This is a genomic window from Pseudomonas sp. B20(2017) (genome assembly GCF_002113125.1).
Taxonomy (GTDB): Bacteria; Pseudomonadota; Gammaproteobacteria; order Pseudomonadales; family Pseudomonadaceae; genus Aquipseudomonas.
Genome location: NZ_NEJP01000002.1, coordinates 396,830 through 452,087, shown reverse-complemented (window position 1 = coordinate 452,087; position 55,258 = coordinate 396,830). Strand labels below are relative to the sequence as shown.

The 55,258-nt window shown below is 58.7% G+C and carries 57 protein-coding genes and 3 pseudogenes (2 of these 60 cut by a window edge); 31 read left to right on the top strand and 29 right to left on the bottom strand.

Annotated features, from left to right (window positions below; all coding sequences use genetic code 11):
* On the bottom strand, positions 1-30 hold the 5' end (the start) of the coding sequence (locus CAF63_RS05200; RefSeq protein WP_085683650.1) for an MFS transporter. 1,392 nt of this gene lie to the left of the window's left edge; only the first 30 of its 1,422 coding nucleotides appear in the window; the start codon lies at positions 28-30; its stop codon lies beyond the left edge, outside the window.
* Positions 31-155: 125 nt separating this feature from the next.
* On the bottom strand, positions 156-596 hold the full coding sequence (locus CAF63_RS05195; protein WP_064598890.1) for a PACE efflux transporter: 441 nt from the start codon (positions 594-596) through the stop codon (positions 156-158).
* Positions 597-717: 121 nt separating this feature from the next.
* On the opposite strand from CAF63_RS05195, the gene CAF63_RS05190 reads away from it, so the two are divergent.
* Entirely contained in the window at positions 718-1,590 is an 873-nt protein-coding gene (locus tag CAF63_RS05190) for a LysR family transcriptional regulator (RefSeq protein ID WP_085683649.1), read from the top strand.
* Between the two features lie 146 nt (positions 1,591-1,736).
* On the opposite strand, the gene CAF63_RS05185 is transcribed toward CAF63_RS05190, so the two are convergent.
* Positions 1,737-2,768, bottom strand: a complete 1,032-nt coding sequence (locus CAF63_RS05185; RefSeq protein ID WP_085683648.1) for a LacI family DNA-binding transcriptional regulator — start codon at positions 2,766-2,768, stop codon at positions 1,737-1,739.
* A 216-nt stretch (positions 2,769-2,984) separates the two neighbouring features.
* Here CAF63_RS05185 and CAF63_RS05180 point away from each other — a divergent pair, with 216 nt between their 5' ends.
* Positions 2,985-3,518 carry a gluconokinase gene (locus tag CAF63_RS05180; RefSeq protein WP_085683647.1) on the top strand — a complete coding sequence of 178 codons (534 nt, stop codon included), beginning with the start codon at positions 2,985-2,987 and terminating at the stop codon, positions 3,516-3,518.
* Positions 3,519-3,601: 83 nt separating this feature from the next.
* On the top strand, positions 3,602-4,954 hold the full coding sequence (locus CAF63_RS05175; protein WP_085683646.1) for a GntP family permease: 1,353 nt from the start codon (positions 3,602-3,604) through the stop codon (positions 4,952-4,954).
* A gap of 177 nt (positions 4,955-5,131) precedes the next feature.
* Here the strand turns inward: CAF63_RS05175 and alaC are convergent, their stop codons facing one another.
* The gene (gene alaC / locus CAF63_RS05170; protein WP_085683645.1) at positions 5,132-6,349 is read right to left on the bottom strand and encodes an alanine transaminase; all 1,218 of its coding nucleotides are present in this window, start codon (positions 6,347-6,349) and stop codon (positions 5,132-5,134) included.
* A gap of 140 nt (positions 6,350-6,489) precedes the next feature.
* On the opposite strand from alaC, the gene CAF63_RS05165 reads away from it, so the two are divergent.
* The 3 genes from CAF63_RS05165 (at position 6,490) to CAF63_RS05155 (ending at position 8,520) form a co-directional block, all read left to right on the top strand.
* A complete protein-coding gene (locus CAF63_RS05165) occupies positions 6,490-7,152 on the top strand; it encodes a LysE family translocator (RefSeq protein ID WP_085683644.1) in 663 nt (220 codons plus the stop codon).
* Between the two features lie 67 nt (positions 7,153-7,219).
* Positions 7,220-7,714, top strand: coding sequence for a GyrI-like domain-containing protein (locus tag CAF63_RS05160; protein WP_085683643.1), 495 nt, complete (start codon positions 7,220-7,222; stop codon positions 7,712-7,714).
* Positions 7,715-8,031: 317 nt separating this feature from the next.
* Positions 8,032-8,520, top strand: coding sequence for a GNAT family N-acetyltransferase (locus CAF63_RS05155; RefSeq protein WP_085683642.1), 489 nt, complete (start codon positions 8,032-8,034; stop codon positions 8,518-8,520).
* A 158-nt stretch (positions 8,521-8,678) separates the two neighbouring features.
* Here CAF63_RS05155 and CAF63_RS05150 read toward each other — a convergent pair whose 3' ends face one another.
* Both CAF63_RS05150 and CAF63_RS05145 read right to left on the bottom strand, forming a co-directional pair.
* Complete coding sequence (locus tag CAF63_RS05150) at positions 8,679-9,284, bottom strand: pyridoxamine 5'-phosphate oxidase family protein (RefSeq protein ID WP_085683641.1); 606 nt, start codon at positions 9,282-9,284, stop codon at positions 8,679-8,681.
* A gap of 17 nt (positions 9,285-9,301) precedes the next feature.
* Positions 9,302-9,787 (bottom strand): N-acetyltransferase, encoded by a 486-nt coding sequence (locus tag CAF63_RS05145; RefSeq protein WP_085683640.1) that lies wholly within the window; start codon positions 9,785-9,787, stop codon positions 9,302-9,304.
* Between the two features lie 142 nt (positions 9,788-9,929).
* On the opposite strand from CAF63_RS05145, the gene CAF63_RS05140 reads away from it, so the two are divergent.
* Genes CAF63_RS05140 through CAF63_RS05130 form a run of 3 tightly spaced genes read left to right on the top strand, consistent with a single transcriptional unit; the run spans position 9,930 to position 11,962 of the window.
* Positions 9,930-10,355 (top strand): nuclear transport factor 2 family protein, encoded by a 426-nt coding sequence (locus CAF63_RS05140; protein WP_085683639.1) that lies wholly within the window; start codon positions 9,930-9,932, stop codon positions 10,353-10,355.
* A gap of 40 nt (positions 10,356-10,395) precedes the next feature.
* Entirely contained in the window at positions 10,396-10,740 is a 345-nt protein-coding gene (locus CAF63_RS05135) for a YciI family protein (protein ID WP_007951101.1), read from the top strand.
* Positions 10,733-11,962, top strand: a complete 1,230-nt coding sequence (locus CAF63_RS05130; protein ID WP_085683638.1) for an RNA polymerase sigma factor — start codon at positions 10,733-10,735, stop codon at positions 11,960-11,962. The genes CAF63_RS05135 and CAF63_RS05130 overlap by 8 nt, the downstream gene beginning before the upstream one ends.
* 122 nt (positions 11,963-12,084) lie before the next feature.
* On the opposite strand, the gene CAF63_RS05125 is transcribed toward CAF63_RS05130, so the two are convergent.
* Positions 12,085-12,810, bottom strand: a complete 726-nt coding sequence (locus tag CAF63_RS05125; RefSeq protein ID WP_011335572.1) for an SDR family oxidoreductase — start codon at positions 12,808-12,810, stop codon at positions 12,085-12,087.
* Positions 12,811-12,921: 111 nt separating this feature from the next.
* On the opposite strand from CAF63_RS05125, the gene CAF63_RS05120 reads away from it, so the two are divergent.
* Positions 12,922-13,758 (top strand): LysR family transcriptional regulator, encoded by an 837-nt coding sequence (locus tag CAF63_RS05120; RefSeq protein WP_085683637.1) that lies wholly within the window; start codon positions 12,922-12,924, stop codon positions 13,756-13,758.
* A 95-nt stretch (positions 13,759-13,853) separates the two neighbouring features.
* Here the strand turns inward: CAF63_RS05120 and CAF63_RS05115 are convergent, their stop codons facing one another.
* Complete coding sequence (locus tag CAF63_RS05115) at positions 13,854-14,708, bottom strand: LysR family transcriptional regulator (RefSeq protein WP_085683636.1); 855 nt, start codon at positions 14,706-14,708, stop codon at positions 13,854-13,856.
* 88 nt (positions 14,709-14,796) lie between these two features.
* Here CAF63_RS05115 and CAF63_RS05110 point away from each other — a divergent pair, with 88 nt between their 5' ends.
* Positions 14,797-15,234, top strand: coding sequence for a multidrug/biocide efflux PACE transporter (locus CAF63_RS05110; RefSeq protein ID WP_085683635.1), 438 nt, complete (start codon positions 14,797-14,799; stop codon positions 15,232-15,234).
* 58 nt (positions 15,235-15,292) lie between these two features.
* On the opposite strand, the gene CAF63_RS05105 is transcribed toward CAF63_RS05110, so the two are convergent.
* Entirely contained in the window at positions 15,293-16,048 is a 756-nt protein-coding gene (locus CAF63_RS05105) for an SDR family NAD(P)-dependent oxidoreductase (RefSeq protein ID WP_085683634.1), read from the bottom strand.
* 120 nt (positions 16,049-16,168) lie between these two features.
* Between CAF63_RS05105 and CAF63_RS05100 the strand changes: the two genes are divergently transcribed.
* Positions 16,169-17,065, top strand: a complete 897-nt coding sequence (locus tag CAF63_RS05100; protein ID WP_085683633.1) for a LysR family transcriptional regulator — start codon at positions 16,169-16,171, stop codon at positions 17,063-17,065.
* A gap of 136 nt (positions 17,066-17,201) precedes the next feature.
* On the opposite strand, the gene CAF63_RS05095 is transcribed toward CAF63_RS05100, so the two are convergent.
* On the bottom strand, positions 17,202-18,815 hold the full coding sequence (locus tag CAF63_RS05095) for an inorganic phosphate transporter (protein WP_085683632.1): 1,614 nt from the start codon (positions 18,813-18,815) through the stop codon (positions 17,202-17,204).
* Between the two features lie 228 nt (positions 18,816-19,043).
* On the bottom strand, positions 19,044-20,066 hold the full coding sequence (locus CAF63_RS05090) for a transporter (RefSeq protein WP_085606510.1): 1,023 nt from the start codon (positions 20,064-20,066) through the stop codon (positions 19,044-19,046).
* A 222-nt stretch (positions 20,067-20,288) separates the two neighbouring features.
* Here CAF63_RS05090 and CAF63_RS05085 point away from each other — a divergent pair, with 222 nt between their 5' ends.
* The gene (locus tag CAF63_RS05085) at positions 20,289-20,732 is read left to right on the top strand and encodes a hypothetical protein (RefSeq protein WP_085683631.1); all 444 of its coding nucleotides are present in this window, start codon (positions 20,289-20,291) and stop codon (positions 20,730-20,732) included.
* 122 nt (positions 20,733-20,854) lie between these two features.
* Here the strand turns inward: CAF63_RS05085 and CAF63_RS05080 are convergent, their stop codons facing one another.
* Positions 20,855-21,160, bottom strand: a complete 306-nt coding sequence (locus tag CAF63_RS05080) for a PepSY domain-containing protein (RefSeq protein ID WP_085683630.1) — start codon at positions 21,158-21,160, stop codon at positions 20,855-20,857.
* A gap of 152 nt (positions 21,161-21,312) precedes the next feature.
* On the opposite strand from CAF63_RS05080, the gene CAF63_RS05075 reads away from it, so the two are divergent.
* Positions 21,313-22,191, top strand: coding sequence for a sterol desaturase family protein (locus CAF63_RS05075; RefSeq protein WP_085683629.1), 879 nt, complete (start codon positions 21,313-21,315; stop codon positions 22,189-22,191).
* Position 22,192: 1 nt separating this feature from the next.
* Here CAF63_RS05075 and CAF63_RS05070 read toward each other — a convergent pair whose 3' ends face one another.
* Both CAF63_RS05070 and CAF63_RS05065 read right to left on the bottom strand, forming a co-directional pair.
* Positions 22,193-22,876, bottom strand: a complete 684-nt coding sequence (locus CAF63_RS05070) for a helix-turn-helix domain-containing protein (protein WP_085683628.1) — start codon at positions 22,874-22,876, stop codon at positions 22,193-22,195.
* Positions 22,876-24,003, bottom strand: a complete 1,128-nt coding sequence (locus CAF63_RS05065; protein WP_085683627.1) for a glycerophosphodiester phosphodiesterase — start codon at positions 24,001-24,003, stop codon at positions 22,876-22,878. Before CAF63_RS05065 ends, CAF63_RS05070 begins: the two co-directional genes overlap by 1 nt.
* Before the next feature lie 217 nt (positions 24,004-24,220).
* Here CAF63_RS05065 and CAF63_RS05060 point away from each other — a divergent pair, with 217 nt between their 5' ends.
* On the top strand, positions 24,221-24,547 hold the full coding sequence (locus tag CAF63_RS05060; RefSeq protein ID WP_007951085.1) for a DUF2025 family protein: 327 nt from the start codon (positions 24,221-24,223) through the stop codon (positions 24,545-24,547).
* Positions 24,548-24,694: 147 nt separating this feature from the next.
* On the opposite strand, the gene CAF63_RS05055 is transcribed toward CAF63_RS05060, so the two are convergent.
* Entirely contained in the window at positions 24,695-25,009 is a 315-nt protein-coding gene (locus tag CAF63_RS05055; RefSeq protein ID WP_085683626.1) for an antibiotic biosynthesis monooxygenase, read from the bottom strand.
* Complete coding sequence (locus CAF63_RS05050) at positions 25,009-25,713, bottom strand: CTP synthase (protein WP_085683625.1); 705 nt, start codon at positions 25,711-25,713, stop codon at positions 25,009-25,011. Before CAF63_RS05050 ends, CAF63_RS05055 begins: the two co-directional genes overlap by 1 nt.
* Before the next feature lie 15 nt (positions 25,714-25,728).
* Here CAF63_RS05050 and CAF63_RS05045 point away from each other — a divergent pair, with 15 nt between their 5' ends.
* A complete protein-coding gene (locus tag CAF63_RS05045) occupies positions 25,729-26,670 on the top strand; it encodes a LysR family transcriptional regulator (RefSeq protein ID WP_085683624.1) in 942 nt (313 codons plus the stop codon).
* A 6-nt stretch (positions 26,671-26,676) separates the two neighbouring features.
* Here the strand turns inward: CAF63_RS05045 and CAF63_RS29155 are convergent.
* From CAF63_RS29155 to CAF63_RS05030, 4 genes and pseudogenes are all read right to left on the bottom strand, one after another.
* A pseudogene (locus CAF63_RS29155) lies at positions 26,677-27,114 on the bottom strand (methyl-accepting chemotaxis protein); the annotation flags it as partial.
* 108 nt (positions 27,115-27,222) lie between these two features.
* A pseudogene (locus CAF63_RS29150) lies at positions 27,223-27,906 on the bottom strand (PAS domain-containing protein); the annotation flags it as partial.
* 264 nt (positions 27,907-28,170) lie between these two features.
* A complete protein-coding gene (locus CAF63_RS05035; protein WP_085683668.1) occupies positions 28,171-29,223 on the bottom strand; it encodes a diguanylate cyclase in 1,053 nt (350 codons plus the stop codon).
* A gap of 146 nt (positions 29,224-29,369) precedes the next feature.
* Positions 29,370-29,978: a TetR/AcrR family transcriptional regulator gene (locus CAF63_RS05030; RefSeq protein WP_085683623.1), complete on the bottom strand. Its 609-nt coding sequence runs from the start codon at positions 29,976-29,978 to the stop codon at positions 29,370-29,372.
* A 214-nt stretch (positions 29,979-30,192) separates the two neighbouring features.
* On the opposite strand from CAF63_RS05030, the gene CAF63_RS05025 reads away from it, so the two are divergent.
* The gene (locus tag CAF63_RS05025) at positions 30,193-31,245 is read left to right on the top strand and encodes an MBL fold metallo-hydrolase (RefSeq protein WP_085683622.1); all 1,053 of its coding nucleotides are present in this window, start codon (positions 30,193-30,195) and stop codon (positions 31,243-31,245) included.
* Between the two features lie 38 nt (positions 31,246-31,283).
* Here the strand turns inward: CAF63_RS05025 and CAF63_RS05020 are convergent, their stop codons facing one another.
* Together CAF63_RS05020 and CAF63_RS05015 are read right to left on the bottom strand one after the other, a co-directional pair.
* Positions 31,284-31,595, bottom strand: a complete 312-nt coding sequence (locus CAF63_RS05020) for a helix-turn-helix transcriptional regulator (protein WP_085683621.1) — start codon at positions 31,593-31,595, stop codon at positions 31,284-31,286.
* Positions 31,596-31,688: 93 nt separating this feature from the next.
* Positions 31,689-32,456 carry a helix-turn-helix transcriptional regulator gene (locus CAF63_RS05015; protein WP_085683620.1) on the bottom strand — a complete coding sequence of 256 codons (768 nt, stop codon included), beginning with the start codon at positions 32,454-32,456 and terminating at the stop codon, positions 31,689-31,691.
* 112 nt (positions 32,457-32,568) lie between these two features.
* On the opposite strand from CAF63_RS05015, the gene CAF63_RS05010 reads away from it, so the two are divergent.
* The 4 genes from CAF63_RS05010 (at position 32,569) to CAF63_RS04995 (ending at position 35,770) form a co-directional block, all read left to right on the top strand.
* Positions 32,569-33,384, top strand: coding sequence for a sulfite exporter TauE/SafE family protein (locus CAF63_RS05010; RefSeq protein ID WP_085683619.1), 816 nt, complete (start codon positions 32,569-32,571; stop codon positions 33,382-33,384).
* A gap of 44 nt (positions 33,385-33,428) precedes the next feature.
* Complete coding sequence (locus tag CAF63_RS05005; protein ID WP_085683618.1) at positions 33,429-33,791, top strand: hypothetical protein; 363 nt, start codon at positions 33,429-33,431, stop codon at positions 33,789-33,791.
* Between the two features lie 30 nt (positions 33,792-33,821).
* Entirely contained in the window at positions 33,822-34,541 is a 720-nt protein-coding gene (locus CAF63_RS05000) for a hypothetical protein (RefSeq protein WP_085683617.1), read from the top strand.
* Between the two features lie 86 nt (positions 34,542-34,627).
* Positions 34,628-35,770: a hypothetical protein gene (locus CAF63_RS04995; RefSeq protein ID WP_085683616.1), complete on the top strand. Its 1,143-nt coding sequence runs from the start codon at positions 34,628-34,630 to the stop codon at positions 35,768-35,770.
* Between the two features lie 9 nt (positions 35,771-35,779).
* On the opposite strand, the gene CAF63_RS04990 is transcribed toward CAF63_RS04995, so the two are convergent.
* The 7 genes and pseudogenes from CAF63_RS04990 to CAF63_RS04965 all read right to left on the bottom strand — a co-directional run bounded on the left by CAF63_RS04990 (position 35,780) and on the right by CAF63_RS04965 (position 43,482).
* The gene (locus CAF63_RS04990) at positions 35,780-36,766 is read right to left on the bottom strand and encodes a hypothetical protein (RefSeq protein ID WP_085683615.1); all 987 of its coding nucleotides are present in this window, start codon (positions 36,764-36,766) and stop codon (positions 35,780-35,782) included.
* An 89-nt stretch (positions 36,767-36,855) separates the two neighbouring features.
* Positions 36,856-37,569, bottom strand: coding sequence for an HNH endonuclease (locus CAF63_RS04985; protein ID WP_085683614.1), 714 nt, complete (start codon positions 37,567-37,569; stop codon positions 36,856-36,858).
* A 113-nt stretch (positions 37,570-37,682) separates the two neighbouring features.
* Positions 37,683-38,216: pseudogene (locus CAF63_RS04980) on the bottom strand (Bro-N domain-containing protein).
* A gap of 505 nt (positions 38,217-38,721) precedes the next feature.
* Positions 38,722-39,159, bottom strand: coding sequence for an ASCH domain-containing protein (locus CAF63_RS28245; protein ID WP_143492424.1), 438 nt, complete (start codon positions 39,157-39,159; stop codon positions 38,722-38,724).
* Entirely contained in the window at positions 39,156-41,321 is a 2,166-nt protein-coding gene (locus tag CAF63_RS04975; protein WP_158090781.1) for a GNAT family N-acetyltransferase, read from the bottom strand. Before CAF63_RS04975 ends, CAF63_RS28245 begins: the two co-directional genes overlap by 4 nt.
* A 95-nt stretch (positions 41,322-41,416) precedes the next feature.
* Positions 41,417-42,667, bottom strand: a complete 1,251-nt coding sequence (locus CAF63_RS04970) for a ribonucleotide-diphosphate reductase subunit beta (protein ID WP_085683612.1) — start codon at positions 42,665-42,667, stop codon at positions 41,417-41,419.
* Positions 42,668-43,221: 554 nt separating this feature from the next.
* Entirely contained in the window at positions 43,222-43,482 is a 261-nt protein-coding gene (locus CAF63_RS04965; protein WP_085683611.1) for a DUF2790 domain-containing protein, read from the bottom strand.
* Between the two features lie 452 nt (positions 43,483-43,934).
* On the opposite strand from CAF63_RS04965, the gene acs reads away from it, so the two are divergent.
* The 10 genes from acs to astA all read left to right on the top strand — a co-directional run.
* The gene (gene acs, locus CAF63_RS04960) at positions 43,935-45,890 is read left to right on the top strand and encodes an acetate--CoA ligase (protein ID WP_085683610.1); all 1,956 of its coding nucleotides are present in this window, start codon (positions 43,935-43,937) and stop codon (positions 45,888-45,890) included.
* A 699-nt stretch (positions 45,891-46,589) separates the two neighbouring features.
* A complete protein-coding gene (locus CAF63_RS04955) occupies positions 46,590-47,363 on the top strand; it encodes an ABC transporter substrate-binding protein (RefSeq protein WP_064383630.1) in 774 nt (257 codons plus the stop codon).
* A 91-nt stretch (positions 47,364-47,454) separates the two neighbouring features.
* Positions 47,455-48,144, top strand: a complete 690-nt coding sequence (locus CAF63_RS04950) for an ABC transporter permease (RefSeq protein WP_007951063.1) — start codon at positions 47,455-47,457, stop codon at positions 48,142-48,144.
* Positions 48,141-48,839 (top strand): ABC transporter permease, encoded by a 699-nt coding sequence (locus tag CAF63_RS04945; protein WP_011335540.1) that lies wholly within the window; start codon positions 48,141-48,143, stop codon positions 48,837-48,839. The genes CAF63_RS04950 and CAF63_RS04945 overlap by 4 nt, the downstream gene beginning before the upstream one ends.
* Before the next feature lies 1 nt (position 48,840).
* Positions 48,841-49,953 carry a succinylglutamate desuccinylase/aspartoacylase family protein gene (locus tag CAF63_RS04940; protein ID WP_085683609.1) on the top strand — a complete coding sequence of 371 codons (1,113 nt, stop codon included), beginning with the start codon at positions 48,841-48,843 and terminating at the stop codon, positions 49,951-49,953.
* A gap of 23 nt (positions 49,954-49,976) precedes the next feature.
* Positions 49,977-50,741 (top strand): ABC transporter ATP-binding protein, encoded by a 765-nt coding sequence (locus tag CAF63_RS04935; RefSeq protein ID WP_003227281.1) that lies wholly within the window; start codon positions 49,977-49,979, stop codon positions 50,739-50,741.
* Between the two features lie 243 nt (positions 50,742-50,984).
* Positions 50,985-51,965: a transcriptional regulator ArgR gene (argR, locus tag CAF63_RS04930; RefSeq protein ID WP_085683608.1), complete on the top strand. Its 981-nt coding sequence runs from the start codon at positions 50,985-50,987 to the stop codon at positions 51,963-51,965.
* Between the two features lie 365 nt (positions 51,966-52,330).
* Complete coding sequence (locus tag CAF63_RS04920) at positions 52,331-53,551, top strand: aspartate aminotransferase family protein (protein WP_085683606.1); 1,221 nt, start codon at positions 52,331-52,333, stop codon at positions 53,549-53,551.
* A gap of 202 nt (positions 53,552-53,753) precedes the next feature.
* Complete coding sequence (gene aruF, locus CAF63_RS04915; RefSeq protein ID WP_064598807.1) at positions 53,754-54,773, top strand: arginine/ornithine succinyltransferase subunit alpha; 1,020 nt, start codon at positions 53,754-53,756, stop codon at positions 54,771-54,773.
* 51 nt (positions 54,774-54,824) lie between these two features.
* On the top strand, positions 54,825-55,258 hold the start of the coding sequence (gene astA, locus CAF63_RS04910) for an arginine N-succinyltransferase (protein WP_011335534.1). It continues 592 nt past the right edge of the window; 434 of the gene's 1,026 nt are visible here — the first part of the coding sequence; it begins with the start codon at positions 54,825-54,827; its stop codon lies beyond the right edge, outside the window.

Genomic DNA, 55,258 nt, shown 5'->3' with positions numbered 1-55,258 from the left:
GCGTTGTGCGGCGGGGGCGTGTGCAGTCATGGGCTGATCCATTTTTTATTGATGGAAAAGCTTAGCCTGCTATCGGAAATCAAGGATTGTTTATATCGGCGGTTGACGCGGAAAAACCGCCGATTTCTTGCAATATCTGCTTACCAATTAACGATTTATGTCGCGGGCTGCGGATCCGGCAATGCCGAGGCCGGAAGGCCGAACACTTTATCGAACAGCCAGTTGAAGGCGAAGGTGTAGCAAGGGATGAACACGATCAGCGCCAGATCCAGCAAAAAGGCCTGCACAAGGCTGATGTTCATCCACCACGCGATCAGCGGAATCAGGAACACGATCAGCGTCAGCTGGAAGCCGACGGCGTGGGCGATGCGCCGTTTCACCGTGCGGGTGCGCGACACTTGACGGCTTTCCCAGCGCTCGAACAGCGAGGTGTAGATGAAGTTCCAGGTCACGGCGATGGTGGTGATGATCACCGCCAGCGGGCCGGTGCTGCCGGGCGAGGTGCCGGACAACAGGGCCAGGCCGAGGGCCGAGAAGGTCATGCCGATCACTTCGTAGAGCGACACATAGACCAGTTTGCGTTTGACGCCTTGCATGGGGAGTTGCCTCTTTCTTGCGACTTGTGGCCAGTGGGACTGGCGAAGGCGACGAAAGATAGCTTCAATAGAGGTGACAGAAAAAGTCAGAAGCTTTCAGTTTTATTGATAGGTAAGTGAAGTGAATTTCAACAGCGAAAGCATCGAGCTGTTTCTCGCCGTGATCGAGCGCGGCTCGTTTTCCGCCGCTGCCAGGGCATTGGGCAAAGTCCCGTCGGCGGTGAGCATGGCGATCGGCAATCTGGAGGCGGAGCTCGGCTACTCGTTGTTTGATCGCAGCCACCGCGAACCGCAACCCACGGCAATGGCGCTGTCGCTGGTGCCCCATGCGCGGTTGATCGCCGATCAGCTCAAGCAATTGCAGGTGCACGCGGTGCAGTTGTCGCTGGGGCTGGAGAGCAAATTGTCGATCGGCGTGGCGGCGGATATCGACCGGCGACGGTTGCTGACGGCGATCAAGGACATCAGCGAGCGCCATCCGCTGCTCGACATCGAAGTGCTGACTGCGCCGCAGGATGATGTGCTGGCGATGCTCCACAGCGGTCGGATCAGCGTGTGCCTGGCATTCGCCGGGTTGAGCGTGAATGTGCTGGAACGGTTTCAGTTTGTCGGCAGCGAACGGATGATCGCCACGCTGGCAGCGGACAGCCCGTTGTTGCAGGGGCAGGATCTGTTTCTCGAGGATCTGGTGCATGTGCGGCAGATCGTTGTCGGCAGCCGCGACTTGCCGATCAGCGAAACGCGGCCGCTGGTGGCCGAATCCCACTGGCGCACCGACAACCTGGAGACGGCACTGGAGATGGTCGAGGCGGGGTTGGGCTGGGGCAATTTTCCGCTGTCGGTGGTGCAGCCCTGGCTCGATAGCGGACGGCTGAAACGCCTGAATTTTCGCAACATCGAAAACGGCCTGGTGCTGCCGGTGCACGCGGTGTGGCTCAAGAGCCAGCCGTTGCAGAAGGGCGCGCTGGCGCTAGTGGAGTTCCTTGGGAAGTGATCATTAGGCGGTTGATCGTTCCCACGCTCCGCGTGGGAATGCCTCAATGGACGTTCTGCGTCCGGCTCTGGAAGGGACGCAGAGCGTCCCGGGCTGCATTCCCACGCGGAGCGTGGGAACGATCAAAGTCCGGGAGTGATGCGGGGTCAGGTGCTCTCGCGAATCTTCAGCTCGAAACCCATGTCCTCCACCGGCCGCGCCACGCTGTTGCCGGCCATCAGCGTCAGCATCTGCTCCGCCGCACGCCGGCCGATGGCTTCACGCGGGGTGTTGATGCTGCTCAGGCGCGGCACCATGTGCTCCGACATCGGCAGGTCGTTGAAGCCGAGGATCGCCACTTGCTCGGGGATCCTGATCTCGTTGCGCAGCGCTTCGAGCAAGGCGCCCTGAGCCAGGTCGTCGTTGCCGAAGAAGATCGCATCGACGTCCGGATGTGCCGCCAGCAATTGCAGGAACAACTCGCCGCCCAAGCCTACGGACGATGCACGCGGGGTCAGCACTTCCAGATCCGGGTCGTAGCGACCGGCCTTTTGCAGCGCCTTGCGAAAGCCCTCACCGCGCAGCAGGGTGCGCTGATCAAGCTGCGCGCCGATGTACGCCAGACGCTTGCGGCCACGGGACAGCAAATGCTCGGCTGCGGTTTCGCCGGCGCTGAGCTGGGAGAAACCGACGCAGTTCACCCCGGCGGCGCTGTCCAGTTCCATCATGTACACGCAGGGAATGTTGCTGGCCTCGATCATCCGCCGCGAACTTTCGGTGCGGTCGAAGCCGGTCAGCAACAAGCCGCGTGGCTGATAGGCCATGTAGTTGCGCAGCAGGTTTTCTTCTTCGTCGCGGGAATAGTGGAAGTTGCCGATCAGCACTTCGAAGCCCTTCGGCGTGAGCACCCGATGAATGGCTTCCAGGGTGTCGATGAACAGCAGGTTGGACAGCGAAGGCACCAGAACCACCACCGAATGGCTCTGGGCCGAGGCCAGGGCGCGGGCGGCGGGGTTGACCACATAGTTGAGTTCCAGCGCGGCTTTCTGGACTTTTTCCACAAGCTCGGTGGCAACCGTGCTGACACCGCGCAGGGCGCGGGAGGCGGTAATCGGGCTGACGCCGGCCAGACGGGCGACTTCATTGAGGGTGGGACGGCCGGTGGTGCGGGTGTTTTTATCGTTTTTAGGGGTGGTCATCGGGCGGCTTGCCAAACAAAAATCAAGGCACTAAGGTAGCGCTGTCCTTATGCAGCTGCAAATGCGTAAGCGAGGTCCTGCCTGATCCTCGCTTTTTGGCGTATCGACAAAACCTGCTGCAACCCAAAAAAACGACAAGAAGGCGTCGGCAACTTCTGCCTGTGCACTAGAGTCATAGCTAGCAAAGGTAGCGCTGTCTGCGCGCTGAGGTGTTACATGAATCATCCCATCACCGCCCTGGTCATCATGGGCGTTGCCGGTTGCGGCAAGACGTGCGTCAGCGAGGCCCTGTGCCAATTGAGCGGCGCCACTGCCATTGAAGGCGATACTTTCCATCCGGCCGCGAACATCGAAAAGATGAGCGCGGGGATCCCCCTGAACGACGAAGACCGTGCCGGCTGGCTCGACAGCCTGTGCGACGAACTGCGTCGCGTCGACGCCCTGGGCGAACGCCCGGTGCTGACCTGCTCGGCCCTCAAGCACATTTACCGCGAACGCCTGCGCAGCGCCTTGCCGGGCCTGGGCTTCGTATTCCTCGAATTGACGCCTGAAGTCGCCGCCGACCGCGTTTCCCATCGCCCGGGCCACTTCATGCCGGCCACCTTGATCGAAAGCCAGTTCGCCACCCTCGAATCGCCGATAGGCGAGCCGTTGACCCTGGCCCTGAATGCTTCGATCCACAGCGTTGAAGAACTGGCGTCGCAAGCCCACGTCTGGTGGCAGGCCCATGGCCTGAAACAGGCGGTATGAGTGTGATTGCGAAGATAGCGCTGTCCTTACGGCTTCTGATTAACCCGCTTTAATAACAACAACAAACCAGGAGACACCCCCTCATGTTTGGCATGTCCCATGACGCCTACCTGCTGCTAGATGCAGTGGTCACGGTGATCGGACTCATCGTCCTGATCACCAAATTCAAGATTCACCCCTTCATTGCCCTGACCATCGCCGCCGCGTTCCTCGGCCTGACGTCCGGCATGCCGATCGGCACCATCATCAAGGCGTTCCAGGACGGCTTCGGTGGCGTGCTCGGTTTTGTCGGCATCATCCTCGCCTTGGGCACGATGCTCGGCAAGATGATGGCCGAATCCGGTGGTGCCGATCAGATCGCCCAGACCCTGATCCGCGCGTTCGGCAAGGACAAGGTGCAGTGGGCGATGATGTTTGCCGCGTTCCTGGTGGGCATTCCGCTGTTCTTCGAAATCGGCTTCGTGCTGCTGATTCCGCTGGTGTTCATCGTCGCTCGCCGCACCGGCGTGTCGATCATCAAGATCGGTATCCCGTTGCTCGCCGGCCTGTCCGCCGTGCACGGTCTGGTGCCGCCGCACCCGGGTCCGCTGCTGGCCATCGGCGTATTCGGTGCCGACATTGGCAAGACCATTCTGTACGGTCTGATCGTCGCGCTGCCGACCGCCATCATCGCCGGCCCGATCTTCGGTACGTTCATCGCCAAGCACATTCCGGGTCATCCGAATCAGGAATTGGTCGATCAACTGGCGCGTGAGTCGGACTCGCAGGATCTGCCAAGCTTCAGCATCACCCTGGTCACCGTGCTGCTGCCGGTGTTCCTGATGCTGCTGAAAACCTTCGCTGACGTGGCGCTGCCGGACGGTCATTTCTTCCGCACCTGGATGGACATGATCGGTCACCCGATCTCGGCACTGCTGCTGGCATTGCTGCTGTCGCTGTACACCTTCGGCTACAAGCAGGGCATCGGTTCTCAGCAGATGCTTAAATGGCTCGATGCGAGCCTGGCGCCGACTGCCGCGATCATCCTGATCATCGGTGCCGGCGGCGGTTTCAAGCAGATGCTGGTGACCAGCGGCGTGGGCGACGTGATCGGCCACATGGCGGTCAGCGCGCAAATCTCGCCGATCCTGCTGGCGTGGCTGGTGGCGGCGGTGATCCGCATCGCGACCGGTTCGGCCACCGTGGCGACCATCACTGGCGCGGGCATCGTGGTGCCGGTGGTCGGGATGATCCCGGGCGTGAACCGTGAGCTGCTGGTGCTGGCCACCGGTGCCGGTTCGCTGATTCTGTCCCACGTCAACGACGCCGGTTTCTGGCTGGTGAAGCAGTATTTCAACATGACTGTGGCCGAGACCTTCAAAACCTGGACGGCGATGGAAACCATCCTGTCGGTGGTGGGTCTGGGCTTTATTCTGTTGTTGTCGTTGTTCGTTTAACCCGAACGCAAGACACAAAAAAACCGCAGCGATGCGGTTTTTTTGTGGGTGATGACTTTTCACGGAATCCACAAATCTTTGTGGGAGCGAGCTTGCTCGCGATAGCGGTGGTCCAGCCAACCTCTTTGTTGCAGTGACGGCCTCATCGCGAGCAAGCTCGCTCCCACAGGTTTTGCGTCAACCGCTTGTTTTCGGTGCCAGGCCATCCGCCCGGAACATCCCGCGAATCCCGCGTACTGCCTGGCGAATCCGGTCCTGGTTCTCGATCAATGCGAAGCGCACGTGATCGTCGCCGTACTCACCAAAGCCGACACCCGGCGAGACGCAGACCTTGGCCTCGGCCAGCAGTTTCTTGGCGAATTCCAGCGAGCCGAGGTGCGCGTAGGCTTCGGGAATCTTCGCCCAGACGTACATCGAGGCTTTCGGGTTCTCGACCATCCAGCCCAGCTCATGCAGGCCCTTGACCAGCACGTTGCGGCGCTGGCGATATTGCTCGGCGATGTCGCGCACGCATTGCTGATCACCTTCCAGCGCAGCAATCGCGGCCACCTGCAGCGGGGTGAAGGTGCCGTAGTCGTGGTAGCTCTTGATCCGCGCCAGGGCGCTGACCAGTTCCGGGTTGCCGACCATGAAACCGATGCGCCAGCCCGCCATGTTGTAGCTCTTGGACAGGGTGAAGAACTCCACCGCAATGTCCTTGGCGCCCGGCACCTGCATGATCGACGGGGCTTTCCAGCCGTCGTAGACGATATCGGCGTAGGCCAGATCGTGCACCACCAGTACGTCGTACTGTTTGGCGAGGGCGATCACCCGCTCGAAGAAATCCAGTTCCACACATTGCGCGGTGGGGTTGGACGGGAAGCCGAGGATCATCATCTTCGGTTTCGGGATCGAACCGCGAATCGCCCGTTCCAGTTCGGCGAAGAAGTCCACGCCCGGCACCAGCGGCACCGACCGCACCTGGGCGCCGGCAATCACGGCACCGTAGATGTGAATCGGGTAGCTCGGGTTCGGCACCAGCACGGTGTCGCCCTGATCCAGGGTCGCCAACATCAGGTGCGCCAGGCCTTCCTTGGAACCGATGGTGACGATGGCTTCGCTTTCCGGGTCGATCTCGACCTCGTAGCGTTCCTTGTACCAGTTGGAAATCGCCCGACGCAGGCGCGGAATGCCCTTGGACGTGGAGTAACCGTGGGTGTCTTCGCGTTGTGCAACCTGCACCAGTTTTTCAACGATGTGCGGCGGCGTGGCGCCGTCGGGGTTGCCCATGCTCAAGTCGATGATGTCTTCGCCACGACGTCGGGCGGCCATCTTCAGCTCGGCAGTGATGTTGAAAACGTAAGGGGGGAGTCGATCTATGCGCGCAAAGCGGCGCGGCGAACCTTGTTCAGCCATTGTTGCCTCGGATAACGTAAGCGCCCGGAACCGTCCGAGCGACGCTGGTCACTGCGGTGACCTGTGGCGGAAGATAAGGGCAGCGATGGCGGACTGTCCAGCCCCTGAGTACAAACAATTTTTCCCAAGGAAATCGGTAGATGGAATTCACCAGCGGCTTTTTGTTGAGCCTTTCGCTGTGCCTGGATATCGGCGTGGCCAACATCGCGATGATCACCCTGGCGATGCAGCGCGGTTATTTTCAGGGCTTCGCGCTGGGGCTCGGCACCTGTGTCGGCGACTTGATCTACGCGGTGCTGGCGCTGGCCGGAATGACCGTTCTGCTGCAATACGAAACCGTGCGCTGGGTGCTGTGGATCGGTGGTTCGGCGCTGTTGATCTACTTCGCGGCGAAGATGATCTATTCGGCGATCCACCACGAAGCGCAATTGGCGGCGACCGCCGAGGTCGGCCAGAACTCCCATCGCAAGGAATTCTTCCGTGGGATTTTTCTCGCCATGTCGTCGCCGAGCGCCATCCTCTGGTTCGCGGCAGTGGGCGGCACCTTGATCGCCCGATCCGGTGGCGGCGGTCCTTTGAGCTCGGCGCTGTTTCTCGGTGGTTTCCTCTGCGCCGGGCTGTTGTGGTCGGCAGGCCTGTGCTTCGCCGCGAGCCATGGCGGCAAGTTGCTGGGCGACAAGCTGCTGCGCTATTCCTACCTGGCATCTGCGGCGATCTTCTGCTATTTCGCGGTCTACGTGATCGTATCCGGCTACAACGAATTCGTGGGTTCCGGTGCCTCCGACATGCTGCACACGTTGTAACCTTGCGAATCGGGTTTGGCTTCTATACTTGCAGCCGAACCCACTTTTTTGTTCCAGGAGTCGAGTCATGGATGAGCAAAAACGCGTCGAAGTGGCTGAACCTCGCTTCGAACATGGACACTTCCTGCTGATTGCAGGTTTTCGCGATCGCTTTACCAAAGAGACTGTTCGAGACATCCCCGCGCTGTGGGAAAAACTGATCCCGCACATCGGCAATATTCCGGGGCAGAAGGGCGAAGTAACCTACGGTGTTTGCAGCAATTTCGACGGTAACGGCGGGTTTGACTACATGGCCGGCGTCGAGATCAGCAAGCTCGACGAGTTCCCGCAGGAAAAATATCCGTGGATCGAAGTCCTGCCGCGCCAGTACGCGGTGTTCGAACACAAGGGTTCGCTGGATCTTCTGCCGCAGACCATTGATTACATCTACAACACCTGGCTGCCGGCGTCTGATTACAAGGGGCTCAACGCCCCGGAGCTGGAGCGCTACAGCGCCGATTTCAACCCGAAGCACAATACCGGCAAGCTGGAAATCTGCGTCCCGGTGGAAAAGAAAACCTGACAGCTGAGCGGCAGCGCGAACCCGCTTCGCGCTGCCGTTCGAGCCTTACTTGCCCTTGACCCGTCGTGCCCGCAACAGGTCGATGCCCAGGGTAATGAAGCCGAAGAAGCTGATGCCCAATACCATCAACAAACCGATTTCCACGCTGCTCATAAACGGTTCCCCCCTCGGGTGATCAGAGACAGGCGTCAGAAATAGACCGTCCCGAATCCGAAGAAAAGCGCTTATACGCAGGCTTTACGCCCCCCGCGCGGATCGATATGAACACCTTATTCCTTTATCCTTGGCCGCCTTGTTTCCACTGATTTCGAGCCGCCATGAACACCGTCATCCGCCACGTCACCGCCGCCGACCTGGACCGCTGCTACGCCATCGAAACCCTCGCCTACGAGGGCGATGAAGCCGCGACCCGCGAAAAGATCGCCACGCGCATCGCCACCTGGCCGGACGGTTTCATCGTCGCCGAGGTGGACGGGCAGGTGGCCGGCTTCATCAACTCCGGCGCGACGTTTGATGTGCAGATGTCGGACGAGGCGTTCAAGGAATTGATCGGCCACGACCCGGCCGGGCCTAACGTGGTCATCATGTCTGTGGTGGTGCACCCGGATTATCAAGGCCTGGGCCTGGCCAAGCGCCTGCTGGGCGAGTTCATCGAGCGCATGCGCGCCCAAGGCAAGGCGACGATTCACCTGATGTGCAAGGAGCGGCACATCCCGCTGTACGCCGGATTCGGTTTTGCCTACATCAAGCCGTCCGAGTCCGACCACGGCGGGATGGCGTGGCACGAGATGATCCTGACGCTGTAAATACTTCAGCTCTGATCGTTCCCACGCTCTGCGTGGGAATGCAGCCTTCGACGCTCTGCGTCATGACGGTGCCAGGCGTTGCATCAGCGGTGCGGCAGGAACGCGGAGCGTCCCGGTATGCATTCCCACGCAGAGCGTGGGAACGATCATGGGCGGGGTCAGTAGAGGGTGTCACGCACCCGCACCGGGGCCTCGCGATCATAGGCATCGGCATCAAACTGCCCATCATTCAGCCGCTTGTGAAACGCACCCGCCGTCGGCAGCGCCGAGCGTGGCAAGTGAGTTTCCGGATTCCACGCATCCGAACGCACGAATGCCTTGGAGCAATGAAAGAACGCCGCTTCCACCGTCACCAGCAACACCGTGCGCGCCGGTTTGCCGTTCACCGCAAAGCTTTCCAGCAACTCCGGATCAGCGCTGATTGTTGCGGTGCCGTTCACCCGCAACGTCTCGCCAATCCCCGGAATGATGAACAACAGCGACACCCGTGGATCGTGGAGCACGTTGCGCAGGGTATCGATGCGGTTGTTGCCCGGGCGATCCGGCAGGGCCAGGGTGCGCTCGTCAATGATCCGCACAAACCCCGGCGCATCGCCGCGCGGGGAACCGTCGATGCCATCGGCGCCGACCGAGCTGACAATCACCAGCGGCGAGACCCGGACCATCGCCTGATAGTCCTCGTTGAGAAAGCCGATCTGCTTGCGCACCGCCCGTTCGTGGGGCCTTCCGTAAATGGCTTCCAGCGCTTCGATTGAATCGATCATCGTTGTTCACCCGACGATTAGAAGAACAGCCCCATGCGCCGCTCGTAACCAATGCGGCCCTTATATGCTTCGCCGCTGTCGACGAAGCCGTACTTGGCGTACAGCGCAATCGCGGCGTCGTTGTCGGCGTCCACCGACAGTTCCAGCCCTTTGATTTCCGGCCAGGCCTGGCGCGCCACGTCCGGCAACGCCAGAAGGCAGGCCTTGCCATAACCCTTGCCCTGGGCGCGGTGATCGACCTGCAATGCATGCAGGGTCGCGCTGTGCTCATCGGCCCATTCCGGCAGAACCGGCGGGCGTTTGAGCAGCAGGAACGCCACTGGGACCTCTTCGGCGAGCAATGCAAAACCTTTCACGCCGGGGCCGGGTTTCGACAGCAGCGTGTGCAGGGCGCCGTGGATGTCGCCGGAGAACTTGATCTGCTCGGCGTGGATCTCAATCGCCTCGACCTGCTGGCGTTGGGTGGCGTTGAGGCTTTCGTAAGGCACGAGTCGGGCTGACACGGGAATTTCCTTTTTCCTACAAAGATGAGCCCCGGATTCTAGCGATTTTGTGTTCTTCGGAAATTTTTTGTTTCGGTTGTCGATCCGGCAAATCGCCAAGCGACTAAGGGTGTCTTCACAACAAAAACCAGGGAGAAACCCCATGAGTACGCAAGCGCAGATTCAAACCCTGATCGACACCTACCGCGAGGCGGTGATGACCAAGGACGTGGAAAAAGTCATGGCCCTGTATGCCGACGACATCGTTTCCTTCGATGCCATCAAGGCCCTGCAATTCAAGGGTAAACCGGCCTACCGCGCGCACTGGGTGGATTGCATGGAAATGTGCCCCGGCCCTCACATCTTCGAGTTTCACGAAATCGCCATTGAGTCCGCCGACAACATCGCTTTCGCCCACTGGGTAGCCAATTGCGGCGGGACCAATGAAAAGGGCGAAACCCAGAGTTGCTGGATGCGCGTCACCGCGTGCTACCGGCAGGTCGGCGGGGCGTGGAAGATCGCCCACGAACACTGGTCGGCACCGTTCGACCCGATGAGCGGTGCGACCCTGTTCGATGTGAAACCCTGATCTTCAGCCATAGTTGATCCGTCCGATTCAGGAGAATGCCATGAAGTATTTATGCCTGGTCTACAGCGATGAGCGCCTGTTGCATTCGTCGCCCGACAGCCCGGAAGACGCCGAGTGCTGGGCTTACGCCGAGTCAATCCAGGGCAGCGGCAGGATGGTTGCCGCCGAAGCGTTGGAGTCGGTGCAGACCGCCACCACGGTGCGCATGCGCAACGGCAAGCTGTCGATCACCGACGGGCCGTTTGCCGAGACCAAGGAGCAGTTGGCCGGTTTCTACCTGATCGACGCGCGGGATCTCAACGAAGCGATCCAGGTCGCCGGCAATATTCCGGCGGCCCGGGTCGGCAGCGTCGAAGTGCGTCCCGTGCGCCAGTTGAATGTCTGAGGTCCGGGCGCGGGTCGAGCAGGTCTATCGCGAAGACTCGCGGCGGATCCTCGCGACCCTGATCCGTCTGCTCGGCGATTTCGACCTCGCCGAAGAAGCCTTGCACGAGGCGTTCTTTGTCGCGGTCGAACGCTGGCAGCGCGACGGCGTGCCGGACAATCCACGAACCTGGCTGGTGTCCACCGGGCGCTTCAAAGCCATCGACGTGTTGCGTCGTCGCGCGCGGTTCAAGGCCTCGCAACCGTTATTGCTGGCGCAACTGGAAGAACTGGAACAGTCCGAATGGGACGCCGAAGACGTGGAAGACGATCGCCTGCGCCTGATCTTCACCTGCTGCCACCCGGCGCTGGCGGCGGACGCGCAAGTGCCGCTGACCCTGCGTGAAGTCTGCGACCTCACCACTGAAGAAATCGCTCGGGCATTCCTCTCGGCCCCGGCGGCGATTGCCCAGCGCATCGTGCGGGCCAAGGCGAAGATTCGCGATGCGAAAATCCCTTATCAAGTCCCGAGCCTGAGCGAATTGCCTGAACGCCTCGACAGCGTGTTGCGGGTGATTTATCTGGTGTTCAACGAAGGTTACTCGGCGTCTGGCGGCGCCCAGGTGACCCGCGAAGACTTGACCCGCGAGGCGATCCGTCTCGGAAGGTTGCTGCTGGAGTTGCTGCCGGACCCGGAGGTCATGGGGTTGCTGGCGTTGATGTTGTTGCATGAATCGCGGCGGTCTGCGCGCTCTTCGCCGGATGGGGAATTGATTCTGCTGGATGACCAGGATCGCCGATTGTGGAATGCCGAGCTGATCGCCGAAGGCTGCGATCTGGTGGAGCGGGCGCTGACTACCGGACGTTTCGGGCCGTATTGCCTGCAAGCGGCGATTGCGGCGGTGCACGCCGAAGCGCCGACGGCGGGGGAGACAGACTGGGAACAGATCGTCGGGCTGTATGACGTGTTGCTGCGGGCGGTGCCGTCGCCGGTGATCGAATTGAACCGGGCGGTGGCGGTGGCCAAGCGTGATGGGGCGCTGGCGGGGTTGATCTTGATTGAGGGGATTCTGGGGCGTGGGGAGTTGCAGGATTACCACCTGGCGCATTCGGCGCGGGCGGAGTTCTGTCGGCAGTTGGGGCGGGTGGAAGAGGCGCGGGTGGCTTATTTGCGAGCGCTAGAGTTGACGCGGCAGGAGCCGGAGCGGCGGTTTATCGAGGGGCGGCTTAAAGCATTGGGCTGATCCGAAAGGATCGTTGGCAATATTGGCCTCTTCGCGGGCAAGCCCGCTCCCACAATTGGAATGCGATCAAATGTGGGAGCGGGCTTGCCCGCGAAGGGGCCGTTAAGGTCTGTAACAATGGATCAGGCCTGCTGGCGCGTGGCAGCCATCACAATCTCGCGAATACAAACCCCCTGCGGCTGCCCATACGCATAGGCAATCGCCGTCGCCACATCTTCGGCGCTCAACACCGTCCCACCCATATCCTGCTTCCACGCCTGATACCCGGTCTTGATCGCCTCATCCGTGGTGTGGCTCAGCAACTCAGTCTCCACCGCACCCGGCGCAATCGTGGTCACCCGCACGTTATGCGGCGACAACTCTTCACGCAGGTTCTCCGACAACCCATGCACCGCAAACTTGGTGCCGACATACGCCACATGGTTCGGGAAGGTCTTGCGCCCGGCCACCGAGCTGACGTTGATGATCGTGCCGTGCTTGCGCTCGATCATCCCGGCGACCACCGCGTGCACGCCGTTGAGCAGGCCTTTCACGTTGACGTCGAGCATCTGGTCCCACTGCGCCGGGTCCTGTTTGCTCATCTCGCCCAGCAGCATCACCCCGGCGTTGTTGATCAGCGCATCGGCCGGACCGAACTGCGCTTCCGCTTCGGCCACTGCGGCCAGCAATGCGGCGCGGTCGGTGATGTCGACGCGGCGGCTGAGGGTGTTCGGCAGTGCCAGTGCTTCAAGGCGTTCGATGCGCCGGGCCAGCAACAGCAGCGGATGGCCGGCCGCGCTCAAGCGGCGGGCGGTGGCTTCGCCGATGCCCGAGCTGGCGCCGGTGATGATGATCAATGGCTTGCTCATGATTGAACTCCTGAGATAAGAAAAACAAATAACCAGATTCGCGACGCAGTATATTTAGCCCGCCGGAGGCTGAAAAATGCCTTATTCCTCTGTCTGCTATCGGAATCTCCTATGGATATCCGCCATCTCAAAGCCTTCCTCGCGGTGTTCGAAGAACGCAACATCACCGCTGCCGCGCAACGGCTGTTCATCAGTCAGCCCACGTTGTCAGTGACCATCAAACAGTTGGAAGAAGAACTCGGCGCGACGCTGTTTGTGCGTCAGCCCCGTGGTGTGGAAGTCAGCGACGAAGCGCGGTTGCTGTACCCGCAGGCACGACGAATGGTGGCCGAATCCGAGGCGCTGAGCCGGATGTTTCGCGGCCGCGAAAACCGTGCGCCGCTGACCCTCGGCATCGAGGGCGACATCGCCGCCAGCCACATCGAAGCCTTTGTGCGTATGGCCCATCAGGCGTTGCCCAATCTGCTGCTGACCCTGGAGGAGGGCTGTCACGGCGAGGGTCGGTTGGCGGTCGAGGAAATGTGCTGCGAAGACGAACTGTTCCTGCCGCTGTGGGAAGAGTCGTATGTGATGGCGCTGCCCCTCGATCACCCGATGGCCAACGCGCAGGCGGGCTGGGCGCCGATCGAGGACTGGATCACCTGCCCGCAGCATCCGTCCCATCAGCGGTTGATGGCGCTGTACGGACGCTCGCCGGAAACGGTGGCGGGGCACGCCGGTTCATTGCAACAGGCGTTGCACATGGTGGCGGCGGGTGTCGGTGTGGCGATGTTGCCGCAGTCGCTGGTCAGCGGGCATGAACGCATCGTCGTGCGCGCGCTGCACCTGCCGGCGCCGACCCGACGGGTGGGATTGTGTTACGCGGCGCAGGCGCTGGAGTTGCCGACGATGCGCGGGTTGCACGAGTATTTTCAGGTGAACCGTCCGGTCGATATTGCAGCGGCCTGAGCGACCGCTATCGCCAGCAGGCTGGCTTCCACACCGGATGTGTGTTGTTCACAAATCATCTGTGGGAGCTAGCCTGCTAGCGATTGAGGGCACCGCTATTCCAGCATCTTGCTGAGCAACCAGCTCCCCGCCGGCCCCGGCGGATACAGCCGCGACCACAGCGCATCGACGAACACCGGTTTCGGCCAGCCGCGCACCTTCAGTTCAACCAGCAAATCATTACCGAAACGCTCCACCAGCCAGCGCGGCAACGGTGCCCAGCCGAAGCCTTTTTCGGCCATTTCCAGCAGCATCAGATAACTCGGCGCCGACCACACCCGGCCTTTGCCGCGACTGTCGTAAGGATTGACGATGGTGGCCAGGCGCAGCTCGCGATGCTGTTCAAGGATTGTTTGATCGATGGATTCCTGCGTCGCCAGCGGATGGCCACGACTCACAAACAAGGCGATTTCAGTACGCTCAGCAACGGTCGCTGTCGCCAGATCCGGCGGATAGTTATCCTGCATCTCGACGAACGCAAGATGCGCTCGACCGCGCTGCACCAGTTCGACCAGGTCATCGCATTCGGCGATCAGGCATTCCAGCTCCAGATCCGGATATCGGTGCTCGAAACCCACCAGTGCCGCCTCGAAACGGTCGGACTGATAAGTGTCGGAAATCGCCACCGTGAGTTTCGGCTCGACGCCTTGGGCCAATTGTCGGGCAGTCATTTCCAGTCGGCTGGTAGCCGACAGAATCGCCTCGGCCCGTTGCAGCATCACGTGGCCGGCCGGGGTCAGCGTCGGCTTGCGGCTGCTGCGGTCGAACAGTACCAGGTCCAGATCGATCTCAAGACTCGCCACCGCCGCACTCACTGTCGACTGACTGCGCCCGAGTTTGCGCGCTGCCGCTGAAAACGAGCCTTGAGTCGCCGCTTGGACAAATGCCAGCAACACTTCCTGAGAGGCCATAAACTATCGCCTTGATCGATGGTTATTGGTTATGAAGTATCGGTGGGGTACTGGATCATGGCAACCATCTTCACAGAGGACTTCGGCCATGACTGCCAACAAATCCATCACTGAACGTATCTTCCAGGCCATCGGTTTCGAACTGCTGGCGATCCTGATCTGTACCCCGCTGCTGGCGTGGATCATGGGCAAACCGCTGGTCGAAATGGGCGCCGTCACGATCGCAATCGCGATGCTGGCCCTGGGCTGGAACGTGGTGTTCAACGGCTTCTTCGACCGCATGCTCAAGCGCTGGAATATCGCTCACAACGCCTGGGTGCGGGTGGCGCACGCGCTACTGTTCGAGGGCGGGCTGATCGTGATGGGCGTGCCGCTGATTGCCTGGTGGCTGTCGGTCAGCCTGTGGCAGGCGTTCCTGCTCGACATCGGCGTGCTGCTGTTCTTTTTGCCGTACACCTACGTCTACCACTGGGGTTATGACGTGGTGCGCGAGCGGCTGGTGATGCGCCACGCTTGCCAGAGCTGAAACAAAAAATCGCAGCCTGAGAGGGCTGCGATTTTTTTTGTCCGGACTTTGTTCGGGCTTACAGAAACATCCCGCCCGACGCTTCAATCCGCTGACCGTTGATCCACTGCGCCCCCGGCGACAGCAGCAGCGCCAACGCGCCGCCAATGTCATCCGGCTGACCGGCACGGCCCAGCGCGGTGTTGCTGGCGACCATCGCGTTCAGCGCCGAATTGTCGCGCACCGCGCCGCCGCCGAAGTCGGTTTCGATAGCGCCCGGGGCCAGGATATTCACGGCGATCTGCCGTGCGCCCAGCTCCTTGGCCTGATAGCGGGTCAGCACTTCCATCGCGCCTTTCATCGCCGCATAAGCGGCATAACCCGGCAGGGTGAAACGGGCCAGACCGCTGGAGATATTGATGATCCGCCCGCCATCGTTGATCAGCGGCAGCAGTTGCTGAGTCAGGAAGAACGGCCCTTTCAATTGCACATTCATCAGCAGGTCGAACTGCTCCGGCGTGGTGTCGGCGAAGGACGCATGCACGCCAATCCCGGCGTTGTTGATCAGGAAATCGAAGCGCGGACGATCAAGCTGTTGCAGCGCCTGCTCGACCCGCACGGCGAACTCGGCAAAGCCTTCGCTGCGGCCGACATCCAGTTGCAGCATCACGGCTTGGGCGCCGAGTGTTCCCAGTTCCTGCACCAGCGCCTGGGCTTCATCGGCGCGGCTGTTGTAGGTGCCGATGATGTCCACGCCTTGCGCGGCGAGGTGCAAGGCGGCGTTCTTGCCGAGGCCACGGCTGGCACCGGTGATCAATGCGATTTTGCGGTTCATGGGTCTTCCTCGTTGGCGGTGACGGTTGATGAGGCAAAGTTTATTTATCCGCCGTGAGGTGATAAACAGACTGAAACCGGAATCACTGGTCGGATTGTCCGAACAATCAATGGGTGGCCCATGAACAAACTGGAACTGCTGCGCACCTTCGTCCGGGTCAGCGAATTGTCGAGTTTCACGATGGCGGGGGAGAGTCTGGGGTTGCCGCGTTCGACGGTGTCTGAGCAGGTTCAGGCGCTGGAAACCCTGCTCGGCACGCGCCTGCTGCAACGCAACACGCGCAAGGTCCAGGCAACTCAGGACGGCCTTGCGTTGTACGAGCGGAGCAAGGATCTGCTGTCGCACATGGACGAAATCGAAAACCTGTTCCGTCAGGACGAAGCGTCGCTGACCGGGCGGATTCGGGTCGATATGCCGAATATTCTGTCGCGGCGGCTGATCATGCCGAAGTTGCCGGAGTTCATGGCCCGTCATCCGAACCTGGAACTGGAAATCAGCAGCACCGATCGCCGGGTCGACCTGCTCGCCGAAGGTTTCGATTGTGTGCTGCGCGTCGGCGCGCAGCCGGATCAATCCGTGGTGGCGCGGCATCTGGGGGATTTCAGCATGATCAACTGCGCCAGCCCTGCATATCTGGAGCGTTACGGCGTGCCGCAAACGCTTGAGGATCTGGCGCAGCATCGGCTGGTGCACTACGTCGGTGTGCTGGGTTCGCGATCGGAAGGGTTTGTTTACGAGCAGGATGGGCAGCTTCACCGCGTGCCGATGGTCGGCAGCGTGACGGTCAACAGCACCGATGCCTACGAATCGGCGTGCCTGGGAGGATTCGGTCTGATCCAGGTGCCGCGCACCGGCATGAACACCTATCTGGACAGCGGCGAGATCGTCACCGTGCTGCCGCAATACACCGCGCCGGCGATGGGCATTTCACTGTTGTACGCGAGGCAGCGGCATCTGCCGTTGCGGGTGCGGGTGTTCATGGACTGGCTGGGGGATTTGATTCGTTCGACGCTTTAACAGTCCTGCACAGATCAAAAGTGGGAGCGGGCTTGCTCGCGAAAGGGGACTGTCAGTCGACATCATCGTGACTGGCAGACCGCATTCGTCGGATCGCCGCCCGGACCAAGCCCGCTCCCACAAGGACCTGAAGTGTTCAGAATATCTGGGTAAACAGCCAATACAGACTGCCCGACAGCAGAATCGCCGCCGGCAAGGTCAGCACCCACGCCATCAGCAGATTGCGGATGGTCTTCATCTGCAAGCCGCCGCCGTTGGCAACCATGGTCCCGGCCACGCCCGAGGACAGCACATGAGTGGTCGACACCGGCAGGCCGAACATGTCGGCGGCGCCGATGGTCAGCATCGCTACCGTTTCCGCCGACGCGCCCTGGGCGTAGGTCAGGTGGGTTTTGCCGATCTTCTCGCCGACCGTGACCACGATCCGCTTCCAGCCGACCATGGTGCCCAGCCCCAAGGCAATCGCCACCGCGATCTTCACCCACAGCGGAATGAACCGGGTGGCGTTGTCGATCTGTTGCTTGAACAATTGCAGCTTGCCGGTGGTGTCGGCGTCGAAGGTGTCGACCTTGTTCTTGTCCATCAGGCGAATGGTTTCGCTGGCCAGGTACATGTCGTTGCGCACGTTGCCCATGGCCTCGGCCGGGACTTTCGCCAGCGAGCCGTAGCCCTTCACTTCTTCACCGATGTGCCCGGTCAGGGAGGCGAGGGCAGGGATCAGTTGCGGCGTGGCCTCCTTGCTGCGCACGTAGTCGGAGAGCACTGCGCGTGGATCGGCCGGTGCCGGCAGTGGTGCACTTTTCACCAGCGCTTGCTGGGTGACTTGGGCGACGGCAGCGAATTGCAGCGATTGTTCCTCAGGCATGGTGCGGTTCAGCGCATAAGCCATCGGCAGGGTGCCGACCAGAATCAGCATGATCAGGCCCATGCCTTTCTGGCCGTCGTTGGAACCGTGGGCGAAGGACACGCCGGTGCAGGTCAGGATCAGCAGACCACGAATCCACCACGGCGGCGGGGTGTTGCCTTCCGGCGCCTTGTACAGCGAACGGTTCTTCACGAACGCGCGCAGCGCCAGCAGCAACAGCGCCGCGCAACCGAAACCCACCAGCGGCGACAGCAGCAGTGCGTAACCGATCTTGGTCGCTTGGGCCCAATCCACACCGCTGGTGCCGTCGCGGCCGTGCATCAGGGCATTTGCTACGCCGACGCCGATGATCGAACCGATCAGCGTATGCGACGACGAAGCCGGCAGGCCCAGCCACCAGGTGCCGAGGTTCCACAGGATCGCCGCGATCAACAGGGCGAAGATCATCGCGAAACCAGCGGACGAACCGACTTGCAGAATCAGCTCCACCGGCAGCAGCGCGATGATGCCGAACGCCACCGCGCCACTCGACAGCAGCACCCCGAGGAAGTTGAAGAAGCCCGACCAGACCACCGCGAAATGCGGCGGCAGCGAATGGGTGTAGATCACCGTGGCCACGGCGTTGGCGGTGTCGTGGAAACCGTTGACGAACTCGAAACCCAGCGCAATCAACAGTGCCACGCCGAGCAGCAGGAACGGGGTCCAGGTGGTGACCACCGTGCCGAGTTCGTGCATGTCGTGCATCAGGCTGTAGGCGGTGAACAGCAGCCCCATCGCCAGCACCGCGAAAAACACCACGTAGGTGAACGGGCCGGTTTTCTTGTCGAGGGCCGGCCTGCCACTGGCAGCGGAGGCCGGGCTGGCGGTCAGGGAGGGAGTAGCCATGGGAGGACAATCCTTAGCGGGGGAAGGAGTGTCGCCCATGATCGTTGCTAAATATTACAGAGAGGCTGCGACAGATCAGTGTTTGGTCTATTAGCCGATCCACTGATCCGAATTCAGCCAGTAACACTGTGGGAGCGAGCTTGCTCGCGATTGCGGTGTGTCAGCAAAGGAGATGTCATCCGGGTGTCCGCATTCGCGAGCAAGCTCGCTCCCACAGGAGATCGGCGCTTAGTAATCCCGCCGCTTGCGAAACGCCCAGCGTCCGGCAATCACGGTGAACGTCGCCACCAGCGCCACCAGAATCCAGAACCCTTCCGGATCGGTAGCCAGTGGCACACCGCCAACGTTCATGCCGAAGAAACCGGCAATGATGTTGATCGGCAACGCCAGCACCGTGACCACAGTCAGGGTGAACAGCGTGCGGTTGCTCTGTTCGTTGAGGTTGGCGGCGATCTCTTCCTGCAACAGCTTGATCCGCTCGCCGAGGGCGGTGAGGTCGTTGATGATCAGCGCGAACTCCTCGGTGGATTTGCGCAACTCCTTCACGTCCTCCTTCTGCAACCACGGCGGCGGCCGGTTGAGCAGACGCAGCAGCGAACCCGGCTCCAGCGCCAGCAGCCGTTGCAGGCGCACCAGCACCCGCCGGTTGGCACCGAGTTCGGCGCGGTTGGTCGACAGCCGCGAGGAGAGCAATTCGTCCTCGACCTGATCGACGCTCATACTGGTCTTGCGCACGATCTGGGTCAGCACTTCACCCTGATCGCGCAGCAGGTGCACCAGCAGTTCCAGCGGCGAACGAAAGCACTCGCCGGACTTCACCGAAGAACGCAGCTTGTCCACCGAGTGCAGCGGTTGCAGGCGCGCACTGACGATCAGTTTGCTGCGCACGCAGACCCACAGCGTCGACACGTCCGACGACACCATGCTGCTGAGGTTGAACACCACGTCGTTGACCACCGCCAGCAACGCCGAATCGACATGTTCGATGCGCGTCGAGCGCGAACCTTCGTGCAGCGCTTCGAAAAACTCTTCGGGCAATTGCAGATGACTTTTCATCCAGCGCTCGCACGCGGCGTGGGCCAGGTTCAGGTGCAGCCAGAGAAATTCATCGCCCTCGCTGTCGTCTTGCAGGCAGCGCAGGGCGGTCGCCGAATCCACCTCGCGCCCGCGTTCGCCTGGGCGGAAGCGAAAGCCGTAAAGCAGGCCGAACAGGTCAGGATCGCGATGACTGATATCGAGGCTGTGGTTCATGAAGGCTCGCTGCGAGGAGGCGTCTGTCGCGGGATTTGCAGATTCACCTGAGCCGCATCATCGCCATGTCACATGACGGTTGTGTGACGGCAGGGTGACGTGAAATCTGATCGGCCAATGACTGTGTACCGGTTCGGATACCGAGTCGGTACACAGTCGATCTCAATTCGTGCAGACCGCCGCCGATGCCCGGTTATCTATCACCGGCATTGGAAATTCCCCATGGTCAGCATCACGTCTGTTTCGATCAATCAGACCGTCACCACGCCCACCAGCAAAACCTCGATTGCCGACACCGGTGACGACACCTCGACCACCGCGGCGGCCAGCACCGGCGTGAAAGCCGACACCAGCCAAGTCGCGGCGGGCGGCGGCGCGGCGCCGGCGGGGGACAGCAGTTCCAGCAGCGATGAATCCGATACCGTGAAAGAACTGCGCAAGCAGATTGCCGAGCTGCAGAAGCAGTTGCAGGAAGAGCAGCAGGCGTTGCAAGCAGCCCAAGCCAAAAAGGAAAGTGATCAGGCCAAGATGACCGAAGTCGCCGCCGCGCAAGCTCAGGTCACCAGCACCTCGGCTTCGTTGCAAACGGCGACGGCGGCGTTGTTGCAGGCGTTGCAAGATTCGGATTCGAGCACGTCGGGTTCGCTGGTCAGCACCTCAGTCTGAACTCAAACATAAAAAATGTGGGAGCGAGCTTGCTCGCGATGGCGGTGGTTCAGTCAACCTCTTGGTTGGCCGACCGGACGCCGTCGCGAGCAAGCTCGCTCCCACAGGGAGAGTTGGGTCAATCACGTGTCTTGCTTGTTGCTCAGCACTTTGCCGGTGGTAGCGTCGAAGTCCACATCGAACTCCTTGCCATCAGCAGTACGCAGTTCAACTTCGTACTCATAACCATTGAAGTGGTTATCCAGATCCGTGTCGGTAATGGTCGCACCCGGATGCAGTTTCAGCGCTTCTGCGTTCATCGACTCTAGCGACTTGATCTTGCCTTCCTTGACCAGTTGCGGGATCTGGTCAACGCGAACGTCAGCCTGGGCCAGGCCAGCGGTGAGGGTCAGGGCGGCAGCGGTAAACAGGGCAGTCAGGGTTTTCATCGGTTATTCCTTTGGGTGATTCGTTTAAGTGCGTTCAGGTTAATCACCGCAACTTAATTCACCCTTAAAAACACCCGAGCGGTTTGCGTCGTTTGTTCAATTGCGGTTTTGCGCCAACTTTCATGCTCAGCCTTCGATTAATGGAGGTGGGCATGAAACGCATCTTTTCGTGGCTGTACGCGCCGTTGTTCTGCGTTGGATTTATTGGCGGCGCAATAGGGTTGGCGGGGTATTCGCTGGTGTGGTTGTTGCCGCTGTTTGTTGTGGCGCTGGCGGTATCGTTTGCGGGTGAATGGCTATTGCCTTATGAAGTGAACTGGAACCGTCCCGCCGGTCACCGCCGTCGCGACATCCTGCACGCGCTCGTCAACGAAGCGCTGAATGCCGTCGGCCTGCTGGCATTGCCGGGGCTGGTGGCGCTGCTGGCGATTGACGGGGCCTGGCCGTCGAACTGGCCGTTGTGGCTGCAAGTGCTGCTTGCGATGTTCATCGCCGATGCAGGCATGAGCCTGATGCATTACGCCAGTCATCGCGTGCCGTGGATGTGGCGTTTGCACGCGATTCATCACAGTGTCGAGCGGCTCTACGGGTTCAACGGTTTGATGAAACATCCACTGCATCAATTGCTGGAGGCGACGGCGGGGTTGTTGCCGTTACTGGTGCTGGGCATTTCGTCCGAAGTTGCGGTGTTGCTGGCGTTCGCGATTGCGATCCAGCTGTTGTTGCAGCATTCGAATGTCGACATACGTATTGGCCCGTTGCGCTGGATTTTCGCCTGGGCGCCGCTGCACCGCTTTCATCACATGAAGTACGGGCGCGCCGGTGACGTCAATTTCGGGCTGTTCTTCACCTTGTGGGACTGGCTGTTGGGGACCGGTTTTTACACCGAGAAATACCGGATCGGCGAGGGCGATCTGGGCATCGGCAGCCGTCCGGATTTTCCCCGTGACTACGTGGCCCAGTTACTCGATCCATTCGAACCGGCAACGCTGGGCAAGGAGCCGAAAGTGCCGGAGGGCTTGAGACGTTGAGTCAGTCCAGCAGGCGCAATTCGATGTGCTGCAACGCCTGACGCGCCGTGACCCCAAAGAGTTTTTTCAGGCTGCGGGAGAAGTGTGCGGAGTCGGCAAACCCGGCGGCGTGTGCGGCGTCGGTTACCGGGCTGCCCGCCAGAATCGCGGCCATTGCCAGCCGCAGTCGCCGCCACAGCACCAGCCGTCGCACCGGCAAACCGACCTGGCTGACGAACAACCGCTGCAACTGGCTCAGCGACACATGGGCTGAATCGGCCACGGCGCTGGCGGCGACTTTGCTCGACAGCGAAGCATCGACATTGGCGAGGGCCCGTTCGATTCGCGGGTCATTCAGAGGGCGACGCGGGCATTGTCCAATGGCGTGATCCAGCGTCGGCAGCGACCACTCGATGTCGAACAGCGCATCGCGCAATGTCTCGGCATCAAACCGCAACGGTTCGGCGTAAACGGTGAACACTGGATCCGTCGCCTCGACAATCGCATGCCGAGTCTGCGAGGCAATCAGCAGGCGGGAAGTGGTGACGGGGTTGTCCTCGACCAGCACAGTCACCGGGCGGTCAGGGGCAAGAATCAGTTGGTGTGCGTAGTGAGAGTGGGGCGCAGTGCGCCCCGACATCCCGTGGATCAGGCCATGGTCGTGCCCCAGCCAGAGGCGGCCTGTCCACGGGGTGTCCGGTTGCATCAGAAACCGTTGTTCTTCAACACCTGATCCACACTGGCGGCGGCCGGGCGTTTGTAGAACTTCAGCAGTTCGCTGGCGCGGTTGGTGAAGATGCCGTCGACGCCAGAAGCCATGACTTTCTTGAAGTCCACCGGCTCATCCACGGTGTAGACGTGCACAAGCAGACCCTTGTCGTGGGTGTACTTGTTCATCCAAGGCTGCACCAGATCCGAATAGCTCTGATCGCCGCCGTGGGTCAGCTTCGCCGAAGGGCCGGTGCCGATTGCTCCCTGAGCCTTGGCGTAGTCGATCCACTGCTTGAATTCGGCTTCGGATTTCGGCTCTTGCTTGCCGTAGAACGCGTTCTTGTCCTTCTCGCCGGATTCGGCAAAGGTCACTTTGGATTTCGGCTCGATGCTGCCTTCGCCCACCCACAGCAACAGGATCTTCGGCACCTGCGGCATTTCCTTTTGCAGCATTTCCAGGCTGCTCTTCTCGAAGGTCTGCAGGATCACCTTGCCGTTGCTCTCGCCGACGCTGGCGACGTTTTTAGCCTGTTTGGCGCCGGCCGGTATCAGCCAGCCGCGGGCCTGGAGTTTTTCCTTCAGGTCATGTTCGATCCCCGGGAACAGCTTCGGCTCCTTGGTTTCGATGTACAGGCCCGGCTTGTGCTTCGGATTGGCCTGGGCGATGTCGATGATTTCGTCGAGGGTCAGAATCTTCAGACCGACATAGGACGGGCGCGCGCGATCCGGGTACTTGGCGTTGTACCAGCTGCCGGCGTCGAGGGTTTTCAGTTCGGCCATGGTGAAGGCATTGGCCGGGCTGTCCTTGCGCTCCGGAAATTTGGTGGCGACGTCGGTGGTGCGCTGCAGATTGTCGTCGTGCAGGGCGAACAGCACGCCGTCCTTGCTGCGCTGCAAGTCCATTTCCAGGTAGTCGGCGCCCAGGTCACGGGCCAGTTTGTAGGACGCTGCGGTGGATTCCGGTGCGTCGAAGGAGGCGCCACGGTGGGCGATCACCGCCGGGTGCGGAATGCCCTCGGAGGCAGCGAGCGCAACCGGTGTTGGCTGGCTGGCGGCGTGGGCCTGACCGAGGCCGAGCATCAGACTCAGCAGCAGAGCGCTTTTGGTAAAAGTGGCGGGCATGTCGAGGTCCTTTCGCAGGTATTTTCGAAGATGTCCCTTTTAGCAACTCAAACGAAAACGTGCTATCGCAAGACCGACATAAACGTACTGAAAGCGAAAATTTCCGCACTTTTGTGCGTTTGTTTGCAGTACGCTTGGCCACGGCAACCGCCCCGGCAGAGGGCGCGCCACTCATTGCCCTGCGTGTAGACCATCGATCCTTTTCGTGAGGTTTACCATGCGCATCACATCGCAACTCATCTGCCAGGCCGCCGACGACCTCAAGGGCTTTGTCGGCCTCAACCGCAAGACCGGCCAGTACATCGTGCGCTTCAGTGAGGATTCGTTTGGCATGGACGTGGCCGATGACGGCATCATCCCGTGCAGCGAATTCGTCTGGGCACCGACCACCGAACAGACCATGACCCTCAAGCGCGAACTGATCCAGTTGCTGCTGGACCAGAACATCGATGACCGGATCAACATTACCGAGCCGTTGCGCGTTTATATGAATAAACGGGAAGTGCCGGAGATTGAGGCGGTGCGTAGTCTGGTGAAGGGCTGAAGTCTGGTCGTGACTGTTCCGGCCTCATCGTCGGAACGCCGCCCGGGGCAAGCCCGCTCCCACAGGTCCCGCGTGATCTTGAGAACAACGCAGTACCCTGTGGGAGCGGGCTTGCCCGCGAAGGGGCCAGTGAATACACCTTAGTACTCACTGGCCGAACCGATACTCCCGCTCCACCCGACACACCCGCGTATGAAACGCCGAATACCACTCGGCCCGCCCACGCGCCTGAATCACCCGGTGCTCCGGATGGTCACGCCAGGCCAGAATCGCCGCCTCACTCTCCCAGTACGAAACCGTAATCCCCACCCCGTCCGCCCCCCGGATCGAATCGATGCCCAGAAAACCCGGTTGCTCGGTCACCAATTGCATCATGCGCCCGGAGGCCTCGGCATAGCCGTTGTCGCCCTCGGTGCGGGTCGAGGTGAAGATCACGGCGAAACATTCAGTGTTCGGTTTCATCAAGGTTGCTCCGAGCAGGCTTCGACAAACGCTCGCACCAATGGCGGCAATTTCCCCTTGAGCGCTGCGCGTTCCGGCTGGAACAGTGTGGCGACAAAGAACACATGGTTTTTCAGTTCGATGGCGCGCAGATCGCCTGCCGAATCGTGACCCACGGCGTGTAGTTCATGGGTCAGCAACTCTCGTTCGAACTGCGGATTCACACCGTAGCGGCAGCGATAGCCTTCGTGAATCTCCGACGTTTCGTACGCGTTGGCGATCAACGAACCGGGCACCAGATGGATGCTGTCCACGGCTTCCACCAATGAACACGTCAACGGCGAGAGCACCGCGCGACTGGAGTCGGGCGAAGTTTCGCCATGTTCGGCGTCGGCCCAACCCAGCACGTTGCGGGAGAACTCCAGCACCGCATGCTGAAAACCGCCGCAGGTGCCGAGGAACGGGCGCTGCCGCTCGCGGGCAAAGCGGATGGCCCGCAGGGCACCGTCTTCGCTTTTATAGGGGCTGGCCGGTACACACCAGAAACCGTCGAATGTTTGCAGCGGCGTTTCGGGCAGGATTCGGTCGGTGGCCAACCATTCGAAATCGACCGGACGGCGAAGGTGCTCTGCCGCAAGTCCGAGGGCGACCGGGATGGCCTGGTGGGCGGTGACTTGCGGATCGAAATCACCGATCAGGGCGATGCGCAGGGCTCTGGATTCCATGAGTACTCGCTGTGCTTGTTGAGTGATGACGCTCACTATAGATTGGCGTTCACGCACTCTAAATTGGCGTTTGCCCAAGTGATCAATGCAGCTACGCAATATCGACTCGACTTTCCGGATCTGGCCCTGATCCTCGCTTTAGTGCGCGGCGGCTCTCTGGCCCGGGCGGCGCAGCTGTTGAAGGTCGATGTGTCGACGGTGTTTCGCGCCGTGCGCCGACTGGAAGCGTCACTCGGTCAGCAACTGTTTGAAAAAAGCCGCGCCGGTTATTTGCCCACCAGCCTTGCGCAGACCCTTGCTGAGCAGGCAGAACGTGCCGAGCAGGCACTGGAAGCGGCGCGGGTCGGAGTGGAGCAGGGCGGGGAAGTGGTCAGCGGCACGGTGCGTCTGACTTGTACCGACTCGGTGCTGCAAGGTCTGCTGCTGCCGGCGCTGGCGCAGTTCATGCCGAACTACCCGGCACTGACCATCGAGCTGAGCACCTCCAACGATTTCGCCAACCTCAGCCGTCGTGATGCCGACATCGCCGTGCGCCTGACGCGTACGCCGCCGGAGCATCTGGTCGGACGGGAGCTGGCGAAGATTTCCTACCGGGTCTGCGCCAGTCAGCGTTATCTACAAAAGGTTGAAGCGGCCGATCTGGCGGCGCTGACCTGGATCGCGCCGGACGACTTTCTGCCCGATCACCCGACCGTCGCCTGGCGCCGTCAGCAATTGCCCGGTGTGACGCCGAGCTATCGCTGCAACAGCATGCTGTCGGTGACGGAGTTGGTCCGCGCCGGACTGGGCGTGGCGGCGTTGCCGGACTTTCTCATCAATGAAGGGCTGCAAACCCTGAGCGAACCCTTGCACGGTTACGACACCGCGCTGTGGCTGCTGACCCGCCCGGACTGCCGCGCATTGCGCTCGGTGGTCACGTTGTTCGATGAACTGGGGCGGGCGCTGCGTTTGCCGTGATCGTGTTTAACCCGGCGCCCGGTCATTGGCGAACATGCTCACGGCTTCCACCGCTTCGCTGGCGCCGTCACGGATCTGCAAAATCACCGTACCAGCCTGATCCGCCAGTTCAACACCTTGTGCCGCGCGTCCTCGAGTGCCTTCCATACTCTTGATCGCCTGACGGGTTTCATTCTGGATCAGGCCGATCATGCTGGATATTTCCGCTGTTGAACCGCTGGTGCGCGCCGCCAGTTGTCGGACTTCATCGGCCACCACGGCGAAACCGCGACCTTGCTCGCCGGCACGGGCGGCTTCGATGGCAGCGTTCAGGGCCAGCAGATTGGTCTGATCGGCAATCGAGCGGATGGTGTTGACGATGGCGGTGATCTGTTCGGAGCGTTCGCCCAGTTGTGCGATCAAGGTCGAGGATTCGGCAATGTCGTCGGCGATGTCGCGCATTTCACTGGCCGCCTGCTGGATCACCTGCGTACCTTGCTCGGCGACTTTTCGGGTGGCGACGGAGATGTGATAAGCGGCGCTGGCGCTGCGTGCATCCTGCTCATGCTGCTCGACCCGGGCGGTTACGTCGGACGCGAATTTTACGACTTTGCACAAGCGGCCGGCGGCGTCGTAGACCGGGTTGTAATTGGCTTCAAGCCACACGGTCTGCCCGCGTTTGTCTACGCGTTCGAACTGGCCCTGAAACAGTTCGCCCTGATTCAACCGGCGCCAGAAATCCTGGTAGGCGCTGCTGTTGACCAGTTGAGCGGTACAGAGCAAGCGGTGATGTTTACCTTTCAGTTCGGCAAGGGTGTAGCCCATGCGTGTGAGGAAATTCTGATTGGCAGTGAGAATATTGCCGTCGAGATCGAATTCGATCACCGCCATGGCGCGGTCGATCGCCTGCAATTTCGCATTGGCTTCGCTTTCCTGCTGCACCTTCGAGGTGACATCCATGGCGTACTTGACCACTTTCACCACGCGGCCCGAGTCATCCTTGATCGGGTTATAGCTGGCTTCGAGCCAGATCGGTCGGCCCTGGCTGTCGATACGTTCAAAGGTGCCAGACTGAAATTGGCCGCTTTTCAATCGCGACCACAACTCGGTGTACTGATTGCCACGGGCAAACTCTGGGGAACAGAAATGGCGATGGGGCTGGCCGACCACCTGTTCACGCGTGTAACCCATGGTTTTCAGGAAATTGTCGTTGGCGCGCAGAACCACACCGTCGACATCGAATTCGATCACTGCCATGGAGCGGTTGATCGCCTCCAGCAGGCCGGCTTGTTGGTTGATGGTGTTTTGGAGATCGACGAGGGCAGTCTTGTAGCGGTTGAAAATCATGTTCATGGCACTCTGGAAATAGGACTGAAGGTGGGGTCCCTGTTTCCGCGTCAGCCAGCCAGATATCTCGATGGCTGGAAGCAGTGTGCCAGCATCCCGGCTGGCGGATTAACTTATACAAAACTTTATAAACTTGTACAAGAAATCGATTTTTCTCAATTTTGTACAAGTTTTTCAGGCGGGTGTTCGGCTCAACGCTACGCTGATCGTGTTACGTCCCGTGTGCTTGGCCGTGTACAACGCCTTGTCGGAATCTTCGAACCACTCAAGGGCATCGGTGTAAGAGGTTTGATAGCGAGCAAGCCCAATACTCAGGCTGACTCGCAGCTCGGAAACGTCGGGATGGCGGTATCGATCCAGTGCCTGACGCAGTTGCTCCATCAGCGCTTCAGCCTTGCTCAGGGGCAGGTTGGGCAGGATCACGCAGAATTCGTCGCCGCCGTATCGTCCGGCCAGCTCGCTTCCGTCGAGCACGAACTTCAGTTCGTGACTTAATTGCCGCAGCACCGCATCGCCGACGATGTGCCCGTAACTGTCGTTGATCGACTTGAAATGATCGATGTCGATCAGCGCCAGAATCGCGTGGGAATTGTGCTGCCGGCACTGCTGGAACTTGAGATGCAGCAAGTCTTTCCAGGCGCCGTGGTTGAGCAGGCCGGTCAGGCTGTCGGTGCGGCTCAAGGCGCTCAAGCTGCGTTTGTGTTCGGCGAGTTTGATCGCCAAACGGTAACAAACCATGCCCAGCGCCAACGGATAAAGGGTCAGCATCGGCAGGCAGGCCCAGACCTGAGTCTGCGTGGCCGTCAAGGTGAAATTGACGCCGAACACCGACCAGCCCAGCAGCACGCCAATCACTTGGGCGAGGGCGCCGAGCAGGAACAGACGCTGGCCGCCGGCGGCCACGTTGTTCATGGTCATCATCGACAGGATGGTCACGGTGGTCAGCGGGTTGAACTGGAAACATGCGGTCCAGAAACCGCCGCACACCGAGTCATAGAGCAGGTTGCGGCGTTCGGCGCGATAGGGGAAAGCCGAGCGGGTCGACCATTGATAAGCCACGTGCGGCCAGAGAAAACCGTTGAACAGCAACAGCGCCCAGAGCCAGCCCGGCATGTTCAACGGATACAGCGCGGCACCGACACTGAAAAAACCGATGCCCAAACCGATGGCCCGTGGCAAATAAATGCGCTTGGCGAATGACAAGCCTTTGCCGCGTTGGTTTTCCATGATGTTCTGCGCCAGATTCATTCTGAAACACTTTGCAGTGTAATACTTCAGACAGACCGTTCATCGGCCAATGACAGACATTGTCATTTATTCCAGCGAGAAAATTCAGTGTCCTTGTGAGCCATTTACCGTGGCGCAGGCCTTGTCTAGAGCTGGTAGCAGGCCAGGAACATGTCGAGCGCAGAATCGACCACGGCATTTTGCGTAGTGCTGTCGAGGGAGGGCTGGCCCATGGAAATCTGTGGCCAGAAGGCAAACGTCTTCAACAGCCCCTGCACCTGATGCGCGGCGAACTCAGGATCCACCGGTTTCAACCGACCGTCCGCCTGGGCTGCGCGAATCCACACGGTCACGCTTTCTTCTCGTTCGCCCATGCGCGCCACCATGTTTTGCGCGCGCTCTGGCGAGTGGATCGCGGCCGCGATGGCGACGCGGGCCAGATCCATGAAATTGTCGTCCGCCATCATCTGCAGTTTGGCCAGCAGCATTGTTCGCAGTTGATCACGCAATGGCTGGTCGGGCTGGTACGACACGGCTTGCTCGGTGCTGATCCGTGCCCACAACTGGTTGAGAATTTCGGCGAACAGCTCTTCCTTGCTGGGGAAATGGTTGTACACCGTGCGCTTCGATACCCCGGCGGTGGCCGCGATCTTGTCCATGCTGGTGACCTCGAAACCGTTGGCACGGAATTCGGAAATGGCCGCCAGAATGATGGCTTCGCGTTTGCGATCGGTGAGGCGCGTTGGAGCTGTCATAAATTCGATTCGGCAGAAAAAGGGTGAAATTACACTCGGCAGTTTACTTGCCATCCGGATTGATGCAACCTAGAAACTACACCGGTGAGTGTAATGTTGCCTTAATCGGTGAATCCTAAAACCAGATGTCCGGCTGATGCGTGCGTGCTTTGGCCCTTTATCGTCCCACCGTGGAAAACCGTGAATTGCGCGGTTTTTCTGGAGTCATTCAGCTATGGCCAAATCGATTTCCTCTGCGGTTATTCAGTCCCCTGAAGCCTCGCGACAGTCAGAAGGGACGTTTCGCAACCACGCGCCAGTGCAGCGCGAAGGTCTGCGCAAGATGCTGCGGATCATGTGGAACATGATTTTCCACAAGCCGCGCAACACCCGGCCGGCGGCGGCCATTCCGGTGCAGCCGTTGACCCGCGCGGACCTGATCGCGGCGCCTAACCACAGCGTCTATCGCCTCGGTCACTCGACCTTGCTGCTCAAACTGCAAGACAAGTTCTGGATCACCGATCCGGTGTTCGCCGAGCGCGCCTCGCCGGTTCAATGGGCCGGTCCGAAACGCTTTCACCAGCCACCCATCAGCATCGATGAATTGCCGCCGATCGAAGCGGTGATCCTGTCGCACAACCACTACGACCACCTCGACTACGAAGCGGTGTTGAAACTGGCCGACAAGGTCAACGTCTTCCTGACCCCGCTGGGCGTCGGCGACACCCTGATCAAATGGGGCATCGATGCCGGCAAGATCCACCAGTTCGACTGGTGGCAGGGCACCGAAGTCGCCGGCATCCGTTTCATCGCCACCCCGTCGCAGCACTTTTCCGGTCGCGGTCTGTTCGATGGCAACCAGACCCTGTGGGCTTCCTGGGTGATCATCCACGGCGACACACGGATTTTCTTCAGCGGTGACAGCGGCTACTTCGACGGCTTCAAACGCATCGGCGAACAGTACGGCCCGTTTGACCTGACCCTGATGGAAACCGGCGCCTACAACGTCGAATGGCCCCACGTGCACATGCAACCTGAGGAAACCCTGCAGGCCCACATCGATCTCAAGGGGCGCTGGCTGTTCCCGATCCACAACGGCACGTTCGACCTGGCGATGCACGCCTGGCATGAACCTTTCGACCGCATTCTTGCACTGGCCTGGGAACGCAGTGTTTCCATCACCACGCCGCAAATGGGCGAGGCGTTCAACTTGGCACAGCCGCAACGCGGGAGTGCGTGGTGGTTGGCGGTTGAAGGGGAGAGTGAGGTGGTGGTCCAAGGGGCCTGACTCACTGGTGCAGGTTCGCCTCCATCAGGCGAACCGAATCACTCCGCCATCGCATAATCCCCACGCACTGATTCGGCTGTCGAACCATTGCTTGTCGAACGCCCCGGCGCAAAACCCGGAAAGAACACCAGCCCCTGCGCCTCAAACCGATAGGTCAACGCCAGCCGCACCTCATCCGCCACGTCCTGTTGCGCTTCGAAGCGCTGAATCTCGTCTACTGAAACCTTGGCCTCTCGCGCCAACTGTTCAATGCTCCAGCCCAACATCCCTCGGGCCTGGGCGCAATGGGTCGGGGTGAACTGGAAAAGGGCGATACGTTCGAGGATGAGGTTCATCGCAGAAGAGGCCATGGTGTGCTCCGGGCTCGAGAGTGCTGATGGAAAATGTACTGTGTTTTTGTACAGTTGTTTTCGGCCGGGATCAAACGCATTTTTTGATTTGCCCTAGTTCGCCGCCTCCAACCAGACGGACGGTGCCTGACCGAGGATCCGGCGGAACATCGTCGAGAACGCCGCCGGGCTGTCATAGCCGAAATCCAGGGCAATCCGCGTCACCGATTCACCGGCCGCCAGCCGTGCCAGCGCCAATACCACGCAGGCGCGCTGGCGCCATTGGCTGAAACTCAGGCCGGTCTGCTGACGAAACAGTCTGTTGAAGGTGCGTAAGCTTACGTGCAGCTGATGAGCCCATTGCTGGGGTGATTGGTGGGCATTCGGCTGATGCAGAAAGGTCTGACACAGTTCGAGCAGTCTTCCGTCAGGCGGCAGCGGGATATGCAGCGGCAACGGCGCACTGCGTACCAATTCATGCAGCAACAAATCGATCAGCACGCCGTCGCGCCCGCTCAGGTCATACGTCAGCGGCAACTCTACGGCCGCCATCAGCAAGTGCCGCATCAACGGCGACACACTGATCACCTGACAACGCTCACCCAGATCCACCGCTCCCGGCTCGATATACAAACTGCGAGTGCTGACCCCGAGCATCAACACCTCATGCGCCACACCCGGCGGAATCCACACCGCCCGCTGCGGCGGCACCACCCAGTTGCCGTCATGCGTGCTGACCTGCATCACCCCGGTCGCCCCGTACAACAATTGCGCCCGCCGATGCGTATGACGTGGCAACAGATAGCCGTGGGAATAATCCGTACCGATCGCCACCAGCGGGCGCGGCGTGTCATCCAGCAGATTGATCGAAACATTGCGCATCGAGCGGCACCCAGCAGTTGGCGTAAACGCAAACATTATTGGCTTACTTGCTGAGGCAGGCCAAGTGTCGCCGCTCTATCGTCGACCGCTCCCCAACAACGGACGACACGCTATGTTCTATCTCCTGCTGACACTCTTCGGCTGCCTGACCGGCGTCACCGCCGTGCTCTTCGGCTTCGGCGGCGGCTTCGTCGGCGTGCCGCTGCTGTACCGCATGCTCACCGCCAGCCACGGCGCCGACGACCCGATCAGCCAATCCGCCATGCACATCGCCGTCGCCACCTCGACCTGCGTGATGATCGTCAACGCCTTGGTCGCGACCGACAAACATCGCCGCGCCGGCAACCTCATCCGTGATTACCTGTGGCCCTTAGGCGGGTTCATCGGATTGGGCGCAGTCGTCGGCGCAGTCGCTGCGGTGTGGGTCAGCGGCGAAATCATTCGTTATGCCTTCATCGCCTACCTCGGCGTGACGATTGTCGATTGCCTGTTGCGACGCGGATTTCTTACGCAGTCCGAAGGCGCCATCCCACGGCGATTGGGAACACTGGAAACGTGCGGCGGCGGTGTAGGCATTGGCGCCATCGCAACCTTTCTCGGCGTAGGAGGAAGCGTCATGACCGTGCCGTTATTGCGGCGTTGTGGGTTGAGCATGTCGCAGGCGACGTCGATGGCCAATCCGTTGAGCGTGCCAGTGGCGCTGGCGGGAACGCTGACGTACATGCTGTTGGCGGGGTACAGCGAGACAGAACTCGGGCCGTGGTTTGTCGGGTATGTGGATCTGCTGGCGTTTGCGGTGCTGACGCTGGGCTCGATGCTGGGGATTCGACTGGCCACACGGTGGATCGGGCGGGTACCGGATCGGGTGCATGCTTGGGTCTATATTGGATTGTTGTCGGTAGTTCTGCTGATTATCTCAATGAAGTAATCAATTACCCGGTCTCACTTGAATATGGGCGAGAGGTGAGGTTCATGTCGATTTCCGAAAGTGACTGGAAAAAGTACAAAGAATTACGAAAGCTTGCGTTGGACCGTTTTTGCCAAGGTGTTTTGGCTGAGACCAGAACCGTTGCTCAAAACGGTGCTCTCTCGGCTCACGCTCGTTATCTGACGCTCTATCGACTTATACGAAGTCGAGACAAGGATATGGCAATGACCTTTGATGGACTGAGCCGCAAAGATGCATGGTTGTCGTTGAGGCTGATGGTTGCACACAACCTGCTGACCGATGCAGAGTTATCAGTCCTTAGCGACAAGATGCGCGAGATTATTTCGGATGCTGATCGCCAGCCATACGAAATCGAATGGGCGGAGGAGCGCGTACCGGACTATTGATGATCCCCTCACGACAAACAGAGAAACATGATGTTGATCTTCAACTGCACAGAAGCCGCCAGCAAGTTCTTCAGTCGCGTCCACAAGGGCGAAACGATCACGCCGGTTGAATACAACGCACCGTCACCCTTCATCGAAGATGACGAGCCGGACAGTTCGACCGAGCAGTGGCTGGTTCACGCCATCACCGTGCAGCGCAAGAATGTGTTGTTCGTCATGCACGTAAAAACGCGGTATTGCGTGATTCTCGCTGATGCGAAAAAAGCGGACGTTGAGGGCGTTGTCCAGCGCTTTGCTGATCGCTGGCTCAACGGTGTAATGGTTCATGCGATCAATCACGATCTTGCGCAATGGATCGACGCTGACCAGATGATCGAGCACTTCAGATCAGTTTGTCACTCACAGCAGTTCTATCGGCGCAGTCATCGCAGTGCGCAAAAACACATCGACGAGATCGCCTGGATCTTCAAGGAAAGGGTCGCCGAAAGAGGCAGTTTGCCGCCTGATGAAATGGCCGCAATGGTATTTGACGAGGATATGAATGACACCCCGAGAAGCAGCAAGGGTGCTAAGGATTACTACTGGCCACTTGAAGAAATGATTGTTCATTGGCTACGTCAGTATTGCGCTCTTGAGGAGGCTGAAGTCGAGGAAGCCAAAAAACGGCGCAAACAAGTGCGCCGAGAGATCGAAGCGTTAAAGCGCGAAGCCTGGCTGGAAGAGTACAACCGACAAAATTCGATTAGTTAAGCCACCCCCGCCATAATCCGCCCCGCATTTACCAGCGCCGGCACTCACGTCCCGGCGCGACCTCCGACTCACTCAGGGATCGATCCATGCTCAAGGGACTGTTGCGCCTGGCGCCATATGCCGCCGCGTTGTTTTCACTGCTTTCTACTGCTCAGGCTGATGACGGCAGACGTGTGTTCACTGGCACGCTGGGCAAGACGCCGATTGTGGTGGAGCTCAACACCCAGCAGCCGGATGAAGTGACCGGTCGTTACTTCTACGAGAAGTATCACCGCGATCTGCCCCTCAGTGGCGCGTTGCAGGACAGCACGCTGACGCTGGTCGAGGGCAACAATCGCTTCAGCGAGGACAAGCCACTCCCAACCCTAAATCTGAAATCCACCGCCAATGGTTGGCAGGGCGAATGGCAAAACCCGAAGGGCAAAAAGCTGCCGGTGCAACTGGTCGAGGCCAAACTTCCAGCGCCGACTGCAACGACGTTGCCCTTTATTGCCACGTTGGCGAAGGACGATCCGTACGAGTATTTGCGCTTACAGGGGCTCAAGCTCAAACCGGGGAAGAAAGACAACTTCATGGGCTACGACCTGCAATGGTGGGCAGAGCCTGAGTCCAAAATCTCTTTCTTCAGCATTGAGTCTGGTTATCCCAAAGAAGAGCAACAGCGGATCAACGAGCAATTGTTGGGACGGCTCTGGAAAGAGGTCATCAGTTATCACGGCTGCATGCTGCAAGGTGGTGAAAATGCCGAGCAATGGCAAAGCGTCGCGCCCACGTTTCTGTCGTCCGATATCGTCAGCCTGAACATCAACACCGGTTACGACTGTGGCGGCGCGCATCCGGATGTCGGCAACTCCCCGATCAATCTCAATGTTCATACTGGGGAGGCGATAAAGCTGGAAGACGTTTTGGCGGTGGGTGGGCGTGAAGGCAATTCGACTGGAACAAGCGAAGGCAAACAGAGGGAGGAGTTTGCGCAATGGCTTATAAAGCAATTCACCTCGCTGTATCCCGACGAAATGAAGAAGCCAGCCGAAGGTGATGAAGACAGTTGCGACTACACCGATGAAAACATCTGGGGCGTTTTCGATTGGTACTTCACCGCCAAGGGCATTTACTTGGGGCCGTACTTCCCGCGAGTACAACGTGGTTGCGATGAACCCGAGTGGTCGATCCTGCCGTACTCAGTCGTCAAGCAACACCCCGGCGCCGTCAAACTGCAACTGCCCTAGGGCTGACCATCACGCCAGACCCGGCGCTTCACGAATGATGAAGTGATCCAGGTTCTCGATATTGGCATTGAAGACCTCGAAAGGCTTTTCGGGGTTCTTCTTGCCCGGCACCTGCTTCAATTCCGGCGTCACGCCATAAAAGAAACAGAACAGCTTCTTATCACTGTCGATCGCGTGCTTGATCTCTTCCAGAAACGCCTTGCGCTTACGGTAGTTGTCGATCAGCTTTTTGTTGAGATAGACACTGACCGGATAAGGCTTCTTCTTGCTGTCATCCGGCTTCTTGAACCAGACCTTGTCCTCGAAATCGATCCGGAAACTGGCGCTGTGGAAGTCCTCGATCTTCTTGATCCGGCCCCAATAAATCAGCCCCTTGTTGTCCATCAAGTACTCGATCTTCTTGAAGAACGAACTGTACGGCGCCGTATGCTCGCCAATCTTCAACGGCATACGCTTGAGCAAATCCTTATCCGCGAAGTTCGACACAAAACATTCCACGGGGTGAGCGAAAACACTGGTCTTGTCCGGCGTCGTCTCACGACTCGGCGATTCTTTTGAGGGAGTAGCCGCCACCCGCATCGGATCATCCCGCAACACATCCGCAGCACCCGCTGGCGCGGCAGGCTTACGCACATACTCACGGCGCGTCAGCAACAACTCCGACGGGAAATGTTCCTCCCGTCCGTCATCCAATTCCCCATCCGCCGCCTCAACCCCCGCGGCCGACGTCTTCAAACTCACATACGGACAACCCGCCACATGCTGCGTACCGGGCAGATTCTTGAAGTGCGGCGTGCGCACGTAATTCACGTTCTTGGCGTTGAACGTGCCTAATTCGTTGGAGGCATCGAACGCCGCACGACAGGCGTCGTTGGGGCACTGGAAATGCTCCTTCGCAGAATCGAACGCCACCGTCTCATCGAAATTGAGATCGCGAACATCATAGATCGACAACTTGTCGTCGAGGCTGAGGCAGTAGGCGAGGTCGAATTTCATGATGGGGCTCGGGTCCTTGAGTGGGGGGATTAGTAGCGAGAGGCGGGTTGGATTTCTTCCCTCACCACATCCTCTATTGGGCAGAGAATTTACTGCCGCTTCAACCGTTTCACTTTTTTATAGAGCGAATCAGTGAACTCCACTCGGTCGCTCGAGTGGTGGCAGCGCCGATGGCAATTCGGACAGAGCGCAACAGTATTGTTTTTGCGATCCTTACCCTGCTGTGCCAGGTGCTTAACGTGATGAACCTCAAGGTACGGTTTTCCATCCATTTCGAATGGACCAGGTTGACCACAGGCCTCACAAATACCTTTAGCGTTTTCTAGAATCCAGCCTTTGATTTTGGAGTTTCGAACGAAGTACCGGGTAACTGTCACCCCTTGTTGTGGGGGCGAGTCATCTTCTGGAACGTCTACGAAATTCTGTGCTTTAGCTGGCTTAACGTGTCGACTCCGAACGCCACCCTCGGTAGCAAGCAGCTCGGTGCTCTGAGTCAGAAGGCCTTTGGCTTCTAAAATTTTGGTCAGGCGCGCAGTGATCCCCGAGCCAATGTTGACTTTCGGCTTGTAATGGACAATTGGCTTCAGTCCCAGCGCATCAAAGAGAGCCGAAATGTTTTGTAGGCGATAGTCGATCGACTTGCTATTACGACTGGCGAGCACGCCATCCTGCAGAAGCTTGTGCTCCGCAGACTTGTTGAATTTTTCATCGTTTGGATATTTCGCTTGAATCGCGAGATAGGCGTCGATCGATGCTTCCAACTCGTCATTGGTCCAGCCTTTTTGTTCCTTTTTCGTATCCATACAGTCGCCGAGGGTTGTTAACCCTCGGACGATACTGAGTGGCCATCACCGCTGTCTACGAAAATTCCTACAGAAAATCGCGACGGATCTCGCACGGTCCTACAACCACAGCTTTAACCCATCGAGTGCTTCGAAGACTGGAATGCTTGCGCAATTCTCCGCCACCAAGGTTTCGCCGCTCTAGCCCGCTCTTGGCTCTGATCATTCAGCAGGTAAGGCATATCTCTCAGCTGAATCCAGCCTTCATCTCGCCAATGCAGCAAGCTCAGCGACATCTCCGGCCAATCCAGCAAACTTAACATCGGTCAATCCGTGTTTTCAGACGGATCCGCGTCGCGCAAGGCTGCCACAACCTGATTGGTTAGCCACTCACGTAGCAGCCGGTTTCCTGGGACGTAGTGATATACCAACAGCGCATACACACCAGATTCGCTAAGCATCAGCTGTTTTTCGGGTTGTCGGTAATAGTCGATCCACAGGACACGGTGCTGATCTTTATCTAGCTTGTTGACCATGCGATCGCATAGGTGGACTCCCATCAGGCGGCCGATATCGCGGGCACAGAACCACGGTTGGTTTTCAAGGAGGAGGGCGTGAAGGGCAAGGTTGTGACGATTGAAAACTGTGGGTGTGATGACTTCAGACATGATCGACCTCCTTGTGTGGAGGCGTAAATGCAGCAGTAAAGCTGTAGGTGATTTCCTTCACTGAGAAGGGAAAAATCTTAGGCATATCCATTACCTCTACTTGAGCTTTCTTAGGGCTAAGGCGCCGGGAGTTAAGAAACCCCAAGTAGAAGGTCGGACATATTCCCCTTTCGGGTCTTGTATTAGCCCACTCCCAGCATAGCAAAGGTTTTTTGCGCGCACGAAAATACCTTAGGCGCAAAAAAGCCGCATCTTTCGGGGGCGGTCAGGCCGCTACTTGAGGCGTTTCTTAGGTGCCGGAGTACGAAAGATATGGGGAAATAGCGGTGAGGTCAAGGTCAAAGTTCGGGAGGAAATATATATATAATAGAGGGGGTTAGGTTGGCAGTGGCTTGAGTTCGTATGTAATTATCTTTGATTTTTAAAAGTTGGAAACATCTTGAAAATTTGCGTTTGTTGGTGTTCTTTTTTGTTTGGGGCATGTGGCGCTACATTGATGCGGTTTTTATTGGTAAAGAGCTTTTTCTGCGGCTGTTAATATAAGATTTTCATCTAAAAGATGAGTGAAGAATTGTGGGGGTTGGAAGCCGTCTACATGTGTGCGCAATGTGGTTAGGGAAAGAGGTTTTTTTAGTGTTTTTGCGTCGACAAGTTCAAGTGCAACCCCCTTTTTAACTCCGTCAAAATATTTAAAGAATTCTATTCTGGTAAGACCGCTGACGGGGCCAAATTTTTTCCATAATGTTCTTGGGGAGAAAGTGTGTATCGCGCTAACTGTAACGCAGCCAGTTATAGCGCCGATAGGAAGCTTTACATAAATCCAAGTGGTAGTACCTGGTTGGATATTCATAGAGCGCCGTCGTAGCTCTACCGTTTTAGAACCAGAGAATACATTGCTAGCATGACGAGGCGTTAGAGAGATTAATATGTTATCGCTTTTCATTTCTGGAACGCCTGCTGAAGTATTTTTTCAAGTTGATAGTTGGTTATTGGTTTTGTTGTGATTAGGTCGGTGGGTTTTCCACAGCCGATTTCTTGTAAAAACTTCAGAGGTACAGGGTTTGGTAGTGGAAATATATTATCAAAAACAGTGATGGTTTTCATTTTTGACTTGCCGATTGACGATAGACTTTCTGTGTCTAATACAGATTGCTCCAATGTTTTGTTGTCTAGCGATTCAGTTGGTTTTAAGTAAGCCTGCCGCACCCTAGCAATGGCGACCAATTCACATCGTCCTTTTTGTTTTGTTGACTCATAGAAAAATATTAATGTGCCGGTTTTGAAGTGCTTAAGAGTATTGCTGCTACTCACGTAGTGGCGATCTTGGAAGAGCGAAGCAGTTGAAAAAGGAAGGAATGAACCTTGTAATGAGTGACCCAGAAGAGGCTCTGAAAAGCTTCGCTGTACAGGTGTTATTACTGCGGGTCTTCCAGGAAGGCAAAACAAAGCTGGAGATAAAGAAGACTCTAATATTTCAAGAGATACATGTTCTCGATTTCCACTTGGAGTCAGAATTTGAATGTACTGTTCTTCCTTCGAAAAAGTAGGAGGCTTAGCCGGTAACTTCAGACCACTCTTCATAAATAGAGTGTCTTTGGTGTGACTCCAGTTTTTCTGTGTGATGACTTGCCCTAAAACTAGTTTTGTTAGGCAATGCATGCTGCTGGTGCCTTTGAACCCAAATCCTACAGCAATCTCGCGTGAGTGAGACTGATGAGTAGGTAGCTCCAGGTTTACTTGAGTTGGGCCGTGAGGCAGTAATTGCTCAAGTAAGTAAATAAGTAAAATGCGAGCTGCGTGCAGGGCATGAGGATTTTTTTCATCTACCGCCAATCGAGCTGTCGTTGCGCCGCTCGTGCTCCTTGATGACCAAGTTAAGTAACCGATCAGTTCATTCTGGTCCCATACGGCGCGACGCATTGCTATTTTTTCTTGTTCTACAGTGGGGATCCATCCACTAGCTATGGTCGAACCTGTTAGGCGAAGAGTTGACAGTAGTTTGTGTACTTCTGGATCGTTTTCACGTTTGATTTCAAGAAGGTTTAATGTAGAGTTATTAGATGTGTAGTGTGAGCTTTTATTTCTAGGAGGGACGTCATTTAGCTCAAAAGCCGCAGTTGATATGATTTCGATGCCATACTTTATCTTGATTTGAGGCGCTGACGAAAGTATTGCAGCGTCGTTAGTGATAAGGCCAGCTAAATCGTGTTGAATTGCAGTTGCGACGTGGCTAAGATCAGACCAATCATTTGAACTAAAGCTGTCCTTCTGTTTATGTGGAAAAACTATGGACGACAGCTCGTTAATTAGTTGGGTGGTTTCTTTTGGTTTTACAAGCGGGAACGAAGGAAATATATCGATAAAACCTTCCATTGGATCGGTTTTTTCTACGAGACGCGTTCGTTTTAGTTCTTCCCTAATTTCTGTGCTTATCGCTAGTCGGCAAAAGTTCATACGTTCTGCTTGAAATATGCTCAAAGCGTTATCGTGACGCTTTCTTCTTGGACCAGCCAAGTCGAAAAGAACATTTAGGTCAAGCAGGTAAAGGGGGACGATGTCGGATGGTGTAAATGTCAGGCCAAGTGGGTTTTCTGAGCTTATTCCACTTGTTGGAAATAACTGCGGAGATTCGAGTTCGTGGCAGCGGACTAAAATTTTTCTATTTTTAGTAACGCCACCCTTTTCCTGTCGTTGTATGTAAAAGCGCTGTCTTTCCCAGAATTTATTAGAGTCTAATAAGTCTAGTGCAACTCTGGCATAAATAGAGGTGAACCCGAAACTTGTTAGAATGTCTCTAAGGTGATCAAGAAGAAGTGTCGCGAGCCCGCCTCTGCGATGTTCTGGGTCAACGAACATTTGACGGATCGTAGCTCGAGGATATCTCATGTCAAAGAGCAGATGGCCAGCGTAAATTCTACCATCGGGTAAGTCATTAACTAAAACGTAAAGTCGTTCGTTTCGAGCATATTCTTCATATACGCTACTTGCTAGGAATCCGAGAGCAGAACGTTGACTGTCTGCAGACTTTTGTACGTGAGGTATTAGTGACTTTATCTCTGGGTATTTAGTGGCTATTTTATAATTCTTAATAATCCTTTGAGTCACTATAGAGATCCTTTCTGCTTACTCATGGCATATGTGAAAAAGGGATCGCTATGATAGCGATCCCCTTTGATACTTCTAGCTTAGTGCTTTTTATGTTAATCCCAGCTCAACGCACCACCAGTCTGATACTCAATAACCCGCGTCTCAAAGAAATTCTTCTCTTTCTTCAAGTCCATAATCTCGCTCATCCAAGGGAACGGGTTAGTCGTCCCTGGGTACTCTTCCTTCAAACCAATCTGCGACAGACGACGGTTAGCGATGAACTTCAGATAGTCCTCCATCATCGCAGCGTTCATGCCCAGTACGCCGCGAGGCATGGTGTCACGCGCGTATTCGATTTCCAGCTGAGTGCCTTGCAGAATCATCTGCGAAGCTTCTTCCTTCATTTCGGCGTCCCACAGGTGTGGGTTTTCGATTTTGATCTGGTTGATCACGTCGATGCCGAAGTTCAGGTGCATGGATTCGTCGCGCAGGATGTACTGGAACTGCTCGGCGACGCCGGTCATTTTGTTGCGGCGGCCCATGGAGAGGATCTGGGTGAAGCCGCAGTAGAAGAAGATGCCTTCCAGAACGCAGTAGTAGGCGATCAGGTTGCGCAGCAGTTCTTTGTCGGTCTCTACGGTGCCGGTGTTGAATTCCGGGTCGGAGATGGCGCGGGTGTATTTCAGGCCCCAGGCGGCTTTTTTCGCGACCGACGGGATCTCGTGGTACATGTTGAAGATCTCGCCTTCATCCATGCCCAGTGATTCGATGCAGTACTGGTAGGCGTGGGTGTGGATCGCCTCTTCGAACGCCTGGCGCAGGATGTACTGGCGGCATTCCGGGTTGGTGATCAGGCGGTACACGGCCAGGGCCAGGTTGTTGGCAACCAGGGAGTCGGCGGTGGAGAAGAAGCCGAGGTTGCGCATCACGATGCGGCGCTCGTCGTCGGTCAGGCCTTCCGGGTTTTTCCAGAGGGCGATGTCGGCGGTCATGTTGACTTCTTGCGGCATCCAGTGGTTTGCGCAGCCGTCCAGGTATTTCTGCCAGGCCCAGTCGTACTTGAATGGCACGAGCTGGTTGAGGTCGGCGCGGCAGTTGATCATGCGCTTTTCGTCAACGGCGACACGGGCAGCGGAGCCTTCGAGTTCGGCGAGGCCTTCGGCGACGTCGAGGGAATCCAGTGCAGCCTTGGCGCGGGCCACGGCGGCCGAGTCTTCGGCGGTCACGGCACGGGCTTCGAGGGCGGCGGCACCGCCGGCGCTGTCGAGGCGGTCCATGTTGGCTTCGCTAGCGTGGCCGGCGTTGGCGCCTTTCACTACTGCTTCTTCACTGTCTTCTTTGTCGAATTCGTCCCAGCTCAGCATGACGTGTCGTCTCCTGCGTGAGGGCCTGTGCCCGTGTGAAAACTGATGGGTTGGTTTTTCACACGGCCGTACAGGCCGCGTTGGATGTCGTTTTTTGCAGCGGTGCTACGCAGGCAATAAACAGAAAATTTTTTCGGGTTTCCGAGAGCCTCTGACGGGCGCGAGTCAGCGTTGACGCTGCTGCGGGGCTTCAGAATGGCTTTGATCCCTGTAAGGGAATATTGCTGACCCGATGGGGCGGCATTATAGGGAAAAAAACAACCGCGTGGGGGAGGGCGAAACAGCGCAGGGTGTTCGAGCGGGAAGGTGATTTCGTTCGGAGCGAGGGTTTACAGGGCTTTCGCCGGGATTGGCCCCGGAGAATTTTTTTTCATTAATTTTTTGGCGTGTGATTGATTGCTCAAAAAACGAGCAAAAAACCGTGTTTTTTACTATATCTTGTGTTTTGCAACCCTTTTGCGCCGCTTCAAACACAACTGAGCCCGACCGAAGCCGGGCTGGAATAGACCCTCGATGTTGCGCTGAGCGATCCGATTCGGTGCAGTCTCAAAACATCAATTGGTGCAGCCGTTGCCCATGATGCTGTAACGCAGGATGTGACGCTGACCCTTGGAGTCGTCGTACTCCATTTTCATCGGTACTACTTCGCAGACATTTGGAACTTCGCTCATGGAAACAACTTTGGCGATGTCCAGGTGAGTGGAGTAAGTGTATTCCTCGATGGCTGGTTGTTGCTGTGCGACATCAGTCGGAACCTCGTCTGCCATGGCGGTTGCGCACAGACTGCTGAGGGCCAGAACCAATAAAGCTTTCATTTGAAATTTACCTTCTTGAGGTCGAGTGGGGTCACGCAACCTTTTTGGGGTTGCGTGTGGAACTTCATCGTTTTGCTTTGTTACTTCAGAACTGGATTAACGGCCTTCGTGGGGGCTGTAACCTTGTTAATCGCTTTGCCTTGTCGGCGAGGTGAATTTTAGGGAGGCGGAGTAGGGGTAAACAGACCCGGTTTTGATAAACACCTTTGGCAAATTTGGTAACAATCCCTGGATATCGTGTGACCACCGCTGCGGCTTTCTCGGGAAACCGGGTCGTCTGAGTCGCTCGCAAGCCAGCTCCCACAAGGGTTGTGTCGTTTGCTTCAGGGGTGTTCCGGGCATTTCTGGATGTTTTGTAGGGGCTTGTTACTACCATCGTCGAATGGTTCTATACGGGCGCCCCGGCTACAACAGGGTCATACAAAAACAACTATTACACCGAGGTAGGAAAGATGAGTGCGGCTTCCCTGTATCCCGTTCGTCCCGAGGTTCTGGCCAATACGCTGACCGACGAGGCGACCTACAAAGCCATGTACCAACAGTCGGTCGTCAACCCTGACGGCTTCTGGCGCGAACAAGCCAAGCGCCTCGACTGGATCAAGCCTTTCACCACGGTGAAACAGACTTCGTTCGACGATCACCATGTCGACATCAAGTGGTTTGCCGACGGCACCCTGAACGTTTCCTACAACTGCCTCGACCGTCATCTGGCCGAGCGCGGCGATCAGGTCGCCATCATCTGGGAGGGCGACGATCCTTCCGAAAGCCGCAACATCACCTACCGCGAACTGCACGAACAAGTGTGCAAACTCGCCAACGCCCTGCGTGGCCAGGACGTTCATCGCGGCGACGTGGTGACCATTTATATGCCGATGATTCCCGAAGCCGTGGTCGCCATGCTGGCCTGCACCCGGATCGGCGCGATTCACTCGGTAGTGTTCGGCGGTTTCTCGCCGGAAGCCCTGGCCGGTCGCATCATCGACTGCCGCTCGAAAGTGGTGATCACTGCTGACGAAGGCATCCGTGCCGGCAAGAAGATTTCCCTCAAGGCCAACGTCGACGACGCCCTGACCAACCCGGAAACCAGCAGCATCCAGAAAGTCATCGTGTGCAAGCGCACCGGCGGTGACATCAAGTGGAATCAGCATCGCGACATCTGGTACGAAGACCTGATGAAAGTGGCGGGCACTGTCTGCGCGCCGAAAGAGATGGGCGCCGAAGAAGCGCTGTTCATCCTTTATACCTCCGGCTCCACCGGCAAGCCGAAGGGCGTGCAACACACCACCGGCGGTTATCTGTTGTACGCGGCCATGACCCACGAGCGCGTGTTCGACTACCGTCCGGGCGAAATCTACTGGTGCACCGCCGACGTGGGCTGGGTCACCGGTCACTCCTACATTGTTTACGGCCCGCTGGCCAACGGCGCGACCACGCTGCTGTTTGAAGGTGTGCCGAACTATCCGGACATCACCCGGGTGGCGAAGATCGTCGACAAGCACAAGGTCAACATCCTCTACACCGCGCCGACCGCGATCCGCGCGATGATGGCCTCCGGCACCGCTGCTGTTGAAGGTGCGGACGGCAGCAGCCTGCGTCTGCTGGGCTCGGTGGGCGAGCCGATCAACCCGGAAGCCTGGGACTGGTACTACAAGAACGTCGGCAAGTCCCGTTGCCCGATCGTCGATACCTGGTGGCAGACCGAAACCGGCGGCAACATGATGAGCCCGCTGCCGGGCGCTCATGCAATGAAGCCGGGTTCTGCAGCACGTCCGTTCTTCGGTGTGGTGCCGGCGCTGGTGGACAACCTCGGCAACATCATCGAGGGCGAGGCCGAAGGCAATCTGGTGATTCTCGATTCGTGGCCAGGTCAGGCGCGCACGCTGTACGGCGATCATGACCGTTTCGTCGACACCTACTTCAAGACCTTCCGTGGCATGTACTTCACCGGGGACGGCGCCCGTCGCGATGCCGACGGTTACTACTGGATCACCGGTCGCGTGGACGACGTGCTCAACGTGTCCGGCCACCGCATGGGTACTGCCGAGATCGAAAGCGCGATGGTCGCTCACCCGAAAGTCGCCGAGGCGGCGGTGGTCGGTGTGCCGCACGACATCAAGGGGCAGGGCATTTATGTCTACGTCACCCTGAAGAATGGCGAAGAGCCGAGCGAGCAACTGCGCCTGGAACTGAAGAACTGGGTGCGCAAGGAGATCGGGCCGATCGCTTCGCCGGACGTGATCCAGTGGGCGCCGGGGCTGCCGAAGACTCGTTCGGGCAAGATCATGCGCCGCATCCTGCGCAAGATCGCGACCGCCGAATACGAAGGGTTGGGCGACATCTCCACCCTGGCCGATCCGGGTGTGGTGCAACACCTGATCGATACGCACAAGACCATGAACGTCGCGTAAGAGTTAGAGCCATAGAAGGCCCTGCCCGGTAATGCCGGGCAGGGCTTTTTTATGCCTGCAGGGTTTGTAGTGGGCTTGCTGACCTCTTCGCGAGCAGGCTCGCTCCCACAGGGGGTTGCATTTCAATGTGGGAGCGAGCCTGCTCGCGAAGGCAATTTGTCCGGCATCGGTGTTGTCCGCTGTCGGAACTCAAAACCATCCAACCAATAATTATCGATTTCAGCCGTAGGACATTTCCCGTTGTTACCCAAGGGATTGCACGTAACTGAATGTGTAACCGCCTGCTCCGCAACGGGGCGTCCGGAAACGCATTGCCCCGTTTTCGGGCCTCAAAACCCCCGGTGAAAAATAAGACATAACCCCGCGCTTGCCGGATTAGAAGGGTTTGCGAATAATAGGCCCGCAATTTGCAGCATAGATCGGTTCACTGTCTTTCGCTCTTGCATGAAATTGCAGGGCTGTCAATGTGCTCAAGCGGGTTTCTCGGTGCATCTGTAATTAGTTGTCGCATTGAAGAAATATCGGCTTCGGGCCTGTCGTTAGAATGCCGATCACTCGCTCGTCGTGGCTTGCGTTGAAGCCTTCGCGGTTTTGACTGGAATTGTCCCACGCACGCAGCAACCGATTTCGTTACACCCATTCGCATATTGGGCTGTCGCTCACTCTGCCGTTTTTGCCCTTTACCGATGGAGTCCCAAGATGAAGAAACTTGTGCTGCTTGGCGCCCTGGCACTGTCCGTGCTGTCCCTGCCGACATTCGCCGATGAAAAGCCTCTGAAAATCGGTATCGAAGCGGCTTACCCTCCATTCGCCTCCAAAGCGCCGGACGGCAGCATCGTCGGTTTCGACTACGACATCGGCAACGCACTGTGCGAAGAGATGAAGGTCAAGTGCCAGTGGGTCGAGCAAGAGTTCGACGGTCTGATCCCGGCACTCAAAGTGCGCAAGATCGACGCGATCCTCTCGTCCATGTCGATCACTGAAGACCGCAAGAAATCCGTGGACTTCACCAACAAGTACTACAACACCCCGGCCCGCCTCGTGATGAAGGAAGGCACTCAGGTCAGCGAAGGTCTGGCTGAGCTGAAGGGCAAGAACATCGGCGTGCAGCGTGGTTCGATCCACGAGCGTTTCGCCCGCGAAGTCCTGGCCCCGCTGGGTGCCGAGATCAAGCCGTACGGCTCGCAGAACGAAATCTACCTCGACGTGGCCGCCGGTCGCCTCGACGGCACCGTGGCGGACGCTACGCTGTTGAATGACGGCTTCCTGAAAACCGACGCCGGCAAAGGCTTCGCGTTCGTCGGCCCGGCGTTCACAGACGTCAAATACTTCGGCGACGGCGTAGGCATCGCGGTACGCAAGGGCGACGCCCTGAAAGACAAGATCAACACCGCCATCGCGGCCATCCGCGAGAACGGCAAGTACAAGGCAATCCAGGACAAGTACTTCGACTTCGACATTTACGGCAAGTAAAGACGTCGCTCGACCCGTCCGAAATGGCGCAAGCAACAGGATCTCTGCGGTTTGCGCCATTTTTTCATCCCAACTTTCGAGGACCTGAATCATGTTGAAAGGCTACGGGGCTGTCATCCTCGATGGCGCTTGGCTGACGCTTCAGCTCGCCTTGTCGTCCATGGCCCTGGCCATCGTTCTCGGGCTGATCGGCGTCGCGTTGCGCCTGTCGCCGGTGCGCTGGCTGGCGTGGCTGGGCGATCTGTATTCCACGGTGATCCGCGGGATTCCCGACCTGGTGCTGATCCTGCTGATCTTCTACGGCGGTCAGGACCTGCTCAACCGCGTCGCACCGATGCTCGGCTATGACGACTACATCGACCTGAACCCGCTGGCCGCCGGTATCGGCACCCTCGGTTTCATCTTCGGTGCGTACCTGTCGGAAACCTTCCGCGGCGCGTTCATGGCGATCCCCAAAGGTCAGGCCGAAGCCGGCATGGCGTACGGCATGAGCAGCTTCCAGGTGTTCTTCCGGGTGCTGGTGCCGCAGATGATTCGTCTGGCGATTCCGGGCTTCACCAACAACTGGCTGGTGTTGACCAAGGCCACCGCGCTGATTTCCGTGGTCGGTCTGCAAGACATGATGTTCAAGGCCAAGCAGGCGGCCGATGCCACCCGCGAGCCTTTCACCTTCTTCCTCGCAGTGGCGGCGATGTACCTGGTGATCACCAGTGTCTCGTTGCTGGCGCTGCGTCACCTTGAGAAGCGCTACTCGGTAGGCGTAAGGGCGGCTGATCTATGATCTTCGACTACAACGTCATTTGGGAGGCCCTGCCGCTGTACTTCGGCGGTCTGGTCACGACCCTCAAGTTGCTCGCGCTGTCGCTGTTCTTCGGTCTGCTCGCGGCCCTGCCGCTGGGGCTGATGCGCGTATCCAAGAACGCTGTGGTCAACGGCGCGGCGTGGCTCTATACCTACGTGATTCGCGGCACGCCGATGCTGGTGCAGCTGTTCCTGATCTACTACGGTCTGGCCCAGTTCGAAGCGGTGCGTGAAAGCTTCCTCTGGCCGTGGCTGTCCAGCGCAACGTTCTGTGCTTGCCTGGCGTTCGCGATCAACACCAGCGCCTACACCGCCGAAATCATCGCCGGCAGCCTGAAGGCCACGCCGAACGGCGAGATCGAAGCGGCCAAGGCCATGGGCATGTCGCGGGTCAAGATGTACAAGCGCATTCTGTTGCCGTCGGCCCTGCGCCGGGCGCTGCCGCAGTACAGCAACGAAGTGATCATGATGCTGCAGACCACCAGTCTGGCGTCCATCGTGACCCTGATCGACATCACCGGCGCGGCCCGTACCGTCAACGCGCAGTTCTACCTGCCGTTCGAGGCGTACATCACCGCCGGCGTGTTCTACCTGTGCCTGACCTTCATTCTGGTGCGCCTGTTCAAGCTGGCCGAGCGTCGGTGGCTGAGCTACCTGGCCCCGAGGAAGCACTGATATGGAACGCATCGACCACGTTCTGCCGTGGAGCCACCTGGGCAGCGAGCGCCGGATTTCGGTATTTCGCTTCGGCAGCGGCGAGCGCAAGGCCTACATCCAGGCCAGCCTCCACGCTGACGAATTGCCCGGCATGCGCACCGCCTGGGAACTGAAAAAACGCCTAGGCGAACTCGAAGCCAAGGGCCTGCTCAACGGCGTCATCGAACTGGTACCGGTGGCCAACCCGCTGGGTCTCGGCCAGTTGCTGCAAGGCAATCATCAGGGCCGTTTCGAGGCCGGCAGCGGCAAGAATTTCAACCGTGATTTCGTCGAACTCAGCGCTCCCGTGGCCGCTACGCTTGAAGGACAACTCGGTGATGATCCGCACGCCAATATCCGTCTGATCCGTCAGGCGATGGCCGATCACCTGGCCGCATTGCCCGAGCCCAGCAGCCAGTTACAAGGCATGCAGCGCATCCTGCTGCAACATGCCGCCACCGCCGATGTGGTGCTGGACCTGCATTGCGACTGCGAAGCCGCGTTGCACATGTATGCGTTACCGCAGCACTGGCCGCAGTGGCGTTCGCTCGCCGCGCACCTGGATGTGAAGGTCGGCTTGCTGGCGGAAGATTCCGGTGGCAGCTCGTTCGATGAAGCCTGTTCGCTGCCGTGGCTGCGTCTGTCGCGTCTGTTCCCGGACGCGCAGATTCCACTGGCGTGCCTGGCGACCACCGTCGAACTGGGTGGTCAGGCTGACACCACGCCTGCGCAGGCTGAAGCCTGGGCCGAAGGCATTCTGGCGTTCCTCGCCGAGCAGGGCCTGATCCGTGGCGAGTGGCCGAACGCCGTGCACGAACCGTGCGAAGGCATGCCGTTCGAAGGCACGGAACTGCTCCTGCCGCCGCATCCCGGCGTGGTGAGTTTTCTGCGCAAGCCCGGCGAGTGGGTTGAAGCCGGTGACAAGATTTTCGAAGTGATCGATCCGCTGTCGGATCGGGTCAGCACGGTGTGTGCTGGTACGTCCGGGGTGCTGTTTGCCATTGAGCGGCTGCGTTACGCCCAACCCGGTTTCTGGCTGGCCAAAGTGGCGGGGCGCGATGCGCTGCGCGACGGCCCTTTGCTCAACGACTGACTGTTTTTGTGAGAACCGACCGCATGTACAAACTTGAAGTCCAAGACCTGCATAAACGCTATGGCAGTCACGAAGTGCTCAAGGGCGTTTCCCTGAAAGCGGCCGCCGGCGATGTGATCAGCATCATCGGCTCCAGTGGCTCCGGCAAAAGTACTTTCCTGCGCTGCATCAACCTGCTCGAGCAGCCGCACGCGGGCAAGATCCTGCTCAACAACGAAGAGTTGAAGCTGGTAGCGAACAAGGACGGCGCGCTGAAGGCCGCTGATCCGAAGCAACTGCAACGCATGCGTTCGCGCCTGTCGATGGTGTTTCAGCACTTCAACCTGTGGTCGCACATGACTGCGCTGGAAAACATCATGGAAGCGCCGGTTCACGTGCTGGGCGTGTCCAAGGCCGAAGCGCGCGAGAAAGCCGAGCACTACCTGAACAAGGTGGGCGTGGCTCATCGTAAGGACGCGTTCCCGGGGCACATGTCCGGTGGCGAGCAGCAGCGTGTGGCAATCGCCCGTGCGCTGGCGATGGAGCCTGAGGTGATGCTGTTCGACGAACCGACTTCGGCCCTCGACCCGGAGCTGGTCGGCGACGTGCTGAAAGTCATGCAGGCCCTCGCTCAGGAAGGCCGGACCATGGTGGTGGTAACCCACGAAATGGGCTTCGCCCGTGAAGTGTCGAACCAGCTGGTGTTCCTGCACAAAGGCGTCGTCGAAGAAAGCGGCAACCCGCGTGAAGTGCTGGTCAATCCGCAGTCGGAACGTTTGCAACAATTCCTCTCGGGCAGCCTCAAGTAATCGCTCCCGTTATGCACCAGATTAGGTCATGCTTCGGGATCTGACGGCGGACCAGACTCCTCTGTGGGAGCGAGCTTGCTCGCGAATGCGATGGTTCAGAAGCAGTGATGCCAGCTGACACACCGCTTTCGCGAGCAAGCTCGCTCCCACAAGGGGTCTGCGCCAGTTTCAAGATTTGTGTTCATTTTCGGGCTAGCATTGGCCCTTGCCTTCATCACCGTTCTTCGCTTCGGATCGCCCACCATGACTGCCCATCGAATTGGTTTCCTGATTTGGCCCAGCACTAAAGCTCTGACTTTGGCGCTGGCAGAGGAGGCCTTGCGTGTTGCCCAGCGTGTGCATCCGGACGTGGTCTATGAGTTGTCGTTCCTGCAGGCCGAAGCACCGGCCGAAGGTGAGTGGCAATTGCCCGGGGAACCCTGGGCCGGCAAACTCGAAAACTTCCAGAAACTGTTCCTGCTCGCTGACGAGCCACCGACCACGTTGGCGCCGGCTCTCAGCAGCGCGCTCAAGCAACTGGTACGCGCCGGTTGTGTGATCGGCGGTCTGTCGGCCGGTGTGTATCCGCTGGCGCACCTCGGTCTGCTCGACGGTTACCGCGCGGCGGTGCATTGGCGCTGGCAGGACGATTTCGCCGAACGCTTCCCGAAAGTCATCGCCACCAGTCATCTGTTCGACTGGGATCGTGATCGTCTGACGGCGTGCGGCGGCATGTCGGTGCTCGATCTGTTGCTGGCAGTGCTGGCTCGCGATCACGGTGCGGAACTGGCCGGTGCGGTCTCGGAAGAGCTGGTGGTCGAGCGCATCCGCGAAGGCGGCGAGCGTCAGCGGATTCCATTGCAGAACCGTCTCGGCTCCAGCCATCCGAAACTCACGCAAGCCGTGCTGCTGATGGAAGCCAACATCGAAGAGCCGCTGACCACCGACGAAATCGCCCAGCATGTGTGCGTGTCCCGTCGCCAGCTGGAGCGGATCTTCAAGCAATACCTCAACCGCGTGCCGAGCCAGTACTACCTGGAGTTGCGCCTGAACAAGGCCCGGCAGATGTTGATGCAGACCAGCAAGTCGATCATCCAGATCGGCCTGTCCTGCGGTTTCTCCTCGGGGCCGCACTTTTCCAGCGCCTATCGCAACTTCTTCGGCGCCACCCCGCGAGAAGACCGCAACCAGCGGCGCAGTAGTAGCCCATTCGAATTGTCGTCGGTGCCGCCCGAGCGGGGTTGAGACGGAGGCCTTCAAAAAGCGCCATGGAACAGTTTTCCATGGCGCTTTTTTTTGCGTTGGAGAAATGCTTTTTTGTAGTGGGTTGCGTGTGCTCTTATCAGTTGTCTGTCGAGGGTGTGCGGTACATAGATATCGCAGGCAAAACCTTTCCCGTTGATATGCTCGCAAGGCGTGCTGCAACTGGCGTCGACAGTTTAAACTGCGCCTTTGCGACGCTATATGTCGCATTGCCGTAAACCCGGGAAAATCCGGGGTTTGCGCTATAAGAAGTTGTCGCTTGGCGACAAGGCCGGGCTGAAAACTGTCCTTACAATCCCCCCATCGCTCGCCAGTTTCAGGCGGGTGGCCCTCATCAGGAGACTCCGATGTCCGTTGAGCACGCTGCGGTACAACGCGCCGATTTCGACCAGGTTATGGTTCCCAACTACGCGCCTGCCGCTTTCATTCCGGTGCGTGGCGCCGGTTCCCGCGTCTGGGATCAGGCCGGCCGCGAGCTGATCGACTTCGCCGGCGGCATCGCCGTCAACGTATTGGGCCATGCGCATCCGGCGCTGGTCGGTGCCTTGACCGAGCAAGCGAACAAGCTGTGGCACGTGTCCAACGTGTTCACCAACGAACCAGCCCTGCGCCTGGCGCACAAGCTGATCGACGCCACTTTTGCCGAGCGCGTGTTCTTCTGCAACTCCGGCGCTGAAGCCAACGAGGCCGCCTTCAAGCTGGCCCGTCGCGTCGCGTTCGACCGTTTCGGCACCGAGAAGTACGAAATCATCGCCGCGCTCAACAGCTTCCACGGCCGCACCCTGTTCACCGTGAACGTCGGCGGCCAGTCGAAGTATTCCGACGGTTTCGGCCCAAAAATCACCGGCATCACCCACGTGCCGTACAACGATCTGGCGGCGCTGAAAGCCGCTGTTTCGGACAAGACCTGCGCGGTCGTTCTGGAACCGATCCAGGGCGAGGGCGGCGTACTGCCGGCCGAGCAGGCGTACCTGCAAGGCGCCCGTGAGCTGTGCGACGCGAACAACGCGCTGCTGGTGTTCGATGAAGTGCAGACCGGCATGGGCCGTACCGGCAACCTGTTCGCCTATCAGCATTTCGGTGTGGTTCCGGACATCCTGACCAGCGCCAAGAGCCTGGGCGGCGGTTTCCCGATCGCCGCGATGCTGACCACCGAAGCACTGGCCAAGCATCTGGTCGTCGGCACTCACGGCACCACTTACGGCGGCAACCCGCTGGCGTGCGCCGTGGCTGAAGCGGTAATCGACGTGATCAACACTCCTGAGGTGCTGAACGGCGTCAACGCCAAGCACGACAAGTTCAAGACCCGCCTGCAACAGATCGGCGAGAAATACGGCCTGTTCACCCAGGTGCGTGGTCTCGGTCTGCTGATCGGTTGTGTGCTGAGCGACGCCTGGAAAGGCAAGGCCAAGGACATCTTCAACGCCGCTGAAAAAGAAGGCCTGATGATTCTGCAGGCCGGCCCGGACGTGATCCGTTTCGCCCCGAGCCTGGTGGTTGAAGACGCGGACATCGACGCCGGTCTGGATCGTTTCGACCGCGCTGCCGCAAAACTGACTCAAGCCTGATAGACCCTTCGGCGCCTGACCTCGTCAGGCGCCGAACCCAATTTTGATGCCGGGCAAGTTTCATTGTGGGAGCGAGCTTGCTCGCGAAAAGGGAGTTTCAGTCGCCATCTATGCTGACTGATACACCGCTTTCGCGAGCAAGCTCGCTCCCACAGTGTCCGGTGTATTTTTCTGTGAATTTATAAGAGAAAGGAGTGACACCATGCTGGTGATGCGCCCCGCGCAAATGGCTGATCTGGGCGAGGTACAGCGTCTGGCTGCGGACAGCCCGATTGGTGTCACTTCCTTGCCGGATGACGTTGAACGCCTGAGCGACAAGATCGCTGCGAGCGAAGCCTCGTTTGCCGCCGAAGTGAGCTTCAACGGCGAGGAGAGTTATTTCTTCGTCCTCGAAGACACCGCCACCGGCAAACTGGTGGGCTGCTCGGCGATCGTTGCGTCGGCCGGTTACTCCGAGCCGTTCTACAGCTTTCGCAACGAGACCTTCGTGCACGCTTCCCGCGAGCTGAAGATCCACAACAAGATACACGTGCTCTCGCAATGCCACGACCTGACCGGCAACAGCTTGCTGACCAGTTTCTACGTGCAGCGCGAGCTGGTGGGTTCGCCTTGGGCCGAACTCAACTCCCGTGGCCGTCTGCTGTTCGTTGCCAGCCATCCGGAGCGTTTCGCCGATTCGGTGGTGACCGAGATCGTCGGTTACAGCGACGAGAACGGCGACTCGCCATTCTGGGACGCCATCGGTCGCAACTTCTTCGACCTGAACTACGCCGAGGCCGAGCGTCTGTGTGGCCTGAAAAGCCGCACGTTCCTGGCTGAGCTGATGCCGCATTACCCGATCTACGTGCCGCTGCTGCCGGACTCTGCTCAGGAAGCGATGGGCCAGGTGCACCCGCGTGCGCAGATCACCTTCGACATCCTGATGCGCGAAGGCTTCGAGACCGATCACTACATCGACATCTTCGACGGTGGCCCGACCCTGCATGCGCGTGTCTCGGGGATCCGTTCGATTGCCCAGAGCCGCGTGGTGCCGGTGAAGCTCGGCGAGCCGGTCAAAGGTGCAGGTCGCCAGTATCTGGTGGCCAATGCCCAGTTGCAGGATTACCGCGCGGTATTGCTCGAGCTGGATTACGCGCCGGGCAAACCGGTGACCCTGGATCTGGAAGCGGCCGAAGCCCTGGGCGTCGGTGAAGGTGCCAGCGTGCGCCTGGTGGCGGTTTAACGCCTTAGCGAGTTTCACGGGTGGCCACGGCGGCCCGTTTGAGGAGATAGCATGATTGTTCGTCCCGTACGCAGCAGCGATTTGTCCGCTCTGATCGACCTGGCCCGCAGCACCGGCACCGGCCTGACCACCTTGCCGGCCAACGAAGAACGCCTGACTCACCGGGTCGGCTGGGCCGAGAAGACCTTTCGCGGTGAAGCCGGTCGTGGCGACGCGGACTACCTGTTCGTGCTCGAAGACGACAATGGTCGCGTGGTGGGGATTTCCGCCATCGCCGGTGCCGTCGGTCTGCGTGAGCCTTGGTACAACTTCCGTGTCGGCCTGACCGTCAGCGCCTCGCAGGAACTGAACATCTATCGCGAGATCCCGACGCTGTTCCTGGCCAACGACCTGACCGGCAACTCCGAGCTTTGCTCGCTGTTCCTGCACGCCGATTACCGCACCGGCCTCAACGGCCGCATGCTGTCCAAGGCGCGGATGCTGTT

Excerpts from the sequence above, each read along its gene's own strand:
- aruF (WP_064598807.1), top strand. The coding sequence starts at position 53,754 with ATGCTGGTGATGCGCCCCGCGCAAATGGCTGATCTGGGCGAGGTACAG.
- CAF63_RS05090 (WP_085606510.1), bottom strand. The coding sequence starts at position 20,066 with ATGAACCACAGCCTCGATATCAGTCATCGCGATCCTGACCTGTTCGGC.
- CAF63_RS05125 (WP_011335572.1), bottom strand. The coding sequence starts at position 12,810 with ATGAGCAAGCCATTGATCATCATCACCGGCGCCAGCTCGGGCATCGGC.
- CAF63_RS05160 (WP_085683643.1), top strand. The coding sequence starts at position 7,220 with ATGGATGAGCAAAAACGCGTCGAAGTGGCTGAACCTCGCTTCGAACAT.
- CAF63_RS05135 (WP_007951101.1), top strand. The coding sequence starts at position 10,396 with ATGAAGTATTTATGCCTGGTCTACAGCGATGAGCGCCTGTTGCATTCG.
- CAF63_RS05080 (WP_085683630.1), bottom strand. The coding sequence starts at position 21,160 with ATGAAAACCCTGACTGCCCTGTTTACCGCTGCCGCCCTGACCCTCACC.
- CAF63_RS04920 (WP_085683606.1), top strand. The coding sequence starts at position 52,331 with ATGTCCGTTGAGCACGCTGCGGTACAACGCGCCGATTTCGACCAGGTT.
- CAF63_RS05180 (WP_085683647.1), top strand. The coding sequence starts at position 2,985 with ATGAATCATCCCATCACCGCCCTGGTCATCATGGGCGTTGCCGGTTGC.
- CAF63_RS28245 (WP_143492424.1), bottom strand. The coding sequence starts at position 39,159 with ATGAAAAGCGATAACATATTAATCTCTCTAACGCCTCGTCATGCTAGC.
- CAF63_RS05140 (WP_085683639.1), top strand. The coding sequence starts at position 9,930 with ATGAGTACGCAAGCGCAGATTCAAACCCTGATCGACACCTACCGCGAG.
- CAF63_RS05060 (WP_007951085.1), top strand. The coding sequence starts at position 24,221 with ATGCGCATCACATCGCAACTCATCTGCCAGGCCGCCGACGACCTCAAG.
- argR (WP_085683608.1), top strand. The coding sequence starts at position 50,985 with ATGACTGCCCATCGAATTGGTTTCCTGATTTGGCCCAGCACTAAAGCT.
- CAF63_RS05085 (WP_085683631.1), top strand. The coding sequence starts at position 20,289 with ATGGTCAGCATCACGTCTGTTTCGATCAATCAGACCGTCACCACGCCC.
- CAF63_RS05005 (WP_085683618.1), top strand. The coding sequence starts at position 33,429 with ATGTCGATTTCCGAAAGTGACTGGAAAAAGTACAAAGAATTACGAAAG.
- CAF63_RS05165 (WP_085683644.1), top strand. The coding sequence starts at position 6,490 with ATGGAATTCACCAGCGGCTTTTTGTTGAGCCTTTCGCTGTGCCTGGAT.
- CAF63_RS05115 (WP_085683636.1), bottom strand. The coding sequence starts at position 14,708 with ATGGCCTCTCAGGAAGTGTTGCTGGCATTTGTCCAAGCGGCGACTCAA.
- CAF63_RS04985 (WP_085683614.1), bottom strand. The coding sequence starts at position 37,569 with ATGGATACGAAAAAGGAACAAAAAGGCTGGACCAATGACGAGTTGGAA.
- CAF63_RS05020 (WP_085683621.1), bottom strand. The coding sequence starts at position 31,595 with ATGGCCTCTTCTGCGATGAACCTCATCCTCGAACGTATCGCCCTTTTC.
- CAF63_RS05185 (WP_085683648.1), bottom strand. The coding sequence starts at position 2,768 with ATGACCACCCCTAAAAACGATAAAAACACCCGCACCACCGGCCGTCCC.
- CAF63_RS05075 (WP_085683629.1), top strand. The coding sequence starts at position 21,313 with ATGAAACGCATCTTTTCGTGGCTGTACGCGCCGTTGTTCTGCGTTGGA.
- CAF63_RS05030 (WP_085683623.1), bottom strand. The coding sequence starts at position 29,978 with ATGACAGCTCCAACGCGCCTCACCGATCGCAAACGCGAAGCCATCATT.
- CAF63_RS05050 (WP_085683625.1), bottom strand. The coding sequence starts at position 25,713 with ATGGAATCCAGAGCCCTGCGCATCGCCCTGATCGGTGATTTCGATCCG.
- CAF63_RS05120 (WP_085683637.1), top strand. The coding sequence starts at position 12,922 with ATGGATATCCGCCATCTCAAAGCCTTCCTCGCGGTGTTCGAAGAACGC.
- alaC (WP_085683645.1), bottom strand. The coding sequence starts at position 6,349 with ATGGCTGAACAAGGTTCGCCGCGCCGCTTTGCGCGCATAGATCGACTC.
- CAF63_RS05155 (WP_085683642.1), top strand. The coding sequence starts at position 8,032 with ATGAACACCGTCATCCGCCACGTCACCGCCGCCGACCTGGACCGCTGC.
- CAF63_RS05130 (WP_085683638.1), top strand. The coding sequence starts at position 10,733 with ATGTCTGAGGTCCGGGCGCGGGTCGAGCAGGTCTATCGCGAAGACTCG.
- CAF63_RS04965 (WP_085683611.1), bottom strand. The coding sequence starts at position 43,482 with ATGAAAGCTTTATTGGTTCTGGCCCTCAGCAGTCTGTGCGCAACCGCC.
- CAF63_RS05175 (WP_085683646.1), top strand. The coding sequence starts at position 3,602 with ATGTTTGGCATGTCCCATGACGCCTACCTGCTGCTAGATGCAGTGGTC.
- acs (WP_085683610.1), top strand. The coding sequence starts at position 43,935 with ATGAGTGCGGCTTCCCTGTATCCCGTTCGTCCCGAGGTTCTGGCCAAT.
- CAF63_RS05195 (WP_064598890.1), bottom strand. The coding sequence starts at position 596 with ATGCAAGGCGTCAAACGCAAACTGGTCTATGTGTCGCTCTACGAAGTG.
- CAF63_RS04955 (WP_064383630.1), top strand. The coding sequence starts at position 46,590 with ATGAAGAAACTTGTGCTGCTTGGCGCCCTGGCACTGTCCGTGCTGTCC.
- CAF63_RS05065 (WP_085683627.1), bottom strand. The coding sequence starts at position 24,003 with ATGCCCGCCACTTTTACCAAAAGCGCTCTGCTGCTGAGTCTGATGCTC.
- CAF63_RS04995 (WP_085683616.1), top strand. The coding sequence starts at position 34,628 with ATGCTCAAGGGACTGTTGCGCCTGGCGCCATATGCCGCCGCGTTGTTT.
- CAF63_RS04970 (WP_085683612.1), bottom strand. The coding sequence starts at position 42,667 with ATGCTGAGCTGGGACGAATTCGACAAAGAAGACAGTGAAGAAGCAGTA.
- CAF63_RS05070 (WP_085683628.1), bottom strand. The coding sequence starts at position 22,876 with ATGCAACCGGACACCCCGTGGACAGGCCGCCTCTGGCTGGGGCACGAC.
- CAF63_RS05105 (WP_085683634.1), bottom strand. The coding sequence starts at position 16,048 with ATGAACCGCAAAATCGCATTGATCACCGGTGCCAGCCGTGGCCTCGGC.
- CAF63_RS04945 (WP_011335540.1), top strand. The coding sequence starts at position 48,141 with ATGATCTTCGACTACAACGTCATTTGGGAGGCCCTGCCGCTGTACTTC.
- CAF63_RS04990 (WP_085683615.1), bottom strand. The coding sequence starts at position 36,766 with ATGAAATTCGACCTCGCCTACTGCCTCAGCCTCGACGACAAGTTGTCG.
- CAF63_RS05100 (WP_085683633.1), top strand. The coding sequence starts at position 16,169 with ATGAACAAACTGGAACTGCTGCGCACCTTCGTCCGGGTCAGCGAATTG.
- CAF63_RS05035 (WP_085683668.1), bottom strand. The coding sequence starts at position 29,223 with ATGGAAAACCAACGCGGCAAAGGCTTGTCATTCGCCAAGCGCATTTAT.
- CAF63_RS05010 (WP_085683619.1), top strand. The coding sequence starts at position 32,569 with ATGTTCTATCTCCTGCTGACACTCTTCGGCTGCCTGACCGGCGTCACC.
- CAF63_RS04950 (WP_007951063.1), top strand. The coding sequence starts at position 47,455 with ATGTTGAAAGGCTACGGGGCTGTCATCCTCGATGGCGCTTGGCTGACG.
- CAF63_RS05055 (WP_085683626.1), bottom strand. The coding sequence starts at position 25,009 with ATGAAACCGAACACTGAATGTTTCGCCGTGATCTTCACCTCGACCCGC.
- CAF63_RS05000 (WP_085683617.1), top strand. The coding sequence starts at position 33,822 with ATGTTGATCTTCAACTGCACAGAAGCCGCCAGCAAGTTCTTCAGTCGC.
- CAF63_RS05095 (WP_085683632.1), bottom strand. The coding sequence starts at position 18,815 with ATGGCTACTCCCTCCCTGACCGCCAGCCCGGCCTCCGCTGCCAGTGGC.
- CAF63_RS05110 (WP_085683635.1), top strand. The coding sequence starts at position 14,797 with ATGACTGCCAACAAATCCATCACTGAACGTATCTTCCAGGCCATCGGT.
- CAF63_RS04935 (WP_003227281.1), top strand. The coding sequence starts at position 49,977 with ATGTACAAACTTGAAGTCCAAGACCTGCATAAACGCTATGGCAGTCAC.
- CAF63_RS04940 (WP_085683609.1), top strand. The coding sequence starts at position 48,841 with ATGGAACGCATCGACCACGTTCTGCCGTGGAGCCACCTGGGCAGCGAG.
- CAF63_RS05015 (WP_085683620.1), bottom strand. The coding sequence starts at position 32,456 with ATGCGCAATGTTTCGATCAATCTGCTGGATGACACGCCGCGCCCGCTG.
- CAF63_RS05150 (WP_085683641.1), bottom strand. The coding sequence starts at position 9,284 with ATGATCGATTCAATCGAAGCGCTGGAAGCCATTTACGGAAGGCCCCAC.
- CAF63_RS05025 (WP_085683622.1), top strand. The coding sequence starts at position 30,193 with ATGGCCAAATCGATTTCCTCTGCGGTTATTCAGTCCCCTGAAGCCTCG.